The organism is Pseudomonas sp. R1-43-08, assembly GCF_003852255.1.
In the GTDB taxonomy this organism is placed as follows: Bacteria; Pseudomonadota; Gammaproteobacteria; order Pseudomonadales; family Pseudomonadaceae; genus Aquipseudomonas.
This window is the reverse complement of the sequence record NZ_CP027734.1, coordinates 3,950,201-4,005,816: the sequence shown is the minus strand read 5'-3', so window position 1 is coordinate 4,005,816 and position 55,616 is coordinate 3,950,201. Positions and strand designations below refer to the sequence as shown.

The window sequence follows — 55,616 nt, the reverse complement described above, 5'->3', positions numbered from 1 at the left end:
CTCGCCGGTCACGTCGACAGCTATTTCGCGGTGCTGGTGCGCGTGGTCCTGGCCGGGCTGATCTTCATTCCATTGACCCGCTGGCGCGCGGTGGAACCGGCGTTCATGCGCAGCATGCTGATCATTGGTGCGCTGCAATTCGGCGTGACCTACGTGTGCCTCTACCTGAGCTTTCGGGTACTCACGGTGCCGGAGGTGTTGCTGTTCACTGTCCTCACACCGTTGCACGTGACCCTGATCGAAGACGCGCTCAACCGGCGCTTCAACCCCTGGGCACTGGTCGCCGCGCTGGTGGCGGTGGCGGGCGCGGCGGTAATCCGCTTCGACCAGATCACGCCGCACTTCCTGATGGGCTTCCTGCTGCTGCAACTGGCCAACTTCACCTACGCCGCCGGGCAAGTCATGTACAAGCACTTGGTGGCGCGCTATCCAAGTGATCAGCCGCACTACCGGCGTTTCGGCTATTTCTACCTGGGCGCCTTGGTGGTGGTGTTACCGGCGTTCCTGCTGTTCGGCAAGGCGGACTTCCTGCCCCAGGCGCCGCTGCAATGGGGCGTGCTGGTGTTTCTGGGGCTGGTCAGCACTGCGCTGGGCATGTACTGGTGGAACAAGGGGGCCTGCCTGGTCAATGGCGGCACCCTCGCGGTGGTGAACAACCTGCATGTGCCGGTGGGGCTGCTGCTGAACCTGCTGATCTGGAACCAGCATGAGCCGCTGGGACGACTGGCCCTCGGCGGCCTGGTGATTCTGGCGGCGGTGTGGGTCAGTCGTTTGGGGATCAAGCCGGCGTCGCTTACATAGCAGCGAGAGACGTGTGCCACGCTGAATAGGGCGTGTTTTTCACCTGACATTGATTGAAGTCGGGTGAACCGTCATCCCACCAGACGGGCCCGCGCTCACCCAGATCAACCTTGGCCTTTTGAACCTTCGCCCTCGCGCTTTTCAGCTGGCCCTCATCACCTGACGCTTTGGCGGTTTTTACTTCACGACGCGCATCCATCAGTTCGTTAACCAAACGCTGCCGAACGTCTGAGGGTAGTAAAGGATTACTGCACCGCCAGAGTTTGCCATTGACTAGGAAATAGCGGCCATCGGGCGTCGTTGGATACATCAATGGGCGTCTCCTACTCTTATACTCAATGACCTTGTTCCGTTACCTGGGATTCAATTTATTAATAGGGCGTACGCTTACAGTTCTATCAGGTCATGCTCGGGGCTTTTTTGGTGTAACGTAACAACACATCTAGAAGAGGTTTCCAATGTCCAAACTCGCAGAATTCCGCCAGCTCGAAAAACACCTCGCCGAACAGCTCCAGGCCCTTGAAGCTTTGAAGGGCGATGCCGGCCTCAAGAAAGAAATTGAATTCGAAACGAAGCTGCGCGATTTACTCGCAAAATACAGCTACAGCCTGAAGGACGTTATCAACTTGCTTGATCCACAAGCAGGGCGTCGCGCTCCAGCCGTCGAATTCAAAGTCGGCAGCCGCAAGCCACGCCAGTTGAAAGTTTATAAAAACCCTCATACCGGTGAAGTCGTCGAAACCAAGGGCGGCAATCACAAAACGCTAAAGGCTTGGAAAGCAGAACATGGCTCCGCGACTGTTGAGTCCTGGCTGGCGAAGTGACGACCTAAGGTATCAAGTGCATATCGCGTAGTTTGTCGAACACGTCGAAAAATGCTTGATCGCTCGCCTGGTAGGCGGTAAAGCCCATGGCACGGCTTTTCGACATATCCGTGACAACTTCAATGGGGCGACCAAGGTCTGCATCCGTGTGCCACGGGGACACCAGGCGACCTATATCGGGTTCTTTCAGGCCGTGTTCCGCGACCATTTGCGCCCATACGGCTTGGTCGTTAGCCATCTGCTTTTCAAGAGGTGAGAGTGACGCGGGATAATCGGCCGCAGACAGGGCGAAATAGTCGGCAATTCGGCCCCACATCCATTTCCAACGGAATACATCGCCATTGGTGACGTTGAATGCCTGATTGGCCGCAGCCGGCGTGGTGGCCGCCCACAGTTGTTGTTTCGCCAACTGCCGTGCGTCCGTCATATCGGTGAGGCTGTCCCACTGCACTTTTGATCCGGGAAACACAAAAGGGCGATGGGTTTGTTTGCAAATCGAAGCATAGACGGCGAGGGTGGTTGCCATATTCATCGCGTTGCCTACCGCAACCCCGGTGACGGTATGCGGGCGATGAACGCTCCACGTGAAGCCGTCCTTTTCAGCGGCGGCGAATAGTTCGTCTTCCTGGGCGTAGTAGAAATTTTCGATATCCAGACGACCCTGTTCTTCGCGAAACGGTGTTTGCGCAAGGCTGCCCTTACCATACGCTTCGAACGGGCCGAGGTAATGTTTCAGGCCAGTAACCAGAGCCACGTGCTCAACGCTCTTGGCTGGGCGAATGGCGGTGAGCACGTTGCGTACCATGGCGGCATTAACGCGAATGTTCTCGGCCTCCGTGGCTTGCCGTGACCATGTAGTAATGAACACATGAGTGGGTCTCAAATCCGCCAGCGCCTGTTGCAGCGAAGCTGGATCCTGAAGATCTGCCGCGACAGGGATAACACCTTGCGCTTGCGACGGGTGCCTCGACAGCGCGGCGACCTGCCAGTTGTTCTCGATTAGTAACTGAGTGATGGCGCTGCCGACGATTCCGCTGGCGCCCACGACTAAAGCTGTCTGGCTCATACGTTTCTCCTGGATTTAGGTTTGGGAGTCCGCCTGAGCAACAGAGGTTCAACCTGAACCTGAACCGGATCCGCATTGAGCTGCACGGCACAAGGTAGAACTGGACTAACCATTCGCTGAGCCGGCACGGAACTACGGCCTCGGCACCCCCGGAACATCCATATTGATCTTGCGCCAGAAGGCTTCAGAGAAGCTGTACGCCGAGAACGCAATAAGCCCCAAGGCCATCACCATCAACATCAGCCATCCAACTGGAAGATTCTGCAGTGCGTCCAGGGCTTCTTTCATGCCCGGCGGATTCATGGCTTGATAAGTGGAACCGCTGACTGCCAGCAGCAATGCGATCTCTATAAAAACTACTCCACGGGCAATCAGACCGAACCGCGACACTGGGCGGACGTACTGCATGACGTCTTCATCGGCCTCAAAATATTTCTCGAACGAGGCTTTCCACCCCTTGATGATATGAGCAATACCCACACCCAGCGGAACGAGTGCGATCAGGTACACCAACACATTCGAGTGATCCCATGACAAGAGATGCGCCAGCCAGTCTTTGGTCTGCCCGCTGGAATTACCCGAGCTTTTAATGCCGCTAATAAGCAGGCTCAATGCAAAGAGCGCGAGAGCGCCGTTAACCATACCTCCCGCTAACAGACCCGCGCGAATCACCAAGCCTTTAAGTTCCTTGCCATGATGGTCGACATCACGCGTAGCTTGCAGAACGCGCCAAGCCGCAAATGCGAGTAGGCCCGCCACCACAAGCCCAACGAGAAAATAGCCGAAGGGTTGGCTAAGCAGTGCTTCCAGGCTCTTGTGGCTGTCTTTCGGCTTTGTCGAATCTTGTGCTGCCAGCAGTGCGAAGATGCCGATGATCAAATACAGCACGCCCCGAGCGGCGTAGCCTCCCCGAGCGAGTATTACCAGGCCTTGTTGTGCGGACATTCGATGTATTCCCGAGCTTTGATACAAAAGCAGACCCCTCTCGTTGGGTGGGGTTCTATTAACAACAAGCGTCCGTCAGACTCTGGGCTGAATGTCGGAGCCAAGATATGAACCCTGCCAAGCGTGACTTCACCAAACAACTTCTTATTGATGCAGGAATACGTGAGGGGATGCGTGTTCTGGATGTCGGCTGCGGAACGGGGGACGTTTCCTTCCTGCTAAGCACTCTGGTCGGCGAGACTGGCGAAGTCGTCGGGGTTGATCACGATGATAATGCGCTTGCTACAGCACGCAAACGCGAGGCATCCGCTAAGTACCCTGTGCCCAATTTCATTCAAAGCGGGTTACTCAACCTGACTGAATCTATTGGCATGTTCGACGCCATCGTGGGCAGACGAGTGCTCATGTACCAGGCAGATACCGTGGCCACCGTCAGCGCACTGGTCAAGCATCTTCATCCAGGCGGGGTAATGGTGTTCCAGGAGCATGATACGACGATGGTCCCAGCCAGCATTGACGCCTTCCCCCTGCACAGAACGGCTCAAGGCTGGATACAGCAGATGATCGCGCGCGAAGGCGCCGACTTGCATATCGGCTTTAACCTGCACGGTATCTTCACCACTGCCGGATTGTGTGTCGCGGATGTGCGTGCCGAATGCGTCGTACAAACCCCTGATACACCTTACGGCCTGAGCTACATCGTACTTGCCTGCTTGCCACGCATAGTCGCGCTGGGGGTTGCGACACCCGACGAGGTCAACATTGAAACGCTGGAACAACGTCTGGACGATGAGCGAAGCCAGTCAGGCGGAATATACGTCGGGGACGTAATGTTCGGGGCATGGGCCTATAAGCCGGGGCAGTCTTGATCCCAGGCACCTCGGTATGGAGAAAAATGCTGACAAAAAAACAGCTGATTGGCCCTGTTCGCGTAAAGAAACTCGGTTTGGACGCCCGAAACCGGTACCCTATGCAGCTGATATTTTGTATTTCTTCGAGGTAGCACCCGTGTTTTCCCAATTCGCCCTGCACGAACGCCTGCTCAAAGCCGTGGCCGAGCTTAAATTTGTCGAGCCTACGCCTGTGCAAGCAGCGGCCATCCCGCTCGCGCTCCAAGGGCGTGACCTGCGGGTGACGGCGCAAACCGGTAGCGGCAAGACCGCTGCGTTCGTCCTGCCGATTCTCAACCGCCTGATCGGTCCGGCCAAAGTTCGCGTCAGCATCAAGACCCTGATCCTGCTGCCGACCCGCGAGCTGGCCCAGCAGACCTTGAAGGAAGTGGAGCGCTTTTCGCAATTCACCTTCATCAAGTCCGGCCTGATCACCGGCGGTGAAGACTTCAAGGTCCAGGCCGCCATGCTGCGCAAGGTGCCGGACATCCTGATCGGCACCCCAGGGCGCATGATCGAGCAACTCAATGCCGGCAATCTCGACCTCAAGGAAGTCGAAGTGCTGGTGCTTGACGAAGCCGACCGCATGCTCGACATGGGCTTTGCCGACGACGTGCAACGCCTGGTGGCCGAGTGCGTCAACCGCCAGCAGACCATGTTGTTCTCCGCCACCACCGGCGGCTCGACCCTGCGCGAGATGGTCGCCAAGGTCCTGAACGATCCCGAGCACCTGCAGGTCAACAACGTCAGCGATCTGAACGCGACCACACGTCAGCAGATCGTCACCGCTGACCACAACGTGCACAAGGAACAGATCCTCAACTGGCTGCTGGCCAACGAGACCTACCAGAAGGCGATCGTGTTCACCAACACCCGCGCCGCTGCCGACCGTATCTACGGCCGCCTGGTGGCGCAGGAATACAAGGCGTTCGTGCTGCACGGCGAAAAGGACCAGAAGGATCGCAAGCTGGCCATCGACCGCCTCAAGGCCGGTGGCGTGAAGATCCTGGTCGCCACCGACGTCGCCGCGCGCGGCCTTGATGTGGATGGCCTGGACCTGGTGATCAACTTCGACATGCCGCGCAGCGGCGACGAATATGTTCACCGTATTGGCCGTACCGGGCGTGCTGGCAACGATGGCCTGGCCATCTCGCTGATCTGCCACGGCGACTGGAACCTGATGTCGAGCATCGAGCGCTATCTGAAGCAATCGTTCGAGCGCCGCACCATCAAGGAAGTCAAAGGCACCTACACCGGGCCGAAGAAGGTCAAGGCGTCGGGCAAGGCCGTCGGCGTGAAGAAGAAAAAGACTGACGCCAAGGGCGACAAGAAGAAAGCCGGCGCCAAGTCGCCGACCAAGCGCAAGATCGCCAACCGGCCGAAGACCGACAACCTGTCGCTCGTCAGCAAGGACGGCATGGCCCCGCTCAAGCGCCGCAAGCCGGAAGCACCCGCTGCCGAGTAAGGCCTGCGCAATATGAAAAAACCGGACATTGTCCGGTTTTTTTATGTGCTCAGCTTGATGGCTCCCATGCTCCGCGCCACGCTTCATTCATTTAGTCTGGCAGCGGCTTCCTTCAACTCTTTGAGCCGGGCATCGATCAACTGGCATTTGTCGGGAAATTGCGCGCTTTCGGTGTCCAGATCCATCTTCTGCAACTGGTCATTCATCTCCTTGGCTTTGGCAGGGTTCTGCTCAGTGAGCCGGCTCACTTCCTTGGCCAGCGCCTCACGCTTGGCGGTGGCCTCTTCGGGCGTGCAGGCCCAGGCGGGCAGGGCGCCCAGCAGCGTGGCGGCAATAGCCAGGTTCATCAGGGTTTTCATGGTTCGGACCTCCTTGGCGATGATGTTCGGTTGAGGGGGCAAACGTCTGGAAAGTTCAGGGAAATGACGGCCCGTCCATCCAGCTGAACGGCCAGCGCGCGGGCGGGTCACTAGTTTTGACGGGCTAATTTTTCTACGCCTGCAGGAGGAATCAGGATGACGACTTACAACTGGGATCTGATCGAGCGGCTGTTGCACGAAGTGCAAAACGGCGAGGGCAGCTTTGCTCCCCGCAAATACGCTGAGCAGGAAGCCGCCGAGAAGGCCACGGCGGGCGAGCCCACCGGCAATCTGGATGCGTTGAAGAAGACCGCCGCCGATTATGAAGCGCTGTTGTTCAAGCGCGGGTTTATTGAATCGCGTCCGGAGGAAGAGGGCGGCAATGGTGAGAATTTCATTCTGACCCCGCGAGGAGCAAGCCTGCTCTCGCTGATCGATAGCTCAATCCCGGGGGAGAACCACCCGCGTCATGTGCTGGACCAGCAAGACGACGCGCTGGATGAACAAACCTTTGATCGTGTCGCGTCCGAGGCGGCTATTGCCGGTGGTGCGATTTAGCGTTCACGCGTCAGTGGTAGCGGGTGTGCCCGCTTCCACGTTTATTGGGAAGGAGTGGCCTTCAGGCACTTCAGCGCCTTGAAGTCGCTGCGCACGGCGTCGATTTTCTGAGTCAGCTTCAGCCGTTGCTGCGCGGTGCTTTCAGCCATCAGGTCAACGATCAGGCTGCGCGCGGCGGCTTCGGTCTGTGCGTAGGCGCTGCGATACTCCGGGGTCCACAGGCTTTCACGGTCGACCAGCAGTTGCTGCATCCTGCGCGGGAAATCGGCGCTTTGGCGTTGCTGCAAGGCGTCGATGAATTGAGCCTGCCAGCGGGCGCGGTTGCCGATCCACTCGGTGTTCTGATCGCCCAACGCGACGGACCACGCTGTCACCCGATTCTGCTGGCGGGAACTGAGCGGGCCGATCCAGGCGTCCAGGCGCTTGCTCATGCGTTCGGCACGTTCCTTGATCTGCTGGGGCAGTGGCGGCTTGAGGTATTCGTCCTGGCGTTTGCGCAGGTCTTTGGCCAGGGCTTCGTTCATCTCCTTGACCTGTTGGTCATCCAGACCTTGCAGCAATTGCACCGCAGTCGGGGTGATTTCACGCGCAATCTCGCCGATGGCCTGCTTGGCTTCGACGGTACGGGTTTGCAAGGCGGCGTCCGTGACCTGATTGCTGTCGACCATCGTTTGCAAGCGGTCCAGCCAATCCAGGTAACCCGGCAATTGCGTGGTGCAATGCCATGCCAGGTGCTGCTTGAGGCTGTCGTTGAACCAGCTCTTTTGCCCGGCATTCATGTCCAGGTAGTCGTTGAGTGTCCAGGGGATGATCACATCGAGATTGCGGTAGGCCAGGCCTACGCGGTTGCAGCCGGCGAGCGCCAGGCTCAGGGTCAGCAATAACGCCAGGAATTTGAGCCGACGCAACATGGGCGGGTCCTTGCACGGATGGGGTTAATGCATGTGAACCTGCGGCGAGGGCGACAGTTCAGCCCATCAATAAAACGATCGCACGGCCTTCAAGGTCAACAGCCCATCACATTGCGAATTGTGTCCGGAGTAGGCCGAACAATCCCCGCCGCTGAGGCTGGAGTCGCTGTAGATCAAGTCCAGGTCAATACCTTTCCATTCCCGGGAGAACTGTACCGACCAGTCGCTGAACGTGCGGATGGAGCCGTTTTCCACCGAAACCGGGGTGCCCAGCTGATGGGTGGTGTACTTCATACTGACCCCGATGCCGAAAGGCTGGGTACCGCCAAGGTCGGCAAACAGGGTGCTGTCCTGGCGGTCGGGGTCGTTGCTGAAGGAGGCGCCAAAGCGGTTGCCCAACAGGTTCAGGCCACCGTAGAACTCCTGGCTATCCAGGGGGCTTAGCTTGGGATAGCTGTAGTGGATCAGGCCGACTTCGTAGCCCAGGGTCTGGTCGAAAGGGTGTTTGAAACCCATGTAGGAATCGATTTCGAGCGTGCTCTTGGAGGACAGGTCCATATTCGGCGAGAACTGCCCGAAATACACGCCGCTGTCGTGGCTCAAGTCCAGGCCGCCGTGGAACGAGTCGCTGCCGGGCGCGGTGGGCTTGACCAGACCCTGGGCCATGCTGCGGCTGGGCGTGGTGCCCAATTTAAGGTCGAAGTCGCCCAATTCGCGCTGGAAGATCTGCGCTTGGGCAAGCGGACTGGCGATTAACGCAACGATCAGAAACGTGCAGGGTTTGAACATGCTTCACTCCATGAAAAGCGAGGAGCAGTAACGAAAAATCAGGCGGATGCCCGTGCTAGACGTGTGCAAGGATACCGGCGAATGCGCGCAGATGAGGCCCGTTCGTCGTTTTTGCGCAATAAAGGGTGAAGCAGAGGGTGTTTCGGGCTCTAGTCCTAGCGCCTTGAAGGCAAGACGCTTAGGGACCAGGTGCGTTGCGCAGGTGTTACTTCTTGCCCAGGCTGATCTGCTTGGACGGGCCGAAAGTCTGGCCGCTTACGCCCTTGGCAATTTGCTGGATTTCGCCACCGGACTTGAGAAACGCAGCAATCTGGCTGTTGATCGATTCGCTGGTTTCAACGGCGGGAGCTGGCTTTGCTTTGCTGTTGGATGCTTTTACACGCATGGCGGCCACTAACCTGTAGAAAATTAACTTGGCCAGGCATCGTACAGGAAATACTTGACAATTGCTTGGCAAATATCCCTCAAACATTAACGTAGCGTCTGGAAACGCGCCGAACTTGGTCGACGATTTAATCGGCTAACTTACTGTTTTAACTCGAAAGCTTGTGATGACGGGGCGTTGGCGACCGGTAAAATTTGTAGGAATGATCAGACGAGCGGGGCGGTGCCACTGTAGCGCCACGTCAGCCTGCGGATTTTTCAGGCGCGCGGGCGTGCCTGACACAAACCGGGTAGAATACCGCCCACGCAATGAGGGTATCTGGAAATGGCTTTAGTCGGGCGCTACAACAGCTTGCAAGTGGTTAAACACACTAACTTTGGTTTGTACCTGGATGGTGCGCAGGACGGTGAAATCCTCTTGCCTAATCGGTATATCCCCAAAGATATTCCCAGTGAAGATGAAGACTGGCTTAACGTTTTCATTTATCTGGACAGCGATGACAAACTTATCGCCACCACTGAAAAACCCAAAGTTCAAGTGGGCGAGTTTGCCAGTTTAAAAGTGGTGGAAGTCAACAGTATCGGCGTTTTCCTCGATTGGGGGTTGCCAAAAGACCTGTTGCTGCCCTACTCAGAAGAAAAGCGTCAGTTGAGCGCCGGTGAGTATTGCGTAGTGCATGTCTACCTCGATAAGCACACCAGGCGCATCACCGCTACCGCGCGGCTTGACCGCTACCTGGACAAAACGCCGGCCAGTTACCAGGTGGGCCAGGAAGTCGACCTGCTGGTGGCCGAAGCCACGGACATGGGCTTCAAGGCGATCATCAACAACAAGCACTGGGGCCTGATCCACAAGAACGAGGTGTTCAAGTTCCTGCGCCCAGGCAAGGAAGAGAAAGGCTTTATCAAGGAGATCCGCGCCGATGGCAACATCAGCCTGAGCTTGCAGCCGGTTGGCCAGGAAGCGGCGTCCAGCCTCAACTCGAAGATTCTTGCCAAGTTGCGTGACAACAACGGCACCTTGCCGGTCAGTGATAAAAGCGATCCTGCTGTGATCAGCAACTTGTTTGGCGTGAGCAAAGGCAACTTTAAAAAGGCCATTGGTGCGCTCTACAAACAGGGGCAGATTGTGATTCATGCGGACCGCATTGAACTAAGCTGAGTGCGGTTTGCTCTGCTGTAGGAGCACGCTCGCTCCTGCAGTGGACCGGTAAAATGACGAAGAAAACGCTGTTTGCCTATCTTGGCACCCTGTTCGCCTTCCTGGTGCTCGACGGCCTTTGGCTCGGCGTCCTCATGGGGCCCACCTATAAAAGCCTGCTCGGCTCGCTGATGCTCGACCAGCCGCGCCTGTTGCCGGCCGTTGTGTTTTATCTGCTCTACGTCCTCGGTTGCGTGGTGTTCGTGGTCTTGCCCAGCGCCAGCTGGCAACGCGCTGCGCGTTTGGGCGCCTTGCTCGGGTTGGTCGCCTATGGCACTTACGACCTGAGCAATTGGGCCACGCTGCAAGGCTGGTCTGCGGGCTTGGCGGTGATGGACATGGCGTGGGGCACGGTTCTGACAGCGATCTGTTGCACCGTCGGCTACCTGTGTGCACAACGGGTGCGCCAGTGATTGTGTACAGGATTGCCGTGCACCGTTGCTGCGCATATCCCTAATAGCTAAACTTTGATAATTCCTTTGGAGCGCCGTTCCACGGGGATTGTGTGCCATTGGCACGCATCCTGCTGAATGCCTCGTATACAACCCATGTAGCCGACCGTATGCATGCCGCTACGTCAGCGCAGGGCGATATTTCGAGGAGTCCAGCGATGACTGAACAATTGCCCAAAGGCTACAGCCCACGGCTGTACAACCAGGACCTGGGCCCACTGCCGCAAAAGTGGACCTGGTACAACATCTTCGCCTTCTGGATGAGCGATGTGCACAGTGTCGGCGGCTACGTCTTCGCCGCCAGCCTGTTTGCCCTGGGGCTGGCGAGTTGGCAGGTGTTGATCGCCTTGCTCGCAGGTATCTGCATTGTGCAACTGATCGCCAACCTGGTGGCCAAACCCAGTCAGCAAGCGGCGGTGCCTTACCCCGTGATCTGCCGGCTGGCATTTGGCGTGTTTGGCGCGAATATTCCTGCGGTGATCCGAGGCCTGATCGCGGTAGCGTGGTACGGAATTCAGACGTACCTGGCGTCGAGTGCCTTGATCATCGTGGTGCTGCGCTTTTTCCCGTCGATGGCGGTGTATGCCGAGCCGCATTTTGCGGGTTTGTCCTACCTGGGCTGGTTCGGCTTTCTGAGCTTATGGGTATTGCAGGCCGCCGTGTTCTGGGCGGGCATGGAGTCCATCCGCCGCTTTATCGACTGGGCCGGCCCGGTGGTGTACGCGGTGATGTTTGTCCTGGCCGGCTGGATTGTCTGGAAGGCCGGCTGGGCGAATATCAGCTTTACCCTGGCGGAAAAATCGCTGTCGGGCTGGCAGGCGTTCGGCCAGGTAATCGTGGCGACGGCGCTGGTGGTGTCGTACTTCTCCGGGCCGACCTTGAATTTTGGTGATTTCAGCCGCTACTGCCGCAGCATGCAGGACGTGCGCCGTGGCAATTTCTGGGGGCTGCCGGTGAATTTCCTGGCGTTCTCCCTGGTCACCGTGGTGATTGTCTCGGGCACCCTGCCGGTGTTTGGCGAAATGCTGCATGACCCGATTGCCACCGTGTCGCGTATCGACAACAGCATGGCCGTCCTGTTGGGTGCCTTTGCGTTTGTCACCGCCACCATCGGTATCAATATCGTCGCCAACTTTGTCTCGCCCGCGTTCGACTTCGCCAACATTGCGCCAAGCAAAATCAGTTGGCGCGCAGGGGGGATGATCGCGGCGGTGGCATCGATCTTTATCACGCCATGGAACCTGTTCAATAACCCGCTGATGATCCATTACACCCTGGATATCCTCGCCGCATTTATCGGACCGCTGTTTGGCATCCTGCTGGTGGATTTCTACCTGGTCAAAAAGCAGCGCATCGACGTGGATGCGCTGTTCGATGACAGCCCGAGCGGGCGTTATTACTTCGATGGCGGTGTGAACTGGACGGCGGTCAAGGCTTTGGTGCCGGCGACGTTGATGGGCGTGGCGATCACCTTCACGCCGGCGTTGCAGGGCATGGCCAATTTCGCCTGGTTTACCGGATGTTTACTGGGCGGGCTGTTTTTTCTGGTGCTGACGCGGCGCGAGCAGGTCCGCGTACCGACCCCTGTGGTCGCCGGCTGATCAATACGCTGCCCGCCACCAACAGGCCGCAACCGGCAATCACCAACGCCGGTTGCAGGCTGCCGCTCCAGTGGCTGCTCACGGAAGCCAGCAGCGGGCCGCTCAATTGGCCGATCGCAAAGCTGGCGGTCAACAGTCCGGTGTTGCGTTGATAGCCATTGGGCGCTACCTCGCGCAAGCGTGCCATCACCAACTGCATGCAGGCCAGAAACGGCGCACCGCACAGTAACACCCCCAGCGCCAGCCCCCAGCCATTGCCCAGCAGGCAAGTGAACACGCCAGCGGCTTGCAGCCATAGCGTGGTCATCAGCCAGCGCCGGGTGGTGTTCGGGTCCTTGCGGCGCAGGCTGGCAATCACCACGCCCGTTGCGGCGGCCAGGCCGAAACAAGGCCAGAACAAGTCGGCCTGCCAGGCGCCTTTGAACTGCGCGCTGGCCATCTGCGACAGGAAGGTGGCCGGAATGATGTAGCCCAGGCCGTACAGGAAGTAGATCCAGCCTAAGTGCGCAATGCTGCTGTTATTGCCGGTGCTGGGGGCGGGTGCAACCGACGCGCTCGGTTTCGGCAAGAAGGGCAGGATGGCCAGTAGCATCACCAGTGCCACTGCGCCATACACCAACCACAGCGTCGCGGAGCTTTGTCCCAGCAGGTTGGAGCCCAACGCCAGCAAACCCGTCAGCAAAATCCCCACCCCCGGCCCCGCAAATACCAGCGCTCCGAGGCGCGGCCTGCCAGCGGCAATCGCCAGTGGCTGGCTCAGGCTGGTGATCATCACCAGGGCCCAGGCGCTGGCGACACCGGTGCCGAAACGCAGCAACAGGTGCGGCCAGAACCCGTGGGCCCAGTATGACGCCAGGGTCAGCAGCACGCAGAGCCACAGGCCACCGTACAAGCGCCCCTTAATATGATAATGACTGCGAGCGAATATCGAGTCCACGGCACCCACGAAGTAACCCAGGTAATTGGCGGCCGCGATCAGCCCCGCGCCGGTCAGGTCGATCTGGCCTTCGCTGAGCAGATGCGGCATCTGCGGGGTGAGGGCAAAGCGGCCGATGCCCATGGCCATCATCAGGGCGACAAAGCTGGCGGTTAAGCGAATCAGCGGTGACATGGTCAGGTGTCCTGCAATAAAGCGAAGACCGTCAGGCTAAAGCGGATTGACTTTCTGTAAAAATGAATAATAGTGATGAACTTGTTCAGTTTTGGAGAAAGGTATGGAGTTCAGTCAACTGCGCATCTTCCAGGCGGTGGCGGAGGAGGGCTCCATTACCCGCGCCGCCGAGCGCCTGCACCGCGTGCCGTCGAACCTGTCGACTCGGCTCAAGCAGATGGAAGAACAGCTCGGCGTCGAGCTGTTTGTGCGGGAACGCCAGCGTTTGCAGCTGTCTCCTGCGGGTAAAGTGCTGTTGGACTACAGCAGCCGTCTACTGGCGCTGCACGACGAAGCCCACGGCGCCGTTCAGGGCGGGCAACCGGCCGGTGATTTTGTACTCGGCAGCATGTACAGCACGGCAGCGATTCACTTGCCGAAACTGTTGGCGCGTTATCACAAGGCCTACCCGAGGGTGAACCTGCAGGTGCAATCTGCGCCGAGCGGCGAGCTGCTCGAAGGCTTGATCACCGGACGGCTGGATGCGGCGCTGGTGGATGGCCCGCTGGCCCTGGCCACGCTGGACGGCGTGCCGCTGTGCGAAGAGCGCCTGGTGATCATTTGCGAAGCCGACCACCCGCCAGTACGCGGCCCCCAGGACGTCGCCGGCCGCTCGGTATTCACGTTCCGCCGCAGCTGCGCTTATCGCACCCGCCTGGAACGCTGGTTTTCCCACGATCGCGTGGCCATGGGCCGGGCCATCGAGATTGAGTCTTACCAAGGCATGCTCGCGTGTGTCATCGCCGGTTCCGGCGTGGCGTTGATGTCTGAATCGATGCTCGACAGTCTGCCAGGCAAGGACAGCGTGTCCGTTCATCCGCTGACTGGGCCTTTTGCCACTGCTACCACCTGGTTGATGTGGCGAAAGGGTATGCTCGGCGCTAACCTCAATGCATGGATCGAGCTGCAGCAGTCGGACCGGACAGAGTGCTTGCAAGACAGGCGTGAAATTGCTTGAACGATCCGACAGGATCCAGATCCATTCAGTAATAGTTCGTTGTGCTTTCGCACAAGCAATACGTAAGACTTAGCGCTACTATCAATGTAGGAAACGGCGACAGAACAGGCGCCTACTCGCATTACCCTCAAAGGGGGCAAATCATGAAAGAGAAAATTCAAACCTGGCTCCATGACCTTGGCGTTGCGCTGGGCTTGATCGAGCCTCCGCTGCAGCCGGTACCGATTCGTACCGATGATGAGCAACGCCGCCCTCGTCGGCGCTGATCCCAAGCCAACCCAGGATTCGTGTGGGAGCGGGCTTGCTCGCGATGCGGTGAGTCAGTCGATAGATAGTTGACTGGTTTACCGCATTCGCGAGCGAGTCCGCTCCCACATTTGTTTGTGTCAGGTGTGAAAAGCGGTTACGCCACCTGGCTCCTTCACTTTCAACTGTCGGAATTGGACCACTCGTACGTCAGAATTGGCTGGCTTACTCATTTTTCAGGATGAGCGTAGGTTGAATTCCGTTACGGAGCCATGCTCATGGTTCATGGGCTGTTGCAACGCTTATGGAACGACCCATAAAGCTATCGGAATAGAAAAGCGCCTGCTTCCGTAACTCCAAACTTTAGAAAGCCTCTCTGCGAGGCGTGACTAAGTCAGAGTTATTGGAGACAACGCTATGACGCGCTCTTCCGTTCCGCCAGTCGCCGCATCCCTGATCGCCACACTTGAAAGCATTTTGCATATCGCGCCGGTGTCCAGAGCCTGGAAGGCTAACGCTCCCAGCAACATCGTGTTTCTCCCCCTGACAATAAACAAACAGGCATTGCTCACACAGATCGGGCTTTTGCGTCCATCAACGATCGTTGTTGGGGACCAGGCCATGGATGCAGACGTCATAGACCTGTGGCGTACAGCCCACCCATTCGGAAACCTCCATCTGATACGCAGAGGTACGAGTCTGGATAAGGTGCAACTGGATCTGTGCGCATCCAGCGGCATTCAAGTGGTCAACACGCCTGGGGTCAACGCGCCGCACGTCGCGGCTTATATGGTGCACTGGCTGACACTCGCCGACGGTTCGCTACCCCGTGACATCTGCGTACTGGGATATGGCAATGTCGGTCAGGAACTCGTCAAGTTACTGCTTGAACGAGATCCGCAAGTTCGAATCAAGGTATTGAGCCGATACCGTCTGGCGCCTGAAGGGAACGTAGTACAAGGCAGTCGAGTGTCATTTGTGGTGGACTGGTTGGAGGCGATGAGAGGGGCCAGTGCAGTCGCCCTCTGCTTGTCTTTGACGAATGACTCTACTCATCGCATTGACCGCGCTCTTATTCAATGTATGCACCCGCAGGCCCGCCTGGTTTGCGTCGCCAAACCGGACGTCTTCAGCGATGACGCTTTGCAGACCCTGGCGCAAGCCGAGGGCATCCAGCTTGTATTGGACTATGGGCCGGTAACACTGGACGCGTTTCGAGTGCGCACGCAAAAGCTCGGTTGCAGTGTCTTTACATGGCGCAACCCGGCGACGCTGACTGCGCAGGCGGCCACTACCGAAGGCTGCCAGTGCGATCTGGACTATGCGGTCTCCATTCAACTGAGCTTGACGGCCTTGCGCGGCGTCGTCAGGCGCAAACTTGCGCAGCCATTGACGATCCCCTCTCAACAGATAGACCCCCAGGCGCCACGCGTATCGATCATCGGTAGAGGGATTAACGGCCTGTTCCAAGCCGTGATGTTTCGCCTGGCGAATTATCAGGTCGACGTGTACGGCGGCAACCGGCAGTGCGACGGCGCCAGTCACAAGCACGTAAACATGCGTCATCTGTCAGCGACGGAGACAACGGCAAAACCGTTGCATAACCCGTTCCTGTTGTCAGGAAACCAGCATCTGGCCGTTGAGTGCAATCGAGCAGGCATCGAACTGTTTGAAAAAATTTTGGCCGATAACCCATCGCTGGCACCCTGTGCACGCGCGCGGATTGTAAGAGCCTATAGGGACGATGCCACTGAGGTAGAGGGCGCGATCCGCGAGCAACGCGATATCCAAAGAAGGCCTTGGCCGAGCGGTAAACCGGGAAGTGAAGTCGCAGAGATCAGCCAACGGCAATTCCAGGCAAGTTATGGCGTCCCTGGCGTCGGTCGGGCCCTGGAAGTATCGGGTTATGAGGTAGGGTTTAATGATCTGACGCGTGAGTTAGAGCGGCTGTTGCAGCGTTCGGGGGTTCAATTTCGGCCCCAATATCTTAATGCGGTACAAATTGCCGAGCTAAGTAAAGATCACTTTGTCGTCACTGCCATGGGCGTAGAGGAACCTAATGTCATCGCGGTCATTGGCTGGTTTTTCAAACTGTGCGCCAAAGATAATGAAGGGGCCGAAATGTGCGGACTCAAGCTGCAGTACGATTTACCCATTGGGGTCATGAATTGCCGCCTGGACGGGGATTACATTCTGATCTCCGGCGGGCAGGTTGCGCCTGGATCGACATTGGAGCACAAGGAACACGTACTCGAGGCGTGCCTTGCCGCGGTATCTCGGCACTTTCCACGGTCCTACCGCAATGCGGTCGAAAAGGGCGACCTGCAAATAATCGAATGTGCCAGGCCGGGTACCTCAGATGGACTCTCGATAGTGCATTGGTCCGCCCACCATCAAATCGCGGCCGGGGGAACCTATGCAGGGGGCACCACACAGGGATTGGTATGGGCCTCTTTGGTTCAGGAAACGATTCAGGCCAGAGCGCATGAACGGTGAATGATAAAAAACCGGTGCGACATCCGCTGTCGCACCCGCTGAGGGAACCGCTCTAAAGCTGTTTACCTCAAGCCGCCCCCGCCACCACCGCCCCCGGTTTACGCGACAACACACTCACCAGCACAAAACTCACCAACGCCACCGCGAGGCTGTAGTAAATCGGGGTGTTTGCGTCCAGCCCATCCTTGAACATGAATACCAACGCGGTCACGAAACCCAGCGTCATCGAGGTGATCGCCCCGCAGGTGGTTGCACGCTTCCAGAAAATCGCGCCGATCAGCGGGATCAGCATGCCGCCTACCAACAGGTTGTAGGCCAGGGTCAGGGCGCTGATCACATCGTTCACCACCAGTGCGATACCCAGCACCGCTATCCCGGTCAGCAGGGTGAACAGGCGGTTGACGCCCAGGCCCGACTGCTTGCCACCGCGCACGCGTGGCAGCAGGTCTTCGGTGAGCACGGTAGAGGCGGCGAGCAACCCGGCGCTGGCGGTTGACATCATTGCCGCCAGGGCAGCGGCAATCACCAGGCCACGAATGCCGTCCGGCAGGGAGGCTTTGACGATGGCGGCGAACGCGTTGTTGACGTTATCCAGGTCCGGGATCAGCACATGCGCGGCCATGCCGATCAATGCGCACGCCAGGCCGTAAAGAATGCAGTAGAACCCGGCGAACGTGCCTGCGTACCGGGCGACTTTTTCGTCGCGGGCGGTGAATACGCGCTGCCAGATATCCTGGCCAATCAGGATGCCGAAGAAGTAGATCATGAAGTAAGTGATGATCGTGTCCCAGCCGATCGCGGTGAAGCTGAAGCTCGAGGCCGGCAGCCTGGCCACCAGTTCGTCCCAGCCGCCGACGCGGTACAGGCAGATCGGCAGCAGGATGAACATCAGCCCGACGGTCTTGATCACGAACTGCACGATATCGGTCAGGGTCAGCGACCACATGCCGCCAATCGTCGAATACACCACGACCACGCCACCGCCCAGCAGCACCGAGATCCAGAACGGCAGGCCGAACAGCACCTGCAGGACGGTGCCGATCGCGAGGATCGAGGTCACCACGACCATCAGCGCGTAGGTCAGCATGATCACCGCGCTGGCTTGGCGCGCCATGGGGTTGTAGCGTTTTTCCAGGACCTGGGTGACGGTGAAGATTTTCAGTTTCAATAGCGGCTTGGCCAGGAACAGGTTCAGCGCAATGATCCCCGTGCCCAGCGCGGCGCACAGCCAAAAACCGGAAATGCCGTGCACATATCCCAGGCGCACGGTGCCAACGGTAGAGGCACCACCCAGCACCGTGGCGGCCATGGTGCCCATATAGAGAGACGGGCCGAGGTTGCGCCCGGCGACCAGGTAGTCTTCGTGGGTCTTGGCGCGGCGCATGCCGTAGTAGCCGAGCACGAGCATGCCAGCGGCGTAGACGAGTACGACGAATAAATCCAAAGCCATGACGGCGAGTCTCCGATTATTTTTTATTGTGCAGAAGGCGCTTGCTGTGGCGAGGGAGCTTGCTCCCGTTCGACAGCGAAGCTGGAGCCGGCTTTTTCAGGACCGCTTCGCAGTCCAGCGGGAGCAAGCTCCCTCGCCACAAACGTCGGCCCATAGACGGCAGCCGGTTCCGGAAACAGCCGCAGCAGGCTCAGGTACACCACCGAGGCCAGGCCCAGCGTTACCGGCAAGCTGATGTCGATGCCCTCGGCCAGGTTGCCCAGCGGCCCGACGAACTGCCCCGGCAGGTTGACGAAGCACAGGCCCACCAGCGCGCTCGGGATCCAGGCCCCCAGCCCGCGCCAGTTCCAGCCATGGCTGAACCAGTAGCGGCCGCCGGTTTCGCCACGGGTGAACACCTGCAGGTCATCCGGGCAATAAAAGCCTCGGCGTACGATCAGGCCGATGATCATCATCACCATCCATGGGGTGGTGCAGGTGATGATCAGCACGGCGAAGGTCGACACGCTCTGCACCAGGTTGGCGGCGAAACGTCCGATAAAGATGAAGGCAATCGACATTACCCCGATCAGCAGCGTGGCCTTGACCCGTGACAGCAGGCGTGGAAACACGCTGGACATGTCCAGCCCGGTGCCATACAGCGAGGTGGTGCCGGTGGACATGCCGCCGATCACCGCAATCAGGCACACCGGCAGGAAGAACCAGCTCGGTGCCACCGCGAGCAAGCCGCCCACATAGTTGTTGCTGGCGATGTAGTCCGGTGCCTTGACCGCCACGATGGTCGCGGTAGCCAGGCCGAACAGGAACGGAATCAAAGTGGCAACTTGAGCCAGGACCACCGCCAGCATGATTCGGCGCTTCGGGGTGTGGCGCGGGATGTAGCGCGACCAGTCGCCGAGGAACGCGCCGAAGGAAATCGGGTTGCTCATAGCCACCAGCGCGGCGCCGATAAACGCCGCCCAGAAGCCGCTCTGGCCGAGGGCGACGCTGCCGGCGAATTGGCTGTCGAAGGCCGGCGCAAAGGCGAAGATCCCCAGCAGGAACAACAGGCTCGCGGCCCACACCGCAATCCGGTTGACCCACAACATGAAGCGAAACCCGTAGATGCACACCGTCAGCACCAGAAGGGCGAAGACGCCGTAGGCCAGGCCCAGGGTCAGGTCGGATTCCGGCAGGCCGATCAGACGTTTCGCACCACCCACCAGCGCATCGCCTGAACTCCACACCGACAGTGAGAAGAAGGCAATCGCCGTCAGCAACGACAGAAACGAGCCGACAATCCGCCCATGCACGCCGAAATGCGCGCCGGAAGACACGGCGTTGTTGGTACCGTTGATCGGCCCGAACAGGCCCATGGGCGCCAGGATCACCGCGCCCACCAGCACGCCCAGCACAATCGCCCAGACCCCGGCCTGGAACGACAGGCCGAACAGCACCGGGAACGCGCCCAGCACGGCGGTGGCAAAGGTATTGGCACCGCCGAAGATCAGCCGGAACAGATCCCTAGGGGCGGCGGTGCGTTCGTGGTCGGGGATCTGTTCGACCCCGTTGGTTTCTATGGTGCGAATACTGTTTTGGTTGTTTTTATTATTCATGATCAGCTCCGATCACATTGGCTAAGGGGGCGGCAGCCCTTCCGGCATAGCGGACAAATGTTCGTGACAGGCCAGCCACAGACCTTGTTGTTGTTCTGTGCGCGACCCTTGCCGTGTGAAGACGATGGTCTCGCGTTCCTGGCTGAAGTGATGCTCCCCGTTCATGCGCAGCTCGGTGGCCACGTCATGCATGAAAATCGCCACGTCACCGTGCAGGCTGACAACGGCGTTACTCGAGGTGCACGACAGCACCTCGAACCCCTCGCCCCGGCGCCAGCTGTCCCACAACACTTGGTAGGCATCGCGGCTGAGCAGTGGCTGGGGGAGGGTATGGAACACAAAACTCGCATCGGCCGTGAACGCGCCGAAGTAAGCGGCGCGGTCGTTGCGAGCGAAGGCCGAGACCAGCGCGGCCGCTGCCTTTAGCACCGCTTGCGCGTCCATCAGCGATGTGCCACGCCGGGCAGTACGCAGAGCATCTCGTACAGCAGGTTGGCGCCGAGCAGTGAGGTATTGCCGGTGGTGTCGTAGGGCGGCGAAACTTCCACCAAATCACAACCAATCAAGTCCAGGCCCTGGCAGCCACGGATAATCTCGATCGCCTGAATGGTGGTCAGCCCGCCGATTTCCGGGGTGCCGGTGCCAGGCGCCCAGGCCGGGTCGATGCCGTCGATGTCAAAGCTCAGGTACACGGGCCCGCCGCCGACTTTTTCGCGCACTTCGGCCATCAACGGCGCGAGGGAGTGGTGCCAGCATTCTTCCGCCTGAACCACACGAAAGCCCTGTTTGCGGCTCCAGTTGAAGTCTTCGGCGGTGTAGCCCTGGGCGCGCAGGCCGATCTGCACCACCCGGTCGCAATCGAGCAAACCCTCTTCCACGGCGCGGCGGAAGGTGGTGCCGTGGGCGATTTTTTCGCCGAACATATGGTCGTTGACGTCGGCGTGGGCATCGATGTGCACCAGCCCGACCTTGCCGTGTTTCTTGTGGATGGCCCGCAGGATCGGCAGGGTGATGGTGTGGTCGCCGCCCAGGGTCAGGGGAATGACGTCGTGCTCGAGGATTTCATCGTAGGCCTCTTCGATGATGCGCACGGCGTCGAGCAGGTTGAAGGTGTTGATCGCCACATCGCCGATGTCTGCAACCGACAGCGAATCGAACGGCGCCGCACCGGTGGCCATGTTGTACGGGCGGATCATCACCGATTCGGCGCGGATTTCACGCGGGCCGAAGCGGGTGCCGGCGCGCAGCGAGGTGCCGATGTCCAGGGGCACGCCGACAAACGCGGCGTCCAGGCCCTTGGCCGTTTGCAGGTGGGGCAGGCGCATCATGGTGGCGATGCCGGCGAAGCGCGGCATTTCGTTGCCGCCCAGTGGTTGGTGGAAAATCTTGTCCACGGGATTGCCTCATCGTTGTTGTGGTTATCTGGGGGCCGATTCTGCGAAATACATGGAAACGAAAGAATCGCCACGGGCAAATACTTAGTTCAGATTTTTCTAAACTAAAGCCTGGGGTAGACTGCGCTGCTTGAGCTGAATCCGGAGAACCCATGGCCAACGCCTTGCCCGACCTGAAACTCCTGCGCATCTTCGTCAGCGTCGTGCGCCACCAGGGGTTCGCCAATGCCCAGCACGAACTCAACCTGTCGACGTCAGCCATCAGCACCTACATGAGCCAGCTGGAAGCGGCGCTGGGCCTGGTGCTGTGCCACCGCGGGCGGGGCGGCTTCAGCCTGACCAGCAAGGGCGAGCTGTTTCATCAGGAAACCTTGCGTTTATTGGCCGAGCTGGAAGGCTTCGAGCAATATGCCGCCGCGTTGAAGGGCGAGTTGCGCGGCACCCTCAAGCTCGGTGTGCTCGACTCCACCGTCAGCGATAAAGCCCTGCCGTTCGCCGAGGTGATTGGCGCCTACAGCCTCGAACATCCGGCGGTACATTTGCATCTGTCGGTGTTGAGCCCTTATGAACTGCAACTTGGGGTGCAGGACAATCGCCTGGACCTGGCCATCGGCGCATTCTCCAACCGCATGAGCGGGCTGATCTATATGCCGTTGTACCGCGAGCAGCACTGGCTGTATTGCAGCACCCGGCACCCGTTGTTCAACGAGCGGCGCATCCCCGAGCAGGTCATCACCCAGCAGCGCATGGTCGGGCGCGGCTACTGGAGCCAGGCCGAACTGGCGCGCCATGGCTTCAAGCACAGCGCCGCGACGGTGGAAAGCATGGAGGCGCAACTGATCCTGGTGCTGTCTGGCGCCTACATCGGCTATTTACCCGAGCACTACGCGCAAGCCTGGGCCGACAAGGGCGACCTGCGCGTGCTGCTGCCGGCGACCTTTGGCTACCAGGCGCCGTTTTCGATGATCATGCGTCGGGGGCGCAGCCGCGAGCCGCTGATCCAGACCTTCCGCGATTTACTCAAAGCCCAGCTCAACCAGGCCTGAAAACCATGTCCAGACCCCAGTGTTCCCGTTGCCTGAGACCTCTCAGCCACTGTTTGTGCTCGCTGATCCCCAGCCTCGACAGTCGCACCCGCGTGCTGCTGTTGCAGCATCCGAGCGAGGTCAACCATGCGCTCAATACTGCGCGATTGGCGGCGTTGGGGCTCAGCAATGCGCAGTTGGTGGTGGGGGAGGTGTTCGATGATCTGGAGACGTTGTTGAGCCCGCCCGGTTATCAGGCGCGCCTGCTGTTCCCGGCCGATGATGCGCAGCCATTGCAAGCCTATACGCCTGGTGATCAGCCGCTGCTGCTGGTGGTGCCCGACGGCACCTGGCGCAAGGCGCGCAAGTTGCTGCACCTCAACCCTTTGCTGGCAGCGTTGCCTCGGGTGACGCTGGCCAACGGCGGCGTCTCCCGGTATCGCTTGCGCAAGGCGCCGGGGCCTGGAGCCTTGTCGACGGTCGAAGCGGTCGTGCAAGCGTTGCAGGTACTGGAAGCGCCGACATCGTTTGAGCCGCTGTTGAAACCCTTTGAAGCATTGATCGAGGGGCAGATTGCGGCGATGGGGGAAGAGGTTTTTCAAAGAAATCATGGCGGTGGGGATTAGAGCCCGGCCGGTTATCGAGGTGCGGCCATCGGGGCATAGGTATCTACACAATTTTGTAGCAGCCTACGGTAGCCACGATGCGAAGCGAGCCGCTCTTGATCTTGCTCTTGATCTTGCTCTTGCTCTTGCTCTTGCTCTTGCTCTTGCTCTTGCTCTTGCTCTTGCTCTTGCTCTTGCTCTTGCTCTTGCTCTTGCTCTTGCTCTTGCTCTTGATCTTAAGCGCCCCGTTAAACCACGCTGGCCGGAATTCGACAGTGATTTGGGGGGTAAACCGGCAGGGATGCCGGTTTAGCCGCCCCGCGCCATGGATGGCGCGTGGCGGCGGCCCCCAAATCAATGTCGGATTACGGGCACACCGAGCCTAAGCGAGGTGCCGAGTGGTGGGGCAAGAGCGTTTTGCTTACTTTTGCGCTTTTCAAAAGTGAGACGCCGTAAGGGCGGAACCCATAGCAGCCGTTACCGCAGCAACGGATATGTACTCGCCCTGATCCAGCATCCTGGTCGGCTGTCAGGCCGCCATCGGGAGCAAGCCCCCTCCCACATTTGGATCGCGCGGCATCAGTCAGATAGCTATAGGCCGCCAGGTCGCCACGGGAGCAAGCTCCCTCGCCACAGGTTCAGGGCTACGCCAAAGTTGTGTAGATATCTATGGCCATCGGGAGCAAGCCCCCTCCCACATTCGACCGCATTCTCATGTTGGAACGCGATCAACTGTGGGAGGGGGCTTGCCCCCGATGGCGCCCTCATAGGCACTGCACCTCTGCCTTATTCCTATAAGCCATAAGCACCGCACTTTGCGTGATATGGCCCGCCGACCTTTCCCGGTATGATGTGCGCCCCGCAGTCTGGATTGCGAATACGCCATGACCTTGCAGTACCCTACAATCGCCGATTGCGTCGGCAATACCCCCCTGGTCCGCTTGCAACGCATGGCGGGTGAAACCAGCAATACCTTGTTGCTCAAGCTTGAAGGCAACAACCCCGCCGGTTCCGTCAAGGACCGCCCGGCGTTGTCGATGATTACCCGCGCCGAACTGCGCGGGCAGATCAAGCCGGGCGACACGCTGATCGAAGCCACTTCGGGTAATACCGGGATCGCCCTGGCCATGGCCGCCGCGATCAAGGGTTACAAGATGGTGCTGATCATGCCCGACAACGGCAGCGCCGAGCGCAAGGCGGCGATGACCGCCTATGGCGCCGAACTGGTGCTGGTCACCCAGGATGAAGGCATGGAAGGCGCCCGCGACCTCGCCGAACGCATGGCCGCCGAAGGACGTGGCGTTGTGCTGGACCAGTTCGCCAACGGGGATAACCCCGAAGCGCACTACACCAGCACCGGCCCGGAAATCTGGCGTCAGACCCAGGGCACCATCACCCATTTCGTCAGTTCCATGGGCACCACCGGCACCATCATGGGCAACTCGCGCTACCTCAAGGAGCAGAACCCGGCGATTCAGATCGTCGGCCTGCAACCGATGGAAGGCGCGGCCATTCCCGGTATCCGGCGCTGGCCCGAAGAGTACTTGCCGAAGATCTACAACGCCGCGCGCGTGGACCGCATCATCGACATGGCCCAGCGCGAAGCCGAGGACACCACCCGGCGCCTGGCGCGTGAAGAAGGCATCTTCTGCGGCGTGTCGTCCGGCGGCGCCGTGGCCGGTATGTTGCGCTTGTCCCGGGAAGTTGAAAACGCGGTGATCGTCGCGATCATCTGTGACCGAGGCGACCGTTACCTGTCGACCGGCATCTTCGACGAACCCAACTGATGGCCAAGCACGAGAGAGGCCTGCGCTTCCAACCGACGGGCGGCAGCCGGGCCCCGCAAATCCCCGTGGGCAAGAAGCAGCGCCTGACTATCGAGCGCCTGGCCAACGACGGTCGCGGCATCGTGTTCTTCGAAGGCCGCACCTGGTTCGTCAACGGTGCGCTGGCCGGCGAAGAGGTGGAAGCGCGGGTGCTCGGCGCCCACGGCAAGGTGGTCGAGGCGCGCACCGAACGTGTGTTCAAGGCCAGCGAACTGCGCCGCCCGGCTCCCTGCGCCCACGTTGGCCGCTGTGGCGGCTGCAGCGTGCAGCATTTGCCTCACGACGAACAACTTGCGCTGAAACAGCGCATGCTCGCCGAGCAATTGTCGCGCGTGGCCGGTGTCGAACCACAAGAGTGGGCCGCGCCCCTGAGCGGGCCGGAATTCGGCTACCGCCGTCGTGCCCGCGTGGCCGTGCGCTGGGATGCCAAGGCGAAACAACTCGAGGTGGGTTTCCGCGCGGTGGCCAGCCAGGACATCGTCGCCATCGATGATTGCCCGGTACTGGTACAGGCCTTGCAACCGATCATGCAGCGTCTGCCGAACATGCTGCGCCGCTTGAGCAAACCTCAGGCGTTGGGGCATGTGGAGCTGTTCAGCGGCTCGTCCATCGCCGTGTTGCTTCGACATATGGCACCGCTGTCTGACGCGGACATGCAGGTACTGCAGGAATTTTGCAGCTTCCATGACGCCCAGTTGTGGCTGCAGGGCGAGGGGCCGCCGCAACCGGTCGAGCCGGGCAGGGCGCTCGGTTTCCGCCTTGAGGCGTGGGATTTGGAGCTGGCTTACCGGCCGGGAGATTTTGTGCAGGTCAACGCCGGGGTCAACGAGGCGATGGTCGCCCAGGCCTTGCAATGGTTGGCGCCGCAACCCGATGAGCGGGTGCTGGACCTGTTTTGCGGGCTGGGCAATTTTGCCCTGCCACTGGCCAGGCAGGTCCGCGAAGTCGTTGCGGTGGAAGGCGTTCAGGCTATGGTGGAGCGCGCTGCAGAGAATGCCATCAGCAATAATTTGCATAATGTGCAGTTTTTTCAGGCCGATTTGTCCCAGCCCCTGACCGACGCGGAATGGGCCAAACAGGGCTTTTCTGCGGTACTCTTGGACCCACCCCGCGATGGTGCCCAGGAGGTTGTGCGCAAACTGGCCGCCCTGGGAGCCAGGCGCCTGGTGTATGTGTCCTGCAATCCCGCTACGCTGGCGCGGGACACGGTTGAGTTGGTCAAGCAAGGTTACCGGCTAAAGCGTGCCGGGATCCTCGACATGTTTCCGCAGACAGCGCATGTCGAGGCCATGGCGTTATTTGAAGCGGGCTAGGATGCCCGTTTAATCCGACTGGCCTGCAGTCTCCAGGGCCGTGAATGCCAGGGAGTCTGCAGCAAGGTCGGCGATGATTTTTGGCGCATCCAAGGTGCGTCGTAGGGAAGGTAAGCAAGATGGTACAGGTGAGAGCACACCAGCCGATCAACACCGACGGCAGTATCAATCTCGAGGCATGGCTGGATCATGCCGTCAGTGTCGACCCGGCACTGGACCGTGAAGCCTTGAAAGCAGCCTGCGAGTTCGCTCGTGAGTCTGAACAACAGGACAATGCGGCCAAGAACCTGTGGGCGGAAGGCACGTCGAGCTTTCGTACCGGGTTGGAAATCGCCGAGATCCTTGCCGATCTCAAGCTGGACCAGGATTCGCTGATCGCCGCCGTGCTCTATCGCGGTGTGCGTGAAGGGCATATCCCGTTGCCGACCGTCGGCCAGCGTTTCGGCGCCGTGGTGGCCAAGCTGATCGACGGCGTGCTGCGCATGGCGGCCATCAGTGCCAGCCTCAGCCCGCGCCAATCGATGGTGCTGGGCACCCAGGGCCAGGTGGAAAACCTGCGCAAGATGCTGGTAGCGATGGTCGACGACGTGCGCGTCGCGCTGATCAAGCTGGCCGAACGTACCTGCGCTATCCGTGCGGTGAAAACCGCCGATGACGAGAAGCGCAACCGCGTCGCCCGCGAGGTCTTCGACATCTACGCGCCGCTGGCGCACCGCCTGGGTATCGGTCATATCAAATGGGAGCTGGAGGACCTGTCCTTCCGCTACCTCGAACCCGATCAATACAAACAGATCGCCACGCTGCTGCACGAGCGGCGGCTCGACCGCGAGCGCTTTATCAGCGACGTTATGGGCCAGTTGCGCGCCGAGTTGCAGGCCACCGGCGTCGATGCCGACATCAGCGGCCGCGCCAAGCACATCTATTCGATCTGGCGCAAAATGCAGCGCAAGGGCCTGGCGTTCAGCCAGATCTACGACGTACGCGCCGTGCGTGTGCTGGTGCCGGAAATGCGCGATTGCTACACCGCGCTGGGTATCGTGCATACCCTGTGGCGGCATATTCCCAAAGAGTTCGACGACTACATCGCCAACCCCAAGGAAAACGGCTACCGCTCGCTGCACACGGCGGTGATCGGCCCTGAAGGCAAGGTGTTGGAAGTGCAGATCCGCACCCACGCCATGCACGAAGAGGCGGAGTTGGGCGTTTGCGCGCACTGGCGTTACAAGGGCACCGACGTCAAGGCCGGTTCGAACCAGTACGAAGAGAAAATCTCCTGGTTGCGCCAGGTACTGGAATGGCACGAAGAACTTGGCGACATCGGCGGTCTGGCCGAACAGTTGCGCGTGGATATCGAACCGGACCGGGTCTACATCTTCACCCCCGACGGCCACGCCATCGATTTGCCCAAGGGCGCCACGCCACTGGACTTCGCTTACCGCGTGCACACCGAAATCGGCCACAACTGCCGGGGCGCCAAGATCAACGGGCGCATCGTGCCACTCAACTACAGCCTGCAAACCGGTGAGCAGGTCGAGATCATCACCAGCAAGCACGGCACGCCGAGCCGCGACTGGCTGAACCCGAACCTGGGTTACATCACCACCTCGCGGGCGCGGGCGAAGATCGTGCACTGGTTCAAACTGCAGGCCCGCGACCAGAACGTCGCCGCCGGCAAGACCCTGCTCGAACGCGAACTGGCGCGCCTGGGCCTGCCCCAGGTGGACTTCGACAAGCTGGCCGAAAAGGCCAACATGAAGATCGCCGAAGACATGTTCGCCGCCCTCGGTGCCGGCGATTTACGCCTGGCCCAGCTGGTCAACTTGGCCCAGCAACTGGTGGAGCCGGAGCGCGGCAACGAACAGCTGGAACTGATCCCGCGCAAGGCCACCGGCTACAAGCCCGGCAAACGTGGCGATATCCAGATCCAGGGCGTGGGCAACCTGATGACGCAAATGGCCGGCTGCTGCCAGCCGTTGCCGGGCGATGCCATCGTCGGCTACATCACCCAAGGACGCGGGGTGAGCATTCACCGCCAGGACTGCGCCTCGGTGCTGCAGTTGGGCGGGCGCGAACCGGAGCGGATCATCCAGGTCAGCTGGGGCCCGGTGCCGGTGCTCACGTACCCGGTGGACATCATCATCCGTGCCTACGACCGCTCCGGTCTGCTGCGCGACGTCTCGCAGGTGCTGCTCAATGAGCGGATCAACGTGCTGGCGGTCAACACCCGCTCCAATAAAGAGGACAACACCGCGTTGATGTCCCTGACCATCGAGATTCCGGGGCTGGACGCGCTGGGGCGGTTGCTGGGGCGGATATCGCAGTTGCCGAACATCATTGAGACGCGGCGTAATCGCACTCCATGAACGCGGTTTAAAATGTGGGAGGGGGCAAGCCCCCTCCCACATTGGATCGGCGGTGTTCATACCTGATTGGAAATACGATGATGTATTCACTTGAAGACCTGCTGCACCTCATGAGCCGCCTGCGCGACCCGCAATACGGCTGCCCATGGGACATCAAGCAAACCTACGCCACCATCGTGCCGCATACCCTGGAAGAGGCCTATGAAGTGGCCGACGCCATCGAGCGTGGCGACTTCGATCATCTCCAAGGCGAGTTGGGCGACCTGTTGTTCCAGGTGGTGTATTACAGCCAGTTGGCGCGGGAAGAAGGGCGCTTCGAATTTGCCGGGGTGATCGACAGCATCACCCGCAAGCTGATCCGCCGTCATCCCCATGTGTTCCCGACCGGCGACCTGTATGCACCGTTGGATATTCCTCAACTGAGCGAAGAGCAGGTCAAGCAGCGTTGGGAGCAGATCAAGGCCGAGGAGCGCGCGGAAAAGTCCGACGCACCCGAGCAATTGTCCCTGCTCGATGATGTGCCCACTGCCTTGCCATCACTGTCCCGTGCCGCCAAGTTGCAAAAGCGCGCCAGCCAGGTGGGTTTCGACTGGCCGTCGGCGTTGCCGGTGGTGGATAACGTGCGCGAAGAGCTGGATGAAGTGCTCGAAGCCATGGCCGATAACGATTCGGAAGCCATTGCCGATGAAGTCGGTGACCTGCTGTTTGCCGCGGTCAATCTGGCCCGTCACCTCAAGGTCGACCCGGAAACCGCGTTGCGTGGCGCCAATGCCAAGTTCGAGCGACGGTTCCGATTTATCGAACAGGCATTGCGCGAGACGCATCAACCCATAGAAGATTGCACCCTCGAAACGTTGGACGCCCTGTGGGGCGAAGCCAAACGCCAGGAAAAGAATGTTTCCAGCTGCGGTTGAGCAGTTGCCTAAGTGAGTAAGCACCATGAGCCTTTCCCTTCGCGACCAGTTGCTCAAAGCAGGTCTGGTCAACCAAAAGCAGGCCAAGCAGGTCGGCAAAGAGAAGCAGAAACAGCAGCGGCTGGTCCACAAGGGTCAGGCCGAGGTCGATGACACCCAGGCGCGCCTGGCGGCCGAGGCGCATGCCGAGAAGGTCAAGCGCGACCAGGAGCTGAACCGTCAGCAGCAGGAAAAAGCCGAGGCCAAGGCCCGCACGGCCCAGGTCAAGCAACTGATCGAAACCTCGCGCCTGCCCAAGTTGACCACCGAGGACTACTACAACTTCGTGGATGACAAGAAGGTCAAGCGCCTGTCGGTCAACACGCTGATGCGTAACAAGCTGAGCAATGGCTCCCTGGCCATCGTGCATCACGGCGGCGGCTACGAGGTGATCCCGCGCGAAGCCGCGCTGAAGATCCAGGAGCGCGCGCCGGAGCGTATTGTGCAGCTCAATATCCTGACGGAAAGCCAGGTGCCGGATGAGGATGATCCGTACGCCGCCTACCAGATCCCGGATGACCTGATGTGGTAAACCGCTGAAAACAACAAACCCCGCCAAAAGGCGGGGTTTGTGTTTTTACCGTGCCGCGCCAGCCTGTTACCAATCCACCGCGTAGCTCAGGCTGAAAGTACGACCTTCGGCATTCGGGTACGGCGCACGGGCGTTGGCCTGGGCGAACATGTTCTGGTAGTTGCGGTTGGTGAGGTTGTACACCGCACCTTCGAGGCGACCCACCGGCAGCCTTACCGAGCCCAGCAGGTCTACCAGCGTGTAGCCCTGGATATCGCGCCCGTTGTTGTCCTTGAACGCGGCGTCATAGTTGGCCAGGCGCATGCCCTGCAGGCGCAGGCTGTAGTCGCCACGGTCATAGCCGACGAACGCGGTGGTCTTGGCCGGGGAGATACGGGTGGCGGGCAGGTCGATCCATTTGCCGTTCTGCTGGGTCTCGCCTTTGGAATAGGCGTACGTGCCGCCGACCGACCACTGGTCGGTGACGTTATACGTCAGGCTGGTTTCGATACCGCGCACGCGTTCTTTCTGGTTGATCAGGCGTAGCACACGGTCATTGGCATCATAGAACTGCGTCACATCCGAGGTGTTTTCATACGCCGTGACATTGGCCAGCCACTTGTCCCAGTTGCCACGCCAGCCCAATTCGTAGCTGTTGACCTTCAACGCCTGGGCATTGAGGTCTTGAATGTTGTACGTGCTGTTGACGTCACGCAGGAAGCGCTGGATATCCGGCAGGGAAAAGCCCTGGCTGAAGTTGGCGAACACATCCTGGTTTTCACTCAGGTGGTACACCGCGCCGAGGTTGTAGAGGGTGTCGTCATACTTGAGGGTGCCGCCCGGCAGTGTCGCGCGGTTGCCGGTCTGAACGATTTCGCCATAGGCGATGCTGTCGTCGACCTTGCTCTCGATCCATTCACGGCGCACGCCACCGCGCAGGGTCCAGTCACCGATGTCATAGGACAGTTGGCCGAAGATCGCCTTGGTGGTGGTCTGGATGTCCGGGCCCAGCTCGAAGGTGGTACCGGTCTTGGTGTACGTCAGGCCGTTGACCCGGTATTGGTCGCCGCGTTGGCGCGAGGTTTCATGATCATAGTCGGCCCCCCAGACCAGGTTGCCGGTCGCCGGGCCGATGTCCGGCATTTGCGTGTCGATCGCGGCGCGCAGGCCGTACACATCCTGCACGCTGTTGTTGTCCGACACCCCGGCTCGGCCCCGGGACAAGTCCGGGAAGAACAGCGCATCGGCGCGGCGCCAGTAACTTTCGACCTGCAAGCCCTGGCCGTAGAAGTCCTTGTCGGCGTAATTGAGGTTGACCGCCTGGTTGTGGGTGGACGGCTGGTCGTCCAGGTCCAGGCCTTTCACCGCGACGGCCTCGCTGGTAATGCGTGGGTTCTTGGTATAGCGGGTGTCCTGTTCGTCTTTGTAGTCTTGCAGCGACAGGCTGATCTTTTTGTCGTCATCCAGCTCGTAGCCGAAGCGACCTTGCAGGTCGTAGGTGTCGGTGTCCATGTTGCTGCCCTGGGACGTGTCCTGGGGAATGCGCTTGCCGTTACCGTCGAACTGGTCGTTGCGTTGCACGGCGTTGCCCGACACATACCAGTCCAGCGGGCCCTGGCGGCCTGTTGCGCTCTGGAATGCCTGGTAGGAAAAGCCTTTGCGGCTGAGGTTGTCACCGGCGGTCATACCGATCTTGCTGCTGAAGGCCAGGTCTTCACCTTTGTTGCGCTTGGTGATGATGTTGATGATGCCGCCGGACGCACCGGCGCCGTAGACACTGCTGGCGCCGGAAATCACTTCGATGCGCTCGATGCTTTCCGGTGCCACGCTGTTGAGCTGGCGGAAGTTGTCACGCGTGGCGTTCTGGGAAACCCCGTCGATCAGGATCAGCGTATTGCGCCCGCGAAGCGTCTGGCCGAAGTTGCTCATGCCGCCGCTGGAGGGCGCGATGCCGGGGACCAGTTGCCCGAGAATATCGGCAACCCGGCGTCCTGCCGAGGTCTGCTGGCGGATCTGTTCTTCATTGATGACCTGCACCGAGCCCGGGATCGCCGCAATGCTGGTTTCACTGCGCGTGGCCGAGACCACCGTCGGCTGTAGTTGCAGGCTGGTCGCCGGCGTTTCTTCAGTTTGATCGGCCCAGACGGGCGCACTGATCGACCCGAGCAGGGGCAGCAGAACGGCCCATTGTGATGTGTTCATGACCTTGCCTTTGAGTTATTAGAAGTAGTGACAGAAAAAACGGACGTCTCAGGTGTTCGGGTGAGCGAACGAATGGCGCGGATGCCCAGCGCAGCCAGGGCATACGTCAGCGCGACCAGCCAGAAGCTGTGCGCCAGGCCCACCATGGCCATGCCGATGCCACCCAACAGCGCGCCGCACAACGCGCCGGCCTTGGCGGCGCTGTTGCCCAGGCCCAGGGCGAACCCCTGCTGGCTGGGTGCAACGGTGTTGGCGATCAGCGTGTAGGCCACGGGCAACAACGCGCCTTGCCACACGCCCCACAGCAGCCGGCTGGCGAGGAAGCCAAACCATTCATTCGCCAATGCCGTGAAGGCCAGTGTGAAGGCGCAGGCCCAGGTGACCCACTCAATGATGCGCAGCGTGTGTGCAGGTTGATGTCGGTCAAACAGGCGGCCCCACAACGGCGCGGACAGCGCCAGGGTCAATGCGCTGGCGGCATAGCTGGCGCCGATCAGCCACGCGGGCGCATGCAGAACATCGGCAACATATAAGGCGTAGAACGGTTGCGGCATCATCTTGGCTGCTTGGATCAAGACGATGATCCCCAGCATCGCGCCGAGCCAGCCTTTGGGGAGTGCGGCGGGCGTCGAGGTGCGCGCGGGTCTCGATCGTGGTGAGTCGTTGGGTAAGAAGGCGCTGATTATTGCGCACAACAGGCAGACTGCGGTGGCGCTGTAGCACAGCAATGCGAAACCGGATATGTCCATCAGCCAGCCGCCCAACACCGGCCCGGCCAGGGAGCCCACGGCGGTGGCGGATTGCAGCCGCGCCAGGATATGCCCGCGACCGCCATCGCCGCAGTAGGCCAGCGCATAGGCCTGCGCGGCCGCAATAAAGCCGGCCAGCGCACCCTGCGCCACCCGGATCGCCACCAGCAGCCAGGGATCGTAGGTGATGGCGGCCAGCGCCTGGCACACCGCCAGCGCCAGCAGCGCACGGATGATCATCGGCTTGTGCCCGGTACGATCACCCAGGCGCCCCCACATGGGCGTGAGCACCATCGCCGCCATCATCGGCCCGGCATACACCAGCGCAGACAGCAGGCCGGTGTACTGGGCGTTCGCGGCGCCGAGCAATTTCTGGATTTGCAATGGCCAGAAAGGGCCGCTCATTTCCATGGCGCCCATCGACACCAGCTGAATCACCACCAGCAAGCGCAGCGCCGTGCTGTTAGGCGACATTGGCGGCGCTACTCAGCGGGTTGGGCAGGCGCCCGACGATATCGGCATGGCTTTCCATCAGTCGCATGCGCATGAACGACTTGGCCGGCCAGTCCTGTTCCAGCAGCGCGGCACGTTCGGTCAGCCAGCGCTGAGGGTCGACCTCGCTGCGCACATCATCGAAGCACTGGCTGACCTGCGCTGACAGTTCATCCCACAACAGCGCCTGGGAAACCTCGAAGTGGCGCGCGCCGAGCAATACCAGCTCGCCCAAGTGGCACATGAACACTGTGTGCAGCAACTTGTCGCGCACGAAACCGGCATCGTCGTACAAGGTCATTTGCGAATCATGCAATTCGATATCCAGACCTTGGGCGTGCAAGGTTTTGCGGTCGATCCGGATATCGCCGAAATCGCGCAACAACAGGCGGCTGACTTGCCCGTCCGCGCCCATGACCATAAAGGAATTCTGCTGATGGGCCTCGAAGGCTACGCCATAGCGCAGGTACATGCCCAGCAGGGCCGGCACGGCAATGGATGCGTAGTCTTTGAAAAATGCACAGAGGGCCTGCGCATCGTCAGCGCCTTGGCTCAGGCGGACCCACTGCCTCAGCAACGGCTGCCCATGCTGGTCGGTGGCAAACAGGCTGCCCACCGGGACGGCCATTTCCCCGGTTTGGAGCAGGCTCTGCGGGTTGTCGCGATAAAGCACCGCCAGGTGGCGGGAGTGCTCGTCATTCACCGGCTGTGGCTTGAAATGCACGCCCAGGCGCTCGGGGACGATGCTGAGGATGTTCTGCAGCCCGGGCTCACGGGCCAGGATGGTCTGCAGTAGATGGCTGATCCGCGGCCCCATACGCGCCGAGCGTGGCGACACCGTGCGCTGCACGCTGGTCAGGCGCAGCGAAACCGGAAGCTTGACCATGGGCGCATCGCTGCGGCCCTCAGGCAAAACGGTGCGGAACGACATGGTCGGGTGGGCCGTGAATGCAACGATATCGGTGAGCACCAACAGCTGGTCGCCGATTTCATTGGCGAACAGCTGCGGTAGCTCCTGGCGAGCTTGCCAAGGGTGGGCAGGCAGCGGCAGATAATCGCGGGCCTCAAGGCCCTGTGCGGTCAGGTGCGCCGTCAATTGGCGAGCCGCTTGCGGGAAGTGGCCCTGCCACCACTGCGAGTAATCCGCCGTGCCGGCCAGGCTTTCGACATGGGCGTACTGGCGGTGCAGCGCACACAGCAATACCGGGAAACGCGCTTCGAACTCAGGCGAGAATTCGATCACCTGGTCTGTCGCCAAACCCAGCTTGGTCTTGTAGTTGGGGTGCCAGGGATGGCCGAGCGTGCCCCATTGCTCAAGCACTGACGTCGGGTTGCCAGCCTCTGGATCGTGCTTGAGGTAGCTGAGCAGGTTGTGCTGATGCACGGGGTCCATCGAGGCGTGCAGCTCGAGCGTCCATTGCGCGTGGAAGGCCAGGCACAGGGTGTCGTTGATGAAGCTGTCGTCGATCTCTGTGTTGAGGCGGTCCAGGACTTCTGGGGCGGCAGGCGATTCGAGGCGGGTGTTCAGTAAGGTCAGCAACTGCGACGGGAACTGGAGGGTCTGTTCGGGCTGCCCAACCCGCAGGACGCTGACCTTGCCTCGCAAATCCCAGCTGGCCATGCGGCCGGGGCGCAGGTGTTCAAAGCGCAGGCGGCTCTGGTCGGGCAGCACCAGCCAGCAGTGGTCGTGTTCGTCATGGCTGAGGGTGTTGGGATCGAGCAGACCTTCACGAAACAGGGCCTGGATCAGGCGTTGAAAACTACGTTCGCAGGCAGGCGCCAAGGTGGCGACCAGTGTCTGAAGGGTGATGTGCCTGGCCTGGAATTGACGAGTGGCCAGCGCTTCACCCCAGCGGCCAAGCAGCGATTGTTCCGGTGTGGTGAGGTGTCCATGCATGAGGTCAAACTCCGTTTTCGTGGGGCCGAGTGAAAAGCGGAGCGATACTATCGAGAATCATTACCAATTGTCTATTTGTTGTTACGTTTTTATACCGTCGTAGGGATGCAGAGGAAAACGGCCACTTTATAAAACGAAAAACCCCGCTCAAAAAGGCGGGGTTTCTGTGTGTAGGCGACCTGGCTGCGTGGGCCGGGGCGTCTACGCGATGTCAGGGTTTCAGGAGCCTTCTGCCTGGCGTCTCATTTCAAGCGATTCAAGTTCGTTTTTATAATTGTGGGCATCGCTCTCGTTGTGGAACATGCCGACCAGCAAATCTTGTTGATGTACGTCCCAGATGTGAATCCCGTGGCCTATCGCTTCATGGGACATATGTTCATCGTCGCGTTCAGTTACTTTTACAGTCATCTGCTTGCTCCAATCTCTGGTTGATCTGCGGCAAGTCGTCGCAGGCCTTTGTTATATGGTTTGTTAGCTTGCTAAGTAAACCGATTTTGCGCGCAACAATTTATTGCAGGAAACGCAACATTCCCGCAGGCCGCATAAACCGTGGCATTGGGTCGCAGTGGTGGGGGTTTTATGACAAAAGTTTCATGTTGTGGCAGGGCTTTGGAGGTTGTGTTGCCCCCGCCAATGCCATCGGGAGCAAGCCCCCTCCCACATTTTGAAATGCATTCCAAGTGTGGGAGGGGGCTTGCCCTCGATAGCGGTAGAGCTTTCAACGCAAAAAAATCCGGGCGAAAAAAAGCCCCGCATTCAGCGAGGCTCTTTTTAACTCATCAGGGCAATCAGCTCCCTTTGACAGCCTTACCGTCAACGGTGCCATCCTGCAGCATGATGTTGTATTCCTTGCCATCCGTTTCAACCTGGCGCAAGGCAACCAGAATGCCACCCTGGTCCTTGGCAAACCACATCTGCGTGATGCGCTTGCTCTGGGATGGATCACGCACGCGTTCAACCTTGATCGCGTCGATGGAGCCTACCTTGGTCTGGACCTTTTCCGGGCCCATGACGCGGAAGTCATAGGTATCCACATCCGTACCTTCGGCCACTCGGTAGCTCATGCTTTTCTTGCCGGCAGCCACATCGCGCTGAAGGGCGAGTTGATAGGTGGACTTGTCGAGCATGCCGCTTTCGAGGGTGACGTTGACCGGGTCCTTGTTTTCAAAGCCGGTGATCTTCTTGGTCGCCTGGTCGAAATCCAGGTTGATCTTCTTCGCCTTGCCCAAACCGCCGCGCTCGAAGCTGTAGCTCTTGGGTTGCAGGGTGTCCTTGTCGAACAGGATCACGCTGGTTTCGGTCAGGCTGGCGATCATCATCGAGGCCTTGAAGTTCAAGGTCCAGGTGCCGTCGCCGTTCTTGGTCAGGCTGCGTTCAGCCGAACCACTCATGGGCAGTTGTTTCCAGTCGGCGGTGTAGCTGACGGAGAAGGGGTGAAGGTCCGCCGCTTGCACGGCAGGCAGAGCGAACAGCGCAAAAGCGAAGAGCAGGGCGCGACGCATAAAATCTCCTAGGTTCGAATCAAGTGGCCGCTGGCCGCGAGTAACTGACCATCCAATAATGCACCCTGTTCACCAAGAATCAACCGACCCTCGGCAAACCAGCGAACAGCCAACGGGTAAATCCTGTGTTCCTGGGTATGAACCCGTTGCGCAAGCGTCTGCGCCGAGTCATCCGACTCTACCGGAACCACTGCCTGTACGACCAGAGGCCCGCCATCGAGTTCCTCGGTGACAAAGTGCACGCTGCAGCCATGCTCGCGGTCGCCGGCGTCGAGGGCGCGTTGATGGGTGTGCAGGCCTTTGTACTTGGGCAGCAGGGAAGGGTGGATGTTGAGCAGGCGCCCTTCGTAATGCCGCACGAAATCAGCGCTGAGGATGCGCATGAAGCCGGCAAGTATGACGAGCTTGGGGTTGAAGGCGTCGATCAGTTCGATCAAGGCGCGGTCGAAGGCCTCGCGACCGTCGAACGCCTTGTGATCCAGCGAGCGGGTCTCGATACCCGCGTCCTTGGCGCGTTGCAGGCCGTAGGCATCGCTGCGGTTGGAAATCACCGCAGCGATGCGCACCGGGCTGTCGCCGGTGTGCGTGCTGTCGATCAGGGCCTGCAAATTACTGCCGGTGCCGGAAAGCAGCACCACGACATCACAGGTGACAGGCATCAATGCGCCTTAAGGTTCTTCAGTTCAACCTGGGCCGCGCCTTCGGCAGCGCTGGCGATCTGGCCGATGACCCAAGGCTGCTCGCCGGCTTCGCGCAGTACGTTCAGCGCGGTTTCAACGTGCTCCTGCGCCACACAGATCACCATGCCCACGCCGCAGTTCAGCACGCGGTGCATCTCGGTTTCGTTGACGTTGCCTTTCTCTTGCAGCCAGTCGAAGACCGCAGGGCGCTGCCAGCTGGCCACGTCGACAATCGCCTGGGCGCCTTTGGGCAGCACGCGCGGGATGTTGTCCAGCAGGCCGCCGCCGGTGATGTGGGCCATGGCCTTGACGGCGCCGGTGTCCTTGATCAGCTTGAGCAGTGGCTTGACGTAGATGCGCGTCGGGGCCATCAGCAGGTCGGTCAGTGGCTTGCCGTCGAGCTGGATGTTCTCGATATCGGCGCCGGACACTTCGATGATCTTGCGGATCAGCGAGTAGCCGTTGGAGTGCGGGCCGGACGATGGCAAGGCGAGCAGGGCGTCGCCAGCAGCGACTTTGGAGCCGTCGATGATTTCGGATTTTTCCACCACGCCGACGCAGAAGCCGGCCAGGTCGTAGTCTTCGCCTTCGTACATGCCTGGCATTTCAGCGGTTTCGCCGCCGACCAGGGAGCAACCCGACAGTTCGCAGCCGGCGCCGATGCCGGTGACCACCTGGGTTGCGGTCTCGACATTGAGTTTGCCGGTGGCGTAGTAGTCGAGGAAGAACAACGGCTCGGCGCCGCACACCACCAGGTCGTTGACGCACATGGCAACCAGGTCGATGCCGATGCTGTCGTGCTTGTTCAGGTTCAGTGCCAGGCGCAGCTTGGTGCCTACGCCGTCGGTGCCGGAAACCAGTACAGGCTGCTTGTAGCCGGCCGGGATTTCGCAGAGGGCGCCAAAACCGCCCAGGCCACCCATGACTTCGGGGCGCGCAGTGCGCTTGGCGACGCTCTTGATGCGTTCGACCAATGCTTCACCGGCGTCGATGTCTACACCGGCGTCCTTGTAGCTCAGGGAGGGTTGCTTGCTCATGATCCAGGCCTTTAAGGGGGATTTCTGGGTAACGACCGAGCGGGCAGGCACTTTTGGCGAAGGCCCAGCCGTTGACGGTCTGCGAAGGCGCGCGATTTTATCAGGCTTGAGGGGCAGCGGCCATCCTCGGGCCGACGGGCAGGGCATATGAGTCTAAAAAAAACCGAATCGGCCCGGTAATGCACCGTATTAAGGTATAGCCTTGAATCCGCTATCGTTATGACAGTATGAAAACTTACCGAGACCCGTGAATGTTTTACCGGTCGCTGTGTCACAGCCTTGCCAAACCGAGATCACGCGGTCTGTTCCAGCCGCTAAATTTGTCGTTCGGGAATCTTCCATGCGTCTGTGTAAATTCTTTTTTGTAGGCTGTTTGTCGTTGGTCAGCCTGGCGAGTCATGCCGAAACCCTCAATGGCCTCTATCAAGTCCTCGAACCGGTCAGCAGCCAGTCACCCCAGGAGCGTGACCAGGCCACCCAGCGCGCTGTGCAGACCCTGGTCATCCGCCTGACCGGCGATGCCAAGGCCGCCGAGGGCCCGGGCCTGGCGGCGATCCGCAAGGACCCGCAACAAATCATCAGCCAATACGGCTACGACGCCGGCCCGCCGGAAAGCCTGCAGGTGGATTTCGACCCGGTCAGCACCGATCGCGCCCTGCGTGACGCTGGCCTGGCGATCTGGGGCAGCAATCGGCCCTCGATCCTCGGCTGGTGGCTGAACGACTCTACCGAAGGCAGCAGCCTGGTCGGCGACGGCCAGGCGGTGGCTCAAGCGCTGCGCCGGGCGGCCCAGCACCGAGGCTTGCCGTTGCGCCTGCCGCTGGGTGACCTGGACGAACAGGTGGTCGCCACCGCGCCGAACCTGGAAAGTGCCGACGCCACGCCGCTGCGCGCCGCCTCCGAGCGCTATGGCGCCGATGCGTTATTGGCGGTGCATGCGCGCCAGGAAGGCAACCAGTGGCAGGCCAAATGGCGCCTGTGGCTGGGCGACAAGACCGAGCAGGGCAGCGTCCAGGGCGCTGACACTGGCGCGGTCGCCGACGCCGTGTTGCTCGCTGTCAGCCAGAAGCTCGCGCCGCGTTTTGCGGTCAAGCCGGGGGTCAGCGCCGAACAGTTGCTGGAGGTGCAGGGCATGAACCTGGAGCGCTACGCCGTCCTGGGGCGTTTGCTCGAGCCCTTTGGTGGCCAGCCGCAGCGGGTGGACGGCAATCGTATTGTGTATCGCGTCAATGGCAGCGCCGATCAGTTGCGCACCCAGTTGAGCCTGGCCAAGTTGCAGGAAGTACCGGCGGGTGAAGCCCCCGCTCAGCAACCGCCGGCCGATGGCGCACAACCGGCTGCCGCGCCTGAGCCCCAGGCGCAGTTACGTTTTCGTTGGTAAGTGGCCTGGCTTCTATATAGAAGCGGCAAGCAAATAACAGAGGAAGTGGTTCATGGCGGATACGCGTCGTTGGGTGTGGCTTGGCGGGATTGTCCTGCTGTGCGTTTTTGTGTTCTTGCTGCATTCGATCCTGACGCCGTTTCTGGTGGCGTTGCTGCTCGCCTATCTGTTCGATCCGGTGGTGGATCGCCTGGAGAAGGCCGGCCTGTCGCGCACCTGGGGCGTGATCGCGGTGTTTGCCTTGTTTACCCTGATCATCACCGTTCTGGTGCTGGTGCTGGTGCCGATGTTGGCCAAGCAGCTGTATCGACTATACGAACTGGCGCCGCAGATGCTCGACTGGTTGCAGCACACGGCGATGCCATGGGCCCAGGCCAAGCTTGGGCTGTCGGACGGGTTCTGGAAGTTCGACAAGGTCAAGGCCGCGATCAGTGAACACATGGACAAGACCACCGATATCGTCAGTATGGTGCTCAGCCAGGCCACCGCTTCCAGCCTTGCGCTGATCGGCTGGCTGACCAACCTGGTGCTGATCCCGGTGGTGGCGTTCTACCTGCTGCGGGACTGGGACATCATGATGGCCAAGATCCGCAGCCTGCTGCCGCGTGACCGCGAGGAGCGCATCGTGTCCCTGGCCGGCGAATGCCATGAAGTGTTGGGCGCGTTCGTGCGCGGGCAACTGCTGGTGATGCTGGCGCTGGGCATCATTTACGCCGCCGGCTTGATGGCGATCGGCCTTGAGCTGGGCCTGTTGATCGGCCTGATCGCCGGCCTGGCCGCAATCGTGCCCTACATGGGCTTCGTGATTGGCATCGGCGCGGCGCTGGTGGCGGGGCTGTTCCAGTTTGGCGGCGACCTGTACCCGATGCTGGGCATCGTCGCGGTGTTCATGGTCGGCCAGGCGCTGGAAGGTATGGTATTGACCCCGCTGCTGGTGGGGGACCGCATCGGCCTGCATCCCGTGGCGGTAATCTTTGCGATCCTGGCGGGCGGTGAGCTGTTCGGCTTTACCGGCATCCTGCTGGCGCTGCCGGTGGCTGCGGTGATCATGGTGCTGGTGCGGCATGTTCACGATGTGTACAAGGATTCGGATGTGTACACGGGCGTTGAAGACCCCGATCTGTAATCGCTGTATCACAAACCCGGCGCATCGCCGGGTTTGTTGTTTAATGTGGCGGGTGCGTCAAACAATTCGCGCAAAACCAACAGGTTAACGCAAACCTTTGATTTTGCTTGTGGTCTGCTGCATTGTGCGCCCGGCGCCACGCGTATAAACTTTGCAAACTTTACACAGAGGCCACTCACGGTTCGATGGGAGCCGTTCAGTCAGCATGAAACCGATTCAGCTGCCCCTAGGTGTGCGTCTGCGTGACGACGCTACCTTTATCAACTACTACCCAGGCGCCAATGCCGCTGCACTCGGCTATGTCGAGCGCCTCTGCGAAGCCGACGCCGGGTGGACTGAAAGCCTGATCTATCTGTGGGGCAAGCATGGCGTCGGGCGTACCCACTTGCTGCAGGCCGCGTGTCTGCGTTTCGAGCAGATGGGCGAGCCGGCGGTTTACCTGCCGTTGGCTGAGCTGATGGACCATGGTGTGGGGATCTTCGACAACCTCGAACAATACGAATTGGTATGTCTGGACGATTTGCAGGCCATTGCCGGCAAGGCGGACTGGGAAGAGGCGTTGTTTCATCTGTTCAACCGCTTGCGCGATAGCGGCCGGCGCCTGTTGATCGCCGCGTCCACGTCGCCGCGTGAACTGCCGGTGAAGCTGGCCGACCTCAAGTCGCGGCTGACGCTGGCGTTGATCTTCCAGATGCGGCCCTTGTCCGACGAAGACAAACTCCGTGCCCTGCAACTGCGCGCCTCGCGGCGCGGCCTGCACCTGACCGACGAGGTCGGGCACTTCATCCTTACCCGTGGCACGCGCAGCATGAGCGCGTTGTTCGAGTTGCTCGAACAGCTCGATCAGGCCTCGTTGCAGGCCCAGCGCAAGCTCACCATTCCCTTCCTCAAGGAAACCCTAGGCTGGTAGCCAAGCCTTGTGTTTCCAGGCTTTCGGCAAATTCCAGGCGCCAGAAAACCTGCGTTTTGGCCGGTTTGGCCACGCACAGGGCCTGTATGTGGGATTAACGGCTTAGATGGCGTGGTCCAAACAGGAAGTCACAAAGAGTTCGATTGAATTTGCAAATCGATGTGATAGAAGGCATAGTCTCGGCTTCTTTACACATCAGCCACGGTCGTGCCCATGCTAAATCGCTTCGCACCCCTCGTGCCTCTCGCACTCGTTACCCTGTTGTTTGGTTGCGCCTCCCACCCTCAGCAGGTGGCAGAACAGCCAAAACCACAGGTTCAAAATCAGGCTAAATTCGTTGCTGCACAGTCTGCTTCTGTTTATGAAGAAGAGCTGGCAACCGAAAAAGAGCTGGCCGATTTCTCCGGCAGCAAGCCTTACCAGCTTCCCGTTCTGGCCGACAGCATTCTCGAACGCGGCATGTCCCTGATCGGTACCCGCTACCGTTTCGGCGGCACCTCCGAAGCCGGTTTCGATTGCAGCGGTTTTATCGGTTACCTCTTTCGTGAAGAAGCCGGCATGAATCTGCCGCGCTCCACCCGCGAAATGATCAACGTGAAAGCACCGTTGGTCGCACGCAACAACCTCAAGCCCGGTGATCTGCTTTTCTTTAGTACAGCCGGTCGCGGCCGTGTCAGCCACGCCGGTATCTACTTGGGCGATAACCAGTTTATCCACTCCAGCAGCCGTCGTAGCGGTGGGGTGCGGGTCGATAACCTGGGTGACAGCTACTGGAGCAAAACCTTCATCGAAGCCAAGCGTGCACTCGCCATGGCCCCGTCTACGGTTACCGCCAGTAAGTAAAGTTAAAGTGATACTTGAAGTTTGACGCGTAAGCGCTAGAATCCCTGGACATTGTTGTAATCCGTTCGCGCGAGCTTTGCTTGCGCGTTCTGGTTTTCAGCGTTCGGCAGCGAAAGCCGCATCCAGACCAGGATTGTTCTGCCCATGTCGACCTCGGCCCGCCTCTTTCTTCTCGTTTGCGCCGCACTCCTCAGCGCCTGCGCAAGCCGTCCACCGCCGCCTGCTCCTGTAGCCGTCAAGCCTAAGCCGGTGTTCAACTATTCCACCCAGAATTTCTCCCCTGCCGCCGAAGACGTGCTCTTCCGCGCGCTAGGCCTGGTGGGCACGCCGTATCGCTGGGGCGGCAACACGCCGGACTCGGGCTTTGATTGCAGCGGCCTGATTGGTTTTGTCTACCGCGACGCAGCCGGTATCACCTTGCCGCGCACTACCCGCGAGTTGATCGTGATGCGTGCCCAGGACGTCAGCGAGCAGAACCTGCAAACCGGTGACCTGCTGTTCTTCGCCACCGGTGGTGGTTCGCGGGTGAGCCACGCCGGCATCTACGTGGGTGAGGGCCGTTTTGTGCACGCTCCGCAGACTGGCGGTACGGTGAAGCTGGATACGTTGTCCAAGGCGTATTGGCAGAATGCTTACCTGAGTGCCAAGCGCGTGTTGCCGGCAAACTTGGCGCGTAATCCCTGAATCAAACACCAAACCAAATGTGGGAGGGGGCTTGCTCCCGATAGCAGTGGGTCAGGCGCAGATACTGTGACTGATACTCCTCGGGAGCAAGCCCCCTCCCACATTGGTTTTGTATCTGTTCAGGGGGCTTTATTTGGTCGCCGACACCCGCCACACCCTATTCCCCACATCATCGGCCACCAGCAAATCCCCTTGCTGATCGATCACCACGCCCACCGGCCGGCCCATGGCGTTCTCATCTTTATCGAGGAACCCGGTCAGCACATCCACCGGCTTGCCTTTCGGCTGCCCGCTCTCGAACGGCACGAAGATCACCTTATAGCCACTGTGCGGCTTGCGGTTCCACGAACCATGCTGGCCGATGAACGCACCGTTGCTGAACTGCGCCGGGAGTGTGTTGCCCTGGGCGAATGTCAGCCCCAGCGACGCGGTATGCGGGCCGACCGCATAGTCCGGCGCAATGGCTTTGGCGACCAGCTGCGGGTTCTGCGGGGTGACGCGCGCATCCACATGTTGCCCGTAATAGCTGAACGGCCAGCCATAGAACGCGCCGTCCTTGACCGAGGTGATGTAGTCCGGCACCAGGTCGCTGCCGATTTCATCGCGCTCGTTCACCGCCGTCCACAATTTGCCGCTCTGGGGCTCCCACGCCATGCCATTGGGGTTGCGCAGGCCGGAGGCGAAAATACGATGCTGGCCCGTGGCGCGGTCCACTTCCCAGATTGCCGCCCGGCCTTCTTCGGCTTCCAGGCCATTCTCGCCGACGTTGCTGTTGGAGCCGACGCTGACATACAGCTTGCTGCCATCCTGGCTGGCGACCACGTTTTTGGTCCAGTGATGGTTGAGGCTGCCACCCGGTAAATCGACGACTTTGGTGCCGGCCGCCTTGATCGCGGTCTCCCCAGGTAGATAGGGGAAACGCAGCAACTTATCCGAGTCCGCCACGTACAGGTCGTTGCCGACCAGAGCCATGCCGAAGGGCGAGTTGAGGTTTTCCAGGAACACCGTACGCGTTTCGGCGACGCCGTCGTGATCGGCATCGCGCAGCAGGGTGATGCGATTCGGGCTAGGCACGCCCGCGCCCGCGCGGCCCATGACTTTCTCCATGACCCAGCCGCGCACGCCTTTGGCGTCATCGGGCTTGGGCGGCGCGTTGGTCTCGGCCACCAGGATGTCGCCGTTGGGCAGCACATAGAGCCAGCGCGGATGCTCCAGGCCCTCGGCGAATGCGGCGACCTGGGTGCCGGCCGCGGCCGTCGGCTTGGCGCCGTCGGGCCAACCGACGGCCGGCGCGATGTTCACGGTGGGGATCAGCGTCTTGTTCGGTTCCGGCAACCTGGGCGAGGGCCCGGTGCCATCGGCTACCTGCAGGGTAGAGCTTTCTCCACAGGCGGCGAGGGTGCCGGCGAGCATGATCAGTAGGGCGAGTCTGGTTTTGTGCATGGTGTTCTCCTGAATACCTGTAAGGGTAGAGAAGCACATCACCTTGATGGTTCAAGTACAGGGCCAGCTTTAATTGACGCTCCACCCCCAACCCACTAACCTTCGCGGCTTGTTCCAGGTGCTCTGTGGCGCATGCGTCGACAGAGTGAAACAGGGAAGCCGGTGAGTGAGCGCACTTGTACACAGTGCCGCCGCAATTCCGGCGCTGCCCCCGCAACGGTAAATGAGTCAAGACGGCGCTGTTGGCCACTGTATCGCAGGCGATATGGGAAGGCGCGCCGTTGGCATGTCCTGTCTTTTTTCAAAAGGCAGAGCGCCACTCATGAGCCCGGAGACCGGCCTGAAACATCCAACAGCATCACGGTGGGCGATGCTTGGCTGTCTATTTTTCTTTTTTCCTGCCCGCCGTTTTTGTCCAGCCCCAACGGAGAGCTGCCATGACCGATACCCCCGACCGCGACGAACGCCACCTGGCGCGCATGCTGCGCAAAAAAGCCGTGATCGATGAACGCATCGCCAACTCGCCCAATGAGTGCGGTTTGCTGCTGGTGCTGACCGGCAACGGCAAGGGCAAAAGCAGTTCGGCCTTCGGCATGTTGGCCCGCGCCATGGGGCATGGCATGCAGTGCGCCGTGGTGCAGTTCATCAAGGGGCGCAACAGTACCGGCGAAGAGTTGTTTTTCCGCCGCTTCCCCGAGCAGGTCCGCTTTCACGTGATGGGCGAAGGCTTCACCTGGGAAACCCAGGATCGCCAGCGCGATATCGCCGCCGCCGAAGCGGCCTGGGCGGTATCCCGGGCGATGCTCAATGACCCTTCCATCGGCCTGGTCGTGCTCGACGAACTGAACATTGCCCTCAAGCACGGCTACCTTGACCTCGACCAGGTGCTCAGCGACCTGCAGGCGCGCCCGCCGATGCAGCACGTGGTGGTCACCGGCCGTGGCGCCAAGCCTGAGCTGATCGAAATGGGCGATACCGTCACCGAAATGGGCATGCTCAAGCACGCGTTCCAGGCCGGTATCAAGGCACAGAAAGGCGTCGAACTTTGAATCAGCCCCGTCATTGCCCGGCCGTCTTGATCGCCGCACCGGCGTCCGGCCAGGGCAAAACCACCGTCACCGCCGCGTTGGCGCGTTTGCACCGCAACCTGGGGCGCAAGGTACGCGTATTCAAATGCGGGCCGGACTTCCTTGACCCGATGATTCACGAACGCGCGAGTGGCGCGCCGGTGTATCAATTGGATATGTGGATGGTGGGCGAGCAGGAAAGTCGTCGTTTGTTGTGGGAAGCAGCCGGGGAGGCCGACCTGATCCTGATTGAAGGCGTGATGGGCCTGTTCGATGGCACCCCGTCCAGCGCCGACCTGGCACGGCATTTCGGCGTGCCGGTGCTGGCGGTGATCGACGGCACGGCCATGGCGCAGACCTTTGGCGCCCTCGCGTTGGGCCTGGCGCGCTACCAGCCGGACCTGCCATTCGCCGGCGTACTCGCCAACCGCGTCGGCACGCTGCGCCATGCGCAGTTGCTGGAAGGCAGCCTCACCGAGGGATTGCGCTGGTACGGCGCGCTGTCACGTGAAACCGGTATCGAATTGCCCAGCCGTCACCTGGGCTTGGTGCAAGCCAGCGAACTCAATGACCTCGACCTGCGCCTCGACGCCGCCGCCCAAGTGTTGGGCAGCAGTTGCGAAGTCGCCGTGCCGCCACCGGTGACATTTGCCGCGCCGCAGGTGATCACCGCCGAGCCGTTGCTCGCCGGGGTACGCATTGCGGTGGCCCGTGACGAAGCCTTCGCGTTTACCTACGGTGCCAGCCTCGACCTATTGCGCGCGATGGGCGCCGAGTTGCGTTTCTTTTCACCGATCCATGACGGCGCATTGCCTGAAGCCGACAGCCTCTATCTACCGGGCGGTTACCCGGAACTGCATCACCGGGCCCTGTCGCAAAACACACCGATGCTCGCTGCCATCCGCGCTCATCATGCAGCCGGCAAGCCCTTGCTCGCCGAATGCGGCGGCATGCTGTACCTGCTGGACTCGCTCACCGATGTCGACGGCAACCGCGCCGAACTGCTCGGCCTGTTGCAGGGCGACGCAGTGATGCAAAAGAAATTGGCGGCGCTGGCGCTGCAAAGCGTCGAACTGCCCGAAGGCACCTTGCGCGGGCACACCTATCATCATTCCCTGACCAGCACCGCATGCGAGCCGATCGCCCGTGGCATGAGCCCCAATGGTGGGCGCGGGGCTGAAGCGGTGTATCGGCAGCGGCGGATGACCGCGTCCTATGTGCACTTTTACTTTCCGTCGAACCCGGCGGCGGTGGCGGCACTTTTTGTGCCAGGCCCTGAAGCCGCTATCGGGAGCAAGCCCCCTCCCACAGGGGAATGCATTCCAAAGGTGGGAGGGGGCTTGCCCCCGATGACGCCATGACCGACAACGCCTTCCCCGAAGCCGACCGTCAAGCCGTCTACCGCGCCATCGCCGAACGCCGCGACATGCGCCACTTCAGCGGTGGCAGCGTCGCGCCTGAGTTATTGCAGCGCCTGCTCCAGGCTGCCCACCAGGCACCCAGCGTCGGCCTGATGCAACCGTGGCGCTTTATCCGTATCAGCGACCGTCAATTAAGAGGGCGCATTCAGCAACTGGTCGAAGAAGAGCGCCTGCGCACCGCCGAGGCGTTGGGCGAGCGCTCCGATGAGTTCATGAAGCTCAAGGTCGAAGGCATCCACGACTGCGCCGAAGTGCTGGTGGCAGCGCTGATGGACGATCGCGAGCGGCACATCTTCGGCCGTCGCACCTTGCCGGAAATGGACATGGCGTCGTTGTCCTGCGCCATCCAGAACCTGTGGCTGGCGGCCCGCGTCGAGGGGTTGGGCATGGGCTGGGTGTCGCTGTTCGAACCCCAGGCCCTGGCCGACTTGCTGGGTTTGCCGGCGGGCGCCAAACCCCTGGCGGTGCTGTGCCTGGGGCCGGTCGCCGAGTTCTATCCGGCACCGATGTTGCAGCTTGAAGGCTGGGCCGAGCCGCGGCCATTGAGTGACATGCTGTACGAAAACCTGTGGGGAGTGAGTCAATGAGTGTGGCCTTGCTGTGTGTTGCCGCCGTGGCGCTGGATGCGCTGCTGGGCGAGCCCAGGCGCTGGCATCCGCTGGTGGCGTTCGGCAATTTTGCCGGGCGCATTGAGCAGCGTTTCAATTCAGGCGGTCGTGGCTGGCGCAGCCATGGCGTAACCGCGTGGTTTATCGCGGTGGTACCGCTGACCCTGCTGGCCACCGCATTGTCCTGGGCGCCGTACATCGGTTGGGTGCTGGAAATCCTGGCGTTGTACTGCGCCCTGGGCATGCGCAGCCTGGGGGAGCATGTGATTCCGGTCGCCCAGGCCCTGCGCAGTGATGACCTGGAAGAAGCGCGTCAACGTGTGAGTTATCTGGTCAGTCGCCAGACCAGCGAGCTGGATCGCACCGAAGTCGCTCGCGCGGCCACCGAGTCGGTGCTGGAAAACGGCAGCGACGCCGTGTTCGCCGCGCTGTTCTGGTTTGTGGTCGCCGGCGTGCCGGGCGTGGTGCTCTATCGCCTGAGCAATACCCTCGACGCCATGTGGGGCTATCGCAACGAACGCTTCGAACGCTTTGGCTGGGCGGCGGCGAAGATCGACGATGGGCTCAACTATATTCCTGCACGCCTAGTGGCCTTGACCTACGCGTTGCTGGGCAAGACCCGCCTGGCGCTCAAATGCTGGCGCACCCAGGGGCCGACCTGGGACAGCCCCAACGCCGGCCCGGTGATGGCCGCTGGCGCCGGTGCGCTGGGCGTCGAACTGGGGGGCGCGGCGATTTATCACGGCGAGGTGCACCAGCGCCCGCCATTGGGCGAAGGCCCGCCGGCCGACGCTGACGCCATCGACCGAGGCTGGCAATTGGTGCAGCGCGGCGTCTGGTTGTGGCTGCTGGTCCTGTGCGCGGGGGCGCAATTTTATGCTTGAACACGGTGGTCGGCTGCGTAAGGCGGCAATTGAATACGGCATCGCGGAGGCGGATTGGCTCGATTTGTCCAGTGGCCTGGCGCCCTGGCCATGGCCGATTCCCGAGATTCCCTTGCGCGCCTGGGCACGGCTACCGGAAGCCGATGACGGCCTGGAAAAAGCCGCCAGCGACTACTATGGCGCGGCTCACGTGCTCCCGGTGCCGGGCTCCCAGGCCGCGATCCAGTTGCTGCCGCGCCTGCGCCGTTCCGGCAAGGTCGGCGTACTGTCGCCGTGCTACGCCGAACACGCCGAAGCCTGGCGTCGTGCCGGTTATGTGGTGCGCGAAGTGCAGGAGCAGGAAGTCGATTTCTTTCTCGACGGCCTCGACGTGCTGGTGGTAGTCAACCCCAATAACCCCACCGGCTTGAGCCTGGCCCCGGAGCGCCTGCTCGACTGGCATACGCGGCTGGCCCAGCGCGGCGGCTGGCTGGTGGTGGACGAAGCCTTCATGGACGTGACCCCGCACTTGAGCCTGGCCAGCCACACCCAACAGGTCGGCTTGATCGTGCTGCGCTCATTCGGCAAGTTCTTCGGCCTGGCCGGCGTGCGCCTGGGCTTTGTGCTGGCCGAGCGCAAGTTGCTCAAATTGCTCGCCGAACAGGTCGGGCCCTGGGCGGTCAGCGGGCCGACACGGATACTCGGCCAGGCATGCCTGCGCGACAACGCCGGGCATGCCCGCCAGCGCACGCGTTGCATCGAGGCCGGCCAGCGCTTGTCCGAGCTGCTTGAGCGCCAGGGTTTTCAACCCCAGGGTGGCTGCGCCTTGTTCCAGTGGTTGATCACACCGCACGCCGAACGCTTGCACGAATTCATGGCCCAGCGCGGCATTCTGTTGCGCCTGTTCGTTCACGACAGCAGCGTGCGTTTCGGCCTGCCCGACAGCGAGGCCGATTGGCAGCGTCTCGAGACGGCACTGGCCGCCTACAAGGAAGCGACATGACTACGTTGATGGTGCAGGGCACCACCTCCGACGCCGGCAAGAGCACGCTGGTGACAGCGCTGTGTCGCTGGCTGGTGCGCCAGGGGGTTGCAGTGGCGCCGTTCAAGCCACAGAACATGGCGCTCAACAGCGCAGTGACCGCCGAAGGCGGCGAGATCGGCCGCGCCCAGGCCGTACAGGCGCAGGCCGCCAACTTGGCGCCCCACACCGACATGAACCCGGTGCTGCTCAAGCCCAACAGCGACACCGGCTCCCAAGTGATTATCCATGGCCGCGCCGTGACCAGCATGAACGCGGTTGCCTACCACGACTACAAAGCTATCGCGATGCAGGCGGTGCTGGCCTCCCACACACGGTTGAGCCAAGCCTATCCGGTGGTGATGGTCGAAGGCGCGGGCTCGCCGGCCGAGATCAACCTGCGCGCCAATGACATCGCCAATATGGGCTTCGCCGAAGCCGTGGATTGCCCGGTGCTGTTGATCGCCGATATCAATCGCGGCGGGGTCTTCGCCCATCTGGTCGGTACGCTGGAATTGTTGTCCCCCAGCGAACAGGCGCGGGTTCGGGGTTTTATCATCAACCGGTTTCGCGGGGATATCGCGCTGCTGCAACCGGGGCTGGACTGGTTGGAGGCGCGTACCGGTAAGCCGGTGGTGGGCGTGTTGCCCTACGTGATGGACCTGCACCTCGAGGCCGAAGATGGCATCGACCAGCGCCAGACCGACAAGGCCGCCCAGGTGCTCAACGTGGTGGTGCCGGTGCTGCCACGCATCAGCAACCACACGGATTTCGACCCGCTGCGCCTGCATCCCCAGGTGAACCTGCAATTCGTCGGGCCGGGTCAGCCGATCCCGGCTGCCGATCTGATCATCCTGCCGGGGTCGAAAAGTGTGCGCAGTGATTTGGCGTACTTGCGTGCCCATGGCTGGGATACCGCCGTGGCGCGGCATTTGCGCTATGGCGGCAAGGTGCTGGGGATTTGTGGTGGCCTGCAGATGCTCGGCGAGCAGGTGCATGACCCGCTCGGCCTGGAAGGGCCCGTCGGCTCCAGCGATGGCCTGGGGCTGCTGGCGTTCAGCACGACGCTTGAGCAGGAAAAGCAATTGCGCAATGTGCGCGGGCGTTTGTTGCTGGAGGATGCCGAGGTCAGCGGGTATGAGATTCATGCGGGGGTGACGTCCGGCCCGGCGCTGGCGAATGCCGCCGTGCGGCTCGACGACGGGCGCAGTGATGGCGCGCAGAGTGCCGACGGGCAGATCCTCGGTACTTATCTGCACGGCCTGTTCGAGACACCGGCGGCGTGCAGCGCACTGCTGAGCTGGGCGGGGTTGCAAGACGTGCAGGCAGTCGACTATCACGCCCTGCGTGAGCGGGATATCGAGCGCTTGGCGGATTTGGTGGAAAACCATCTGGACACTGAATTGTTGCGTCGATTGTGCGGAATCTGACGTCGGCTGACTGGAAAAGGATTGGCTCATGCATCAATTGATTCTCGGCGGCGCCCGTTCGGGCAAAAGCCGTCTCGCTGAAACACTCGCCGGCGCCAGCGGTTTACCGGTGATGTATATCGCCACCAGCCAGCCGTTGGACGGTGAGATGAACCAGCGCGTTGCCCTGCACCGTGCGCGTCGCCCCGACCACTGGGGCCTGATCGAAGAGCCCATCGAGCTGGCGCGGGTGTTGCGCGACAACGCCGCTGCCGAGCGTTGCCTGCTGGTGGACTGCCTGACCCTGTGGCTGACTAATCTGCTGATGTTGGAAGACCCTGAGCGCCTTGCTTCGGAGCGCGACCAGTTGCTCGAAACCCTGGCTGCACTGCCGGGGCAGATCATTTTTGTCAGCAACGAGACCGGACTGGGTGTCGTGCCGCTGGGCGAATTGACTCGCCGTTATGTGGATGAAGCCGGTTGGCTGCATCAAGCCTTGGCCGAGCGGTGTCAGCGCGTAGTGCTGACGGTTGCCGGCCTGCCCCTGACTTTGAAAGGTACTGCGTTATGACGGATTTCTGGTGGCTCAACCCCTGCAAGGCCATCGACGCCGCTGCGCAAGCACAGGCGTTGGCGCGTCAGCAGCAGTTGACCAAACCCGCCGGTTCGCTCGGCCAACTGGAAGCGCTGGCGGTGCAGTTGGCCGGGTTGCAGAGCCGGGTCAAACCGTCGGTGGAGCAGCTGTGGATTGCGATTTTTGCCGGCGACCATGGCGTGGTCGCCGAAGGTGTGTCGGCGTTTCCCCAGGCCGTGACCGCGCAGATGCTGCACAATTTTGTCAGCGGTGGCGCGGCCATCAGCGTATTGGCTCGCCAGCTGGATGCGCAGTTGGAAGTGGTCGACCTCGGCACGGTCACGCCCTCCCTGGATCTACCCGGCGTGCGCCACCTGAATATCGGCGCGGGCACGGCCAACTTTGTCCACGGCCCGGCGATGACCCAGGTGCAGGGGCGCCAGGCCTTGCAGGGCGGCCGAGACAGCGCACGTCGCGCTCTGGAGCACGGCGCACAGCTGTTTATCGGTGGTGAAATGGGCATTGGCAACACCACCGCCGCCAGCGCGTTGGCGTGTGCGCTGCTCGATTGCCCGGTGAGTGACCTGACCGGTCCGGGCACGGGGCTGAATGCCCAAGGCGTCAGCCACAAGGTGGCAGTCATCGAGCGCGCCGTGAGCTTGCACGCGGCCCAGCGTGGCGACGCGTTGCAGACGCTGTTCAACCTGGGGGGCTTTGAAATTGCCGCGCTGGTCGGTGCCTACCTGGCCTGCGCCCAGGCAGGCATCGTGGTGCTGGTGGACGGGTTTATCTGCAGCGTCGCCGCGCTGGTGGCCACGCGCTTGAATCCGGCCTGCCGCGACTGGCTGGTGTTCGGCCATCGTGGCGCCGAACCGGGCCATCGTCACGTGCTGCACAGTCTCGACGCACAGCCGCTGCTGGACCTGGGCCTGCGCCTGGGCGAAGGCAGCGGTGCGGCGCTGGCGGTGCCGTTGCTGCGCCTGGCCTGTGCGTTGCACGGCCAGATGGCGACGTTCGCCGAAGCCGCCGTGGCGGATCGCCCTGCATGACCTTGCACCTGGACCTGCTGCGCCACGGTGAAACCGAGCTGGGCGGCGGCCTGCGCGGCAGCCTGGATGATGCCTTGACGGCCAGGGGCTGGGAGCAGATGCGCGCGGCTGTGCTGGGGCAGGGGCCGTGGGACCGGCTGATCAGTTCGCCGTTGCAACGCTGTGCGCGCTTTGCTGAGGAATTGGGCGAACGTCTCAACCTTCCAGTCAGCCTGGAAGAAGACCTGCAAGAGCTGCACTTCGGCGCCTGGGAAGGGCAGAGCGCGGCGGCGTTGATGGAAACCGACGCCGAGGGCTTGGGCTTGTTCTGGGCGGATCCCTACCGCTTCACGCCGCCAGAAGGCGAGCCGGTGGAGGCGTTTTCCGAACGGGTGCTGGGCGCCGTCTTACGTCTACAGCAGACCTATACCGGTGAGCGCGTGCTGTTAATTAGCCACGGCGGCGTCATGCGGCTGTTATTGGCGCGCGCGCGCGGCCTGCCGCGTGAGCACTTGCTGAATGTCGAAGTCGGTCACGGCGGGCTGTTCAGCCTGCAAGTGGCCACCGATGGCACGTTGAAGGAAGGGGCCTGAACATGCTGCCATTCTGGATCGCCCTGCAGTTCCTGAGCAGTCTGCCGATTCGCCTGCCAGGCATGCCGCAACCTCAGGAGTTGGGGCGTTCGCTGCTGTTTTACCCCGTGGTGGGTTTGCTGTTCGGCTTACTGCTGTGGGGTCTGAACAGCCTGTTGACGGGCGCGCCATTGTTGCTGCACGCCGCGCTGCTATTGACCGCCTGGGTGCTGCTCAGCGGCGGCCTGCACCTTGACGGCCTGGCGGACAGTGCCGACGCCTGGCTGGGCGGCTTCGGTGATCGCGAACGCACCCTCAGCATCATGAAGGACCCGCGCAGCGGGCCGATTGCGGTGGTCACCCTGGGCCTGGTGTTGCTGCTCAAATTCACCGCGCTGGTGGCCTTGATCGAGCAGCATAACGGCACCGCGCTGATTCTCGCGCCGTTGATCGGCCGGGCTTCGATGCTGGCGCTGTTTCTCACCACGCGCTATGTGCGTGCGGGGGGATTGGGCCAGGCGCTGTCGGATCATTTACCGAGGATTGTCGGCCAGCAGGTGCTGATCCTCAGTGGACTGGCCTGCATCCTGATCGGTGGTTTCAGCGGTGGGATAGCAGTACTGCTCGCGGCGGGCTGTTTTATCGGCTTGCGCCATTTGATGGTCAAGCGCCTCGGTGGCACGACCGGCGATACCGCCGGCGCGCTGCTGGAGTTGCTCGAAACGGCAGTGTTGATCGGGCTGGCGCTGTAACACTTCCTTGCATTTGCTTAACTCCGGGTATATACACGCTCTATGCTTGCTTCCCAATGCTTGTGCACCAACCTGCGACGCGCCGCCCGTGGCGTCAGCCGGTATTACGACGGCGCCCTCGACGGCTTCGGGATCAACGTTGCCCAGTATTCCTTGCTGAGCAACCTGCAACGCCTCGATCAGCCGAGCATTTCCAGCCTGGCAGAAGCCATGGGCCTGGACCGCAGCACCTTGGGGCGCAATCTGCGCGTACTGGAAGGTGACGGCCTGGTCCGGTTGGTCGAAGGCGATGACCTGCGCAACCGCCTGGTGCAGTTGACCGAGGCCGGTCAGCAGCGGTTGGCTGCGGCCTTGCCGGCATGGGAAGCGGCGCAACAGAAATTGATCGATCAACTGGGCGCCGAAAAGCGCGAAACGTTGTTGGCCTTGCTGGATGAACTCGCCTGAACGGCGGTTTGTTCGACTATAAGCGGGTATATACCCGCGAGCGGAGAATAAGAAATGACCTCAATGTGGCGCACCAGTGGCTGGGTTCTTGTGGGGAGTGCGCTGATCCTGGCGTTGTCGTTGGGCGTGCGGCACGGCTTTGGCCTGTTCCTGGCGCCGATGAGCAGCGAATTTGGCTGGGGGCGCGAGACGTTCGCCTTTGCCATCGCCTTGCAGAACCTGATCTGGGGCCTGGCGCAGCCGTTCACCGGGGCCCTGGCTGACCGTTTCGGCGCGACCAAGGCGGTGTTCGTCGGTGGCGTGTTGTACGCCGTGGGCCTGGTGCTGATGGGCATGTCGGACTCGGCGTGGTCCTTGTCCCTGAGCGCAGGGTTGCTGATCGGCATTGGCCTGTCCGGCACGTCGTTTTCAGTGATCCTCGGTGTGGTCGGCCGCGCCGTACCAGCGGAAAAACGCAGCATGGCCATGGGCATCGCCAGCGCCGCGGGCTCCTTTGGCCAGTTCGCCATGGTGCCGGGCACCCTCGGCTTGATCGGGTGGCTGGGCTGGTCTGCGGCGCTGCTGGCGTTGGGCTTGATGGTCGCGTTGATCCTGCCGCTGGTGGCCATGCTCAAGGACCGGCCACTGCCGACCACGGTCGGCCAGCAAACCCTGCGCGAAGCGTTGAAGGAGGCGTGCTCCCATTCCGGGTTCTGGCTGCTGTCCTTCGGCTTTTTCGTCTGCGGTTTCCAGGTGGTGTTTATCGGAGTGCATCTGCCGGCGTATCTGGTGGACCAG

At 61.1% G+C, this 55,616-nt stretch carries 55 protein-coding genes and 1 riboswitch (2 of these 56 running past the window's edge); of the genes, 35 read left to right on the top strand and 20 right to left on the bottom strand.

Going from position 1 to position 55,616, the window contains the following annotated elements; genetic code table 11:
- Window positions 1-801 carry the 3' portion of a carboxylate/amino acid/amine transporter gene (locus tag C4J87_RS18310; RefSeq protein ID WP_124367907.1) on the top strand. 63 nt of this gene lie to the left of the window's left edge, so the window shows 801 of its 864 coding nt (coding positions 64-864); its start codon lies off the left edge, out of view; its stop codon occupies window positions 799-801.
- Here the strand turns inward: C4J87_RS18310 and C4J87_RS18305 are convergent.
- On the bottom strand, window positions 794-1,111 hold the full coding sequence (locus C4J87_RS18305) for a hypothetical protein (protein WP_124367906.1): 318 nt from the start codon (window positions 1,109-1,111) through the stop codon (window positions 794-796). The genes C4J87_RS18310 and C4J87_RS18305 overlap by 8 nt on opposite strands.
- Window positions 1,112-1,259: 148 nt before the next feature.
- Between C4J87_RS18305 and C4J87_RS18300 the strand changes: the two genes are divergently transcribed.
- Window positions 1,260-1,625, top strand: coding sequence for a histone-like nucleoid-structuring protein, MvaT/MvaU family (locus C4J87_RS18300; RefSeq protein WP_124367905.1), 366 nt, complete (start codon window positions 1,260-1,262; stop codon window positions 1,623-1,625).
- A gap of 4 nt (window positions 1,626-1,629) precedes the next feature.
- Here the strand turns inward: C4J87_RS18300 and C4J87_RS18295 are convergent, their stop codons facing one another.
- A complete protein-coding gene (locus tag C4J87_RS18295) occupies window positions 1,630-2,691 on the bottom strand; it encodes an SDR family oxidoreductase (protein ID WP_124367904.1) in 1,062 nt (353 codons plus the stop codon).
- A 132-nt stretch (window positions 2,692-2,823) separates the two neighbouring features.
- Window positions 2,824-3,636: a DUF1206 domain-containing protein gene (locus C4J87_RS18290; RefSeq protein WP_124367903.1), complete on the bottom strand. Its 813-nt coding sequence runs from the start codon at window positions 3,634-3,636 to the stop codon at window positions 2,824-2,826.
- Between the two features lie 107 nt (window positions 3,637-3,743).
- Here C4J87_RS18290 and C4J87_RS18285 point away from each other — a divergent pair, with 107 nt between their 5' ends.
- Both C4J87_RS18285 and C4J87_RS18280 read left to right on the top strand, forming a co-directional pair.
- Entirely contained in the window at window positions 3,744-4,505 is a 762-nt protein-coding gene (locus C4J87_RS18285; RefSeq protein ID WP_124367902.1) for a methyltransferase domain-containing protein, read from the top strand.
- A gap of 139 nt (window positions 4,506-4,644) precedes the next feature.
- The gene (locus tag C4J87_RS18280) at window positions 4,645-5,991 is read left to right on the top strand and encodes a DEAD/DEAH box helicase (protein WP_124363855.1); all 1,347 of its coding nucleotides are present in this window, start codon (window positions 4,645-4,647) and stop codon (window positions 5,989-5,991) included.
- A gap of 83 nt (window positions 5,992-6,074) precedes the next feature.
- Here the strand turns inward: C4J87_RS18280 and C4J87_RS18275 are convergent, their stop codons facing one another.
- The gene (locus tag C4J87_RS18275; protein ID WP_124367901.1) at window positions 6,075-6,350 is read right to left on the bottom strand and encodes a hypothetical protein; all 276 of its coding nucleotides are present in this window, start codon (window positions 6,348-6,350) and stop codon (window positions 6,075-6,077) included.
- A gap of 156 nt (window positions 6,351-6,506) precedes the next feature.
- Here C4J87_RS18275 and C4J87_RS18270 point away from each other — a divergent pair, with 156 nt between their 5' ends.
- Window positions 6,507-6,908 (top strand): transcriptional regulator, encoded by a 402-nt coding sequence (locus tag C4J87_RS18270; protein ID WP_124363853.1) that lies wholly within the window; start codon window positions 6,507-6,509, stop codon window positions 6,906-6,908.
- Between the two features lie 41 nt (window positions 6,909-6,949).
- Here C4J87_RS18270 and C4J87_RS18265 read toward each other — a convergent pair whose 3' ends face one another.
- The 3 genes from C4J87_RS18265 to C4J87_RS18255 all read right to left on the bottom strand — a co-directional run bounded on the left by C4J87_RS18265 (window position 6,950) and on the right by C4J87_RS18255 (window position 8,993).
- Window positions 6,950-7,819 (bottom strand): DUF6279 family lipoprotein, encoded by an 870-nt coding sequence (locus tag C4J87_RS18265; protein WP_124367900.1) that lies wholly within the window; start codon window positions 7,817-7,819, stop codon window positions 6,950-6,952.
- Window positions 7,820-7,885: 66 nt separating this feature from the next.
- On the bottom strand, window positions 7,886-8,608 hold the full coding sequence (locus tag C4J87_RS18260) for a TorF family putative porin (RefSeq protein WP_124363851.1): 723 nt from the start codon (window positions 8,606-8,608) through the stop codon (window positions 7,886-7,888).
- 205 nt (window positions 8,609-8,813) lie between these two features.
- Window positions 8,814-8,993 (bottom strand): hypothetical protein, encoded by a 180-nt coding sequence (locus C4J87_RS18255; RefSeq protein WP_003193095.1) that lies wholly within the window; start codon window positions 8,991-8,993, stop codon window positions 8,814-8,816.
- A gap of 324 nt (window positions 8,994-9,317) precedes the next feature.
- Between C4J87_RS18255 and C4J87_RS18250 the strand changes: the two genes are divergently transcribed.
- The 3 genes from C4J87_RS18250 to C4J87_RS18240 all read left to right on the top strand — a co-directional run bounded on the left by C4J87_RS18250 (window position 9,318) and on the right by C4J87_RS18240 (window position 12,246).
- Window positions 9,318-10,154 (top strand): S1 RNA-binding domain-containing protein, encoded by an 837-nt coding sequence (locus C4J87_RS18250; protein ID WP_124367899.1) that lies wholly within the window; start codon window positions 9,318-9,320, stop codon window positions 10,152-10,154.
- Between the two features lie 53 nt (window positions 10,155-10,207).
- Window positions 10,208-10,606, top strand: a complete 399-nt coding sequence (locus C4J87_RS18245) for a DUF2177 family protein (protein WP_124367898.1) — start codon at window positions 10,208-10,210, stop codon at window positions 10,604-10,606.
- Window positions 10,607-10,803: 197 nt separating this feature from the next.
- On the top strand, window positions 10,804-12,246 hold the full coding sequence (locus C4J87_RS18240; RefSeq protein ID WP_124367897.1) for an NCS1 family nucleobase:cation symporter-1: 1,443 nt from the start codon (window positions 10,804-10,806) through the stop codon (window positions 12,244-12,246).
- Here the strand turns inward: C4J87_RS18240 and C4J87_RS18235 are convergent.
- Window positions 12,158-13,357, bottom strand: coding sequence for an MFS transporter (locus C4J87_RS18235; RefSeq protein ID WP_124367896.1), 1,200 nt, complete (start codon window positions 13,355-13,357; stop codon window positions 12,158-12,160). The two genes, C4J87_RS18240 and C4J87_RS18235, sit on opposite strands and share 89 nt — an antisense overlap.
- A 103-nt stretch (window positions 13,358-13,460) precedes the next feature.
- Here C4J87_RS18235 and C4J87_RS18230 point away from each other — a divergent pair, with 103 nt between their 5' ends.
- The 3 genes from C4J87_RS18230 to C4J87_RS18225 all read left to right on the top strand — a co-directional run bounded on the left by C4J87_RS18230 (window position 13,461) and on the right by C4J87_RS18225 (window position 17,096).
- Complete coding sequence (locus C4J87_RS18230) at window positions 13,461-14,354, top strand: LysR family transcriptional regulator (protein WP_124367895.1); 894 nt, start codon at window positions 13,461-13,463, stop codon at window positions 14,352-14,354.
- Window positions 14,355-14,497: 143 nt separating this feature from the next.
- Window positions 14,498-14,620 carry a PA1414 family protein gene (locus C4J87_RS26470; RefSeq protein ID WP_017737772.1) on the top strand — a complete coding sequence of 41 codons (123 nt, stop codon included), beginning with the start codon at window positions 14,498-14,500 and terminating at the stop codon, window positions 14,618-14,620.
- Between the two features lie 397 nt (window positions 14,621-15,017).
- The gene (locus C4J87_RS18225) at window positions 15,018-17,096 is read left to right on the top strand and encodes an FAD-dependent oxidoreductase (protein ID WP_124367894.1); all 2,079 of its coding nucleotides are present in this window, start codon (window positions 15,018-15,020) and stop codon (window positions 17,094-17,096) included.
- Window positions 17,097-17,163: 67 nt separating this feature from the next.
- On the opposite strand, the gene C4J87_RS18220 is transcribed toward C4J87_RS18225, so the two are convergent.
- From C4J87_RS18220 to speB, 4 genes are read right to left on the bottom strand one after another with little or no spacing between them, the layout of a single operon-like run.
- Window positions 17,164-18,546 carry a sodium:solute symporter gene (locus tag C4J87_RS18220; RefSeq protein WP_124367893.1) on the bottom strand — a complete coding sequence of 461 codons (1,383 nt, stop codon included), beginning with the start codon at window positions 18,544-18,546 and terminating at the stop codon, window positions 17,164-17,166.
- 23 nt (window positions 18,547-18,569) lie between these two features.
- The gene (locus C4J87_RS18215; RefSeq protein ID WP_124367892.1) at window positions 18,570-20,141 is read right to left on the bottom strand and encodes a cytosine permease; all 1,572 of its coding nucleotides are present in this window, start codon (window positions 20,139-20,141) and stop codon (window positions 18,570-18,572) included.
- A gap of 21 nt (window positions 20,142-20,162) precedes the next feature.
- Window positions 20,163-20,585 carry a nuclear transport factor 2 family protein gene (locus tag C4J87_RS18210; protein WP_124367891.1) on the bottom strand — a complete coding sequence of 141 codons (423 nt, stop codon included), beginning with the start codon at window positions 20,583-20,585 and terminating at the stop codon, window positions 20,163-20,165.
- On the bottom strand, window positions 20,585-21,535 hold the full coding sequence (gene speB, locus C4J87_RS18205; protein WP_065909690.1) for an agmatinase: 951 nt from the start codon (window positions 21,533-21,535) through the stop codon (window positions 20,585-20,587). Before speB ends, C4J87_RS18210 begins: the two co-directional genes overlap by 1 nt.
- Window positions 21,536-21,687: 152 nt before the next feature.
- Here speB and C4J87_RS18200 point away from each other — a divergent pair, with 152 nt between their 5' ends.
- The 7 genes from C4J87_RS18200 to C4J87_RS18165 all read left to right on the top strand — a co-directional run bounded on the left by C4J87_RS18200 (window position 21,688) and on the right by C4J87_RS18165 (window position 30,152).
- Window positions 21,688-22,581, top strand: a complete 894-nt coding sequence (locus C4J87_RS18200; protein WP_124367890.1) for a LysR family transcriptional regulator — start codon at window positions 21,688-21,690, stop codon at window positions 22,579-22,581.
- Between the two features lie 5 nt (window positions 22,582-22,586).
- A complete protein-coding gene (locus C4J87_RS18195) occupies window positions 22,587-23,186 on the top strand; it encodes a tRNA-uridine aminocarboxypropyltransferase (RefSeq protein WP_124367889.1) in 600 nt (199 codons plus the stop codon).
- Window positions 23,187-24,049: 863 nt separating this feature from the next.
- On the top strand, window positions 24,050-24,952 hold the full coding sequence (cysM, locus tag C4J87_RS18185; RefSeq protein WP_124367888.1) for a cysteine synthase CysM: 903 nt from the start codon (window positions 24,050-24,052) through the stop codon (window positions 24,950-24,952).
- A complete protein-coding gene (gene rlmD / locus C4J87_RS18180) occupies window positions 24,952-26,304 on the top strand; it encodes a 23S rRNA (uracil(1939)-C(5))-methyltransferase RlmD (protein WP_124367887.1) in 1,353 nt (450 codons plus the stop codon). The genes cysM and rlmD overlap by 1 nt, the downstream gene beginning before the upstream one ends.
- Window positions 26,305-26,423: 119 nt before the next feature.
- Window positions 26,424-28,667, top strand: a complete 2,244-nt coding sequence (gene relA / locus C4J87_RS18175; protein ID WP_124363838.1) for a GTP diphosphokinase — start codon at window positions 26,424-26,426, stop codon at window positions 28,665-28,667.
- Window positions 28,668-28,747: 80 nt separating this feature from the next.
- Complete coding sequence (mazG, locus tag C4J87_RS18170) at window positions 28,748-29,581, top strand: nucleoside triphosphate pyrophosphohydrolase (protein WP_124369006.1); 834 nt, start codon at window positions 28,748-28,750, stop codon at window positions 29,579-29,581.
- 25 nt (window positions 29,582-29,606) lie between these two features.
- Window positions 29,607-30,152, top strand: a complete 546-nt coding sequence (locus C4J87_RS18165; protein ID WP_014719402.1) for a DUF2058 domain-containing protein — start codon at window positions 29,607-29,609, stop codon at window positions 30,150-30,152.
- A 66-nt stretch (window positions 30,153-30,218) separates the two neighbouring features.
- Here the strand turns inward: C4J87_RS18165 and C4J87_RS18160 are convergent, their stop codons facing one another.
- The 7 genes from C4J87_RS18160 to purM all read right to left on the bottom strand — a co-directional run bounded on the left by C4J87_RS18160 (window position 30,219) and on the right by purM (window position 38,690).
- A complete protein-coding gene (locus C4J87_RS18160) occupies window positions 30,219-32,333 on the bottom strand; it encodes a TonB-dependent receptor (protein WP_124367886.1) in 2,115 nt (704 codons plus the stop codon).
- A complete protein-coding gene (locus C4J87_RS18155) occupies window positions 32,330-33,556 on the bottom strand; it encodes an MFS transporter (RefSeq protein WP_124367885.1) in 1,227 nt (408 codons plus the stop codon). The genes C4J87_RS18160 and C4J87_RS18155 overlap by 4 nt, the downstream gene beginning before the upstream one ends.
- Window positions 33,546-35,471: an IucA/IucC family siderophore biosynthesis protein gene (locus tag C4J87_RS18150; protein WP_124367884.1), complete on the bottom strand. Its 1,926-nt coding sequence runs from the start codon at window positions 35,469-35,471 to the stop codon at window positions 33,546-33,548. The genes C4J87_RS18155 and C4J87_RS18150 overlap by 11 nt, the downstream gene beginning before the upstream one ends.
- 219 nt (window positions 35,472-35,690) lie before the next feature.
- Window positions 35,691-35,879 carry a hypothetical protein gene (locus tag C4J87_RS18145; protein WP_124367883.1) on the bottom strand — a complete coding sequence of 63 codons (189 nt, stop codon included), beginning with the start codon at window positions 35,877-35,879 and terminating at the stop codon, window positions 35,691-35,693.
- A gap of 380 nt (window positions 35,880-36,259) precedes the next feature.
- Window positions 36,260-36,973: a DUF3108 domain-containing protein gene (locus tag C4J87_RS18140; RefSeq protein WP_124363833.1), complete on the bottom strand. Its 714-nt coding sequence runs from the start codon at window positions 36,971-36,973 to the stop codon at window positions 36,260-36,262.
- A gap of 8 nt (window positions 36,974-36,981) precedes the next feature.
- Window positions 36,982-37,632 (bottom strand): phosphoribosylglycinamide formyltransferase, encoded by a 651-nt coding sequence (gene purN, locus C4J87_RS18135; RefSeq protein WP_124367882.1) that lies wholly within the window; start codon window positions 37,630-37,632, stop codon window positions 36,982-36,984.
- The gene (gene purM, locus C4J87_RS18130) at window positions 37,632-38,690 is read right to left on the bottom strand and encodes a phosphoribosylformylglycinamidine cyclo-ligase (protein WP_124363831.1); all 1,059 of its coding nucleotides are present in this window, start codon (window positions 38,688-38,690) and stop codon (window positions 37,632-37,634) included. The genes purN and purM overlap by 1 nt, the downstream gene beginning before the upstream one ends.
- A 340-nt stretch (window positions 38,691-39,030) precedes the next feature.
- Here purM and C4J87_RS18125 point away from each other — a divergent pair, with 340 nt between their 5' ends.
- The 5 genes from C4J87_RS18125 to C4J87_RS18105 all read left to right on the top strand — a co-directional run bounded on the left by C4J87_RS18125 (window position 39,031) and on the right by C4J87_RS18105 (window position 43,634).
- On the top strand, window positions 39,031-40,071 hold the full coding sequence (locus tag C4J87_RS18125; protein ID WP_124367881.1) for a DUF2066 domain-containing protein: 1,041 nt from the start codon (window positions 39,031-39,033) through the stop codon (window positions 40,069-40,071).
- 52 nt (window positions 40,072-40,123) lie between these two features.
- Complete coding sequence (locus C4J87_RS18120) at window positions 40,124-41,197, top strand: AI-2E family transporter (RefSeq protein WP_124367880.1); 1,074 nt, start codon at window positions 40,124-40,126, stop codon at window positions 41,195-41,197.
- Between the two features lie 205 nt (window positions 41,198-41,402).
- Window positions 41,403-42,107, top strand: a complete 705-nt coding sequence (hda, locus tag C4J87_RS18115; protein ID WP_124363828.1) for a DnaA regulatory inactivator Hda — start codon at window positions 41,403-41,405, stop codon at window positions 42,105-42,107.
- 213 nt (window positions 42,108-42,320) lie between these two features.
- A complete protein-coding gene (locus C4J87_RS18110; RefSeq protein WP_124363827.1) occupies window positions 42,321-42,950 on the top strand; it encodes a C40 family peptidase in 630 nt (209 codons plus the stop codon).
- A gap of 144 nt (window positions 42,951-43,094) precedes the next feature.
- Window positions 43,095-43,634, top strand: coding sequence for a C40 family peptidase (locus C4J87_RS18105; protein ID WP_124363826.1), 540 nt, complete (start codon window positions 43,095-43,097; stop codon window positions 43,632-43,634).
- Between the two features lie 129 nt (window positions 43,635-43,763).
- Here the strand turns inward: C4J87_RS18105 and C4J87_RS18100 are convergent, their stop codons facing one another.
- The gene (locus C4J87_RS18100) at window positions 43,764-45,077 is read right to left on the bottom strand and encodes a sorbosone dehydrogenase family protein (RefSeq protein WP_124367879.1); all 1,314 of its coding nucleotides are present in this window, start codon (window positions 45,075-45,077) and stop codon (window positions 43,764-43,766) included.
- A gap of 99 nt (window positions 45,078-45,176) precedes the next feature.
- Window positions 45,177-45,436: riboswitch (cobalamin riboswitch) on the top strand.
- 78 nt (window positions 45,437-45,514) lie between these two features.
- Between C4J87_RS18100 and cobO the strand changes: the two genes are divergently transcribed.
- The 12 genes in view from cobO to C4J87_RS18040 are tightly spaced (at most 54 nt apart) and all read left to right on the top strand, a layout consistent with a single transcriptional unit that may run on beyond the window.
- Window positions 45,515-46,126 carry a cob(I)yrinic acid a,c-diamide adenosyltransferase gene (cobO, locus tag C4J87_RS18095; protein WP_124367878.1) on the top strand — a complete coding sequence of 204 codons (612 nt, stop codon included), beginning with the start codon at window positions 45,515-45,517 and terminating at the stop codon, window positions 46,124-46,126.
- On the top strand, window positions 46,123-47,505 hold the full coding sequence (locus C4J87_RS18090) for a cobyrinate a,c-diamide synthase (RefSeq protein ID WP_124367877.1): 1,383 nt from the start codon (window positions 46,123-46,125) through the stop codon (window positions 47,503-47,505). The genes cobO and C4J87_RS18090 overlap by 4 nt, the downstream gene beginning before the upstream one ends.
- Window positions 47,502-48,152: a 5,6-dimethylbenzimidazole synthase gene (gene bluB / locus C4J87_RS18085; RefSeq protein WP_124367876.1), complete on the top strand. Its 651-nt coding sequence runs from the start codon at window positions 47,502-47,504 to the stop codon at window positions 48,150-48,152. Before C4J87_RS18090 ends, bluB begins: the two co-directional genes overlap by 4 nt.
- Window positions 48,149-49,057 (top strand): adenosylcobinamide-phosphate synthase CbiB, encoded by a 909-nt coding sequence (gene cbiB, locus C4J87_RS18080; protein WP_124367875.1) that lies wholly within the window; start codon window positions 48,149-48,151, stop codon window positions 49,055-49,057. The genes bluB and cbiB overlap by 4 nt, the downstream gene beginning before the upstream one ends.
- Entirely contained in the window at window positions 49,050-50,039 is a 990-nt protein-coding gene (cobD, locus tag C4J87_RS18075) for a threonine-phosphate decarboxylase CobD (RefSeq protein ID WP_124367874.1), read from the top strand. The genes cbiB and cobD overlap by 8 nt, the downstream gene beginning before the upstream one ends.
- Window positions 50,036-51,487 (top strand): cobyric acid synthase, encoded by a 1,452-nt coding sequence (locus C4J87_RS18070; RefSeq protein WP_124367873.1) that lies wholly within the window; start codon window positions 50,036-50,038, stop codon window positions 51,485-51,487. The genes cobD and C4J87_RS18070 overlap by 4 nt, the downstream gene beginning before the upstream one ends.
- Window positions 51,488-51,515: 28 nt before the next feature.
- Entirely contained in the window at window positions 51,516-52,037 is a 522-nt protein-coding gene (cobU, locus tag C4J87_RS18065) for a bifunctional adenosylcobinamide kinase/adenosylcobinamide-phosphate guanylyltransferase (RefSeq protein ID WP_124367872.1), read from the top strand.
- Window positions 52,034-53,089: a nicotinate-nucleotide--dimethylbenzimidazole phosphoribosyltransferase gene (cobT, locus tag C4J87_RS18060; protein ID WP_124367871.1), complete on the top strand. Its 1,056-nt coding sequence runs from the start codon at window positions 52,034-52,036 to the stop codon at window positions 53,087-53,089. Before cobU ends, cobT begins: the two co-directional genes overlap by 4 nt.
- Window positions 53,086-53,661: an alpha-ribazole phosphatase family protein gene (gene cobC / locus C4J87_RS18055; protein WP_124367870.1), complete on the top strand. Its 576-nt coding sequence runs from the start codon at window positions 53,086-53,088 to the stop codon at window positions 53,659-53,661. The genes cobT and cobC overlap by 4 nt, the downstream gene beginning before the upstream one ends.
- Window positions 53,662-53,663: 2 nt before the next feature.
- Window positions 53,664-54,392 carry an adenosylcobinamide-GDP ribazoletransferase gene (locus C4J87_RS18050; protein ID WP_124367869.1) on the top strand — a complete coding sequence of 243 codons (729 nt, stop codon included), beginning with the start codon at window positions 53,664-53,666 and terminating at the stop codon, window positions 54,390-54,392.
- A gap of 42 nt (window positions 54,393-54,434) precedes the next feature.
- Entirely contained in the window at window positions 54,435-54,839 is a 405-nt protein-coding gene (locus C4J87_RS18045; protein ID WP_124363814.1) for a MarR family winged helix-turn-helix transcriptional regulator, read from the top strand.
- Between the two features lie 54 nt (window positions 54,840-54,893).
- Window positions 54,894-55,616: the 5' portion of an MFS transporter gene (locus C4J87_RS18040; RefSeq protein ID WP_124367868.1), read on the top strand. It continues 486 nt past the right edge of the window; only the first 723 of its 1,209 coding nucleotides appear in the window; its start codon is at window positions 54,894-54,896; its stop codon lies off the right edge, out of view.

Bases quoted from the DNA above. Each gene is read 5' to 3' on its own strand.
- C4J87_RS18305 (WP_124367906.1), bottom strand. From the start codon at position 1,111: ATGTATCCAACGACGCCCGATGGCCGCTATTTCCTAGTCAATGGCAAA.
- C4J87_RS18300 (WP_124367905.1), top strand. From the start codon at position 1,260: ATGTCCAAACTCGCAGAATTCCGCCAGCTCGAAAAACACCTCGCCGAA.
- C4J87_RS18295 (WP_124367904.1), bottom strand. From the start codon at position 2,691: ATGAGCCAGACAGCTTTAGTCGTGGGCGCCAGCGGAATCGTCGGCAGC.
- C4J87_RS18290 (WP_124367903.1), bottom strand. From the start codon at position 3,636: ATGTCCGCACAACAAGGCCTGGTAATACTCGCTCGGGGAGGCTACGCC.
- C4J87_RS18285 (WP_124367902.1), top strand. From the start codon at position 3,744: ATGAACCCTGCCAAGCGTGACTTCACCAAACAACTTCTTATTGATGCA.
- C4J87_RS18275 (WP_124367901.1), bottom strand. From the start codon at position 6,350: ATGAAAACCCTGATGAACCTGGCTATTGCCGCCACGCTGCTGGGCGCC.
- C4J87_RS18270 (WP_124363853.1), top strand. From the start codon at position 6,507: ATGACGACTTACAACTGGGATCTGATCGAGCGGCTGTTGCACGAAGTG.
- C4J87_RS18265 (WP_124367900.1), bottom strand. From the start codon at position 7,819: ATGTTGCGTCGGCTCAAATTCCTGGCGTTATTGCTGACCCTGAGCCTG.
- C4J87_RS18260 (WP_124363851.1), bottom strand. From the start codon at position 8,608: ATGTTCAAACCCTGCACGTTTCTGATCGTTGCGTTAATCGCCAGTCCG.
- C4J87_RS18255 (WP_003193095.1), bottom strand. From the start codon at position 8,993: ATGCGTGTAAAAGCATCCAACAGCAAAGCAAAGCCAGCTCCCGCCGTT.
- C4J87_RS18250 (WP_124367899.1), top strand. From the start codon at position 9,318: ATGGCTTTAGTCGGGCGCTACAACAGCTTGCAAGTGGTTAAACACACT.
- C4J87_RS18245 (WP_124367898.1), top strand. From the start codon at position 10,208: ATGACGAAGAAAACGCTGTTTGCCTATCTTGGCACCCTGTTCGCCTTC.
- C4J87_RS18240 (WP_124367897.1), top strand. From the start codon at position 10,804: ATGACTGAACAATTGCCCAAAGGCTACAGCCCACGGCTGTACAACCAG.
- C4J87_RS18235 (WP_124367896.1), bottom strand. From the start codon at position 13,357: ATGTCACCGCTGATTCGCTTAACCGCCAGCTTTGTCGCCCTGATGATG.
- C4J87_RS18230 (WP_124367895.1), top strand. From the start codon at position 13,461: ATGGAGTTCAGTCAACTGCGCATCTTCCAGGCGGTGGCGGAGGAGGGC.
- C4J87_RS26470 (WP_017737772.1), top strand. From the start codon at position 14,498: ATGAAAGAGAAAATTCAAACCTGGCTCCATGACCTTGGCGTTGCGCTG.
- C4J87_RS18225 (WP_124367894.1), top strand. From the start codon at position 15,018: ATGACGCGCTCTTCCGTTCCGCCAGTCGCCGCATCCCTGATCGCCACA.
- C4J87_RS18220 (WP_124367893.1), bottom strand. From the start codon at position 18,546: ATGGCTTTGGATTTATTCGTCGTACTCGTCTACGCCGCTGGCATGCTC.
- C4J87_RS18215 (WP_124367892.1), bottom strand. From the start codon at position 20,141: ATGAATAATAAAAACAACCAAAACAGTATTCGCACCATAGAAACCAAC.
- C4J87_RS18210 (WP_124367891.1), bottom strand. From the start codon at position 20,585: ATGGACGCGCAAGCGGTGCTAAAGGCAGCGGCCGCGCTGGTCTCGGCC.
- C4J87_RS18200 (WP_124367890.1), top strand. From the start codon at position 21,688: ATGGCCAACGCCTTGCCCGACCTGAAACTCCTGCGCATCTTCGTCAGC.
- C4J87_RS18195 (WP_124367889.1), top strand. From the start codon at position 22,587: ATGTCCAGACCCCAGTGTTCCCGTTGCCTGAGACCTCTCAGCCACTGT.
- cysM (WP_124367888.1), top strand. From the start codon at position 24,050: ATGACCTTGCAGTACCCTACAATCGCCGATTGCGTCGGCAATACCCCC.
- rlmD (WP_124367887.1), top strand. From the start codon at position 24,952: ATGGCCAAGCACGAGAGAGGCCTGCGCTTCCAACCGACGGGCGGCAGC.
- relA (WP_124363838.1), top strand. From the start codon at position 26,424: ATGGTACAGGTGAGAGCACACCAGCCGATCAACACCGACGGCAGTATC.
- mazG (WP_124369006.1), top strand. From the start codon at position 28,748: ATGTATTCACTTGAAGACCTGCTGCACCTCATGAGCCGCCTGCGCGAC.
- C4J87_RS18165 (WP_014719402.1), top strand. From the start codon at position 29,607: ATGAGCCTTTCCCTTCGCGACCAGTTGCTCAAAGCAGGTCTGGTCAAC.
- C4J87_RS18160 (WP_124367886.1), bottom strand. From the start codon at position 32,333: ATGAACACATCACAATGGGCCGTTCTGCTGCCCCTGCTCGGGTCGATC.
- C4J87_RS18155 (WP_124367885.1), bottom strand. From the start codon at position 33,556: ATGTCGCCTAACAGCACGGCGCTGCGCTTGCTGGTGGTGATTCAGCTG.
- C4J87_RS18150 (WP_124367884.1), bottom strand. From the start codon at position 35,471: ATGCATGGACACCTCACCACACCGGAACAATCGCTGCTTGGCCGCTGG.
- C4J87_RS18145 (WP_124367883.1), bottom strand. From the start codon at position 35,879: ATGACTGTAAAAGTAACTGAACGCGACGATGAACATATGTCCCATGAA.
- C4J87_RS18140 (WP_124363833.1), bottom strand. From the start codon at position 36,973: ATGCGTCGCGCCCTGCTCTTCGCTTTTGCGCTGTTCGCTCTGCCTGCC.
- purN (WP_124367882.1), bottom strand. From the start codon at position 37,632: ATGCCTGTCACCTGTGATGTCGTGGTGCTGCTTTCCGGCACCGGCAGT.
- purM (WP_124363831.1), bottom strand. From the start codon at position 38,690: ATGAGCAAGCAACCCTCCCTGAGCTACAAGGACGCCGGTGTAGACATC.
- C4J87_RS18125 (WP_124367881.1), top strand. From the start codon at position 39,031: ATGCGTCTGTGTAAATTCTTTTTTGTAGGCTGTTTGTCGTTGGTCAGC.
- C4J87_RS18120 (WP_124367880.1), top strand. From the start codon at position 40,124: ATGGCGGATACGCGTCGTTGGGTGTGGCTTGGCGGGATTGTCCTGCTG.
- hda (WP_124363828.1), top strand. From the start codon at position 41,403: ATGAAACCGATTCAGCTGCCCCTAGGTGTGCGTCTGCGTGACGACGCT.
- C4J87_RS18110 (WP_124363827.1), top strand. From the start codon at position 42,321: ATGCTAAATCGCTTCGCACCCCTCGTGCCTCTCGCACTCGTTACCCTG.
- C4J87_RS18105 (WP_124363826.1), top strand. From the start codon at position 43,095: ATGTCGACCTCGGCCCGCCTCTTTCTTCTCGTTTGCGCCGCACTCCTC.
- C4J87_RS18100 (WP_124367879.1), bottom strand. From the start codon at position 45,077: ATGCACAAAACCAGACTCGCCCTACTGATCATGCTCGCCGGCACCCTC.
- cobO (WP_124367878.1), top strand. From the start codon at position 45,515: ATGACCGATACCCCCGACCGCGACGAACGCCACCTGGCGCGCATGCTG.
- bluB (WP_124367876.1), top strand. From the start codon at position 47,502: ATGACCGACAACGCCTTCCCCGAAGCCGACCGTCAAGCCGTCTACCGC.
- cbiB (WP_124367875.1), top strand. From the start codon at position 48,149: ATGAGTGTGGCCTTGCTGTGTGTTGCCGCCGTGGCGCTGGATGCGCTG.
- cobD (WP_124367874.1), top strand. From the start codon at position 49,050: ATGCTTGAACACGGTGGTCGGCTGCGTAAGGCGGCAATTGAATACGGC.
- C4J87_RS18070 (WP_124367873.1), top strand. From the start codon at position 50,036: ATGACTACGTTGATGGTGCAGGGCACCACCTCCGACGCCGGCAAGAGC.
- cobU (WP_124367872.1), top strand. From the start codon at position 51,516: ATGCATCAATTGATTCTCGGCGGCGCCCGTTCGGGCAAAAGCCGTCTC.
- cobT (WP_124367871.1), top strand. From the start codon at position 52,034: ATGACGGATTTCTGGTGGCTCAACCCCTGCAAGGCCATCGACGCCGCT.
- cobC (WP_124367870.1), top strand. From the start codon at position 53,086: ATGACCTTGCACCTGGACCTGCTGCGCCACGGTGAAACCGAGCTGGGC.
- C4J87_RS18050 (WP_124367869.1), top strand. From the start codon at position 53,664: ATGCTGCCATTCTGGATCGCCCTGCAGTTCCTGAGCAGTCTGCCGATT.
- C4J87_RS18045 (WP_124363814.1), top strand. From the start codon at position 54,435: ATGCTTGCTTCCCAATGCTTGTGCACCAACCTGCGACGCGCCGCCCGT.